Here is a 56,222-nt window from a genome sequence, read left to right as displayed (position 1 = left end):
GGCCACGTGACATGCACCAGGCGCGAGCAGGTGGACGACGGCTGGGACCGGGAGGAGGCGACGATCCACCTGGACCCCGCGCAGCTCGGTCCGGAGGCGCTCGTCGGCATCGAGGACTTCAGCCACGTGGAGGTGATCTTCCACTTCGACCGGCATCCGGTGGACGACATCGAGACCTCTGCGCGCAGGCCGCGAGGCAACCCCGAGTGGCCCCGCGTCGGAATCCTGGCCCAGCGGGGACGGCGGCGTCCCAATCGGATCGGGGCCACGATCGCGCGCGTCGTCGCGGTCGACGGCATGTCGCTGACCGTGACCGGCCTCGATGCGCTCGACGGCACGCCCGTGCTCGACATCAAACCGTACATGCAGGAGTTCGGTCCCCGGGGACCCGTGCGTCAGCCGCAGTGGGCGACCGAGCTGATGCGCTCCTACTGGGAGGCGTGACCTCAACCGCCCAGGAACTCCCGCACCTCGACGCGTCGGTTGCAGGCGCGCGACGCGTCCAGCGCGAGCGGCACGATCGACGCCGAGTCGGGCAGGTCCACGATCCAGAAGCCTGAGAGATGCTCGGGAGCCTCGACGAGCGGTCCGTCGGCCACGACCGATGCCGAGCCCCTGCCGTCGACCACGCGCGACTTCGCAGGCTCCTCGAGCCCTGCCGCGAGGACCCACCATCCCCGGTCGCGAACGGAGTCGTTGAAGGTGTCGATCGCTTCCATCTCCTGAGGCGTCGCGGAACCCGTGAAGCGGTCGATCACAGAGATCAGGTAGTGCATCGTCGGCTCTCCTTCACCGTGGAGGCGCCTGCCAGGGACATCCTGGGTCAGCACGGCCCCTGAGGTTCAGTGTGCTCCTGCATGCGCCGCAGCGCAGGCAGGACGTGTGCTGTCAGCAGCGGCGCGAGGTCGTCGGGAAGAGCGGCGAACGGATCCAGCCAGCGCATCTCCTCGATCTCGGCCGCAGGCTTGCCGTACGCGACGAGCGGATGCGTGAAGACGGTGGAGTCGATGGTGTGGCCAGGCTCGTTCGCCGCGTCGGCGTGGAAGTGCCCGACCAGCCGGAGCCGGTGGACGTCGAGCCGCGCGGCGATCTCCTCGCGCGCCTCTCGCGCGGCTGCCGCTTCGAGCGTCTCTCCGGGCTCCGGCTTGCCGCCCACCAGCATGAAGCGCGAGGTGCCGCGCTTGCGCACGGTGAGGATGCGGCCCGCTCGGTCCCGCATCACGACCCCGACCACGCGGATCGTGCGGTCGGAGGGGCTGCGCGCCTGCACGCGTCGGATCATCCGTCGGCTCCTTCACATGGTCAGTCTCGTCGGGAAGGTCGCACGGCGAGGACCGCCAGGAGAGCGTACGTCGGAACGGCGCACTCGCGGCGGCGCCTGGCCGCTAGTTGTAGTGCCCAGGGACGTTGTTTGAGTTCCGGGCAGTGAGGAGGACCTCCGAGGCAGAGTGGAGCTGCTACCACTTCACCTGACCCGGAGGTCCTCATGTCTCACGCTAATGCCGCTTTGACGCCCCGCCAACGTGCCCGGATCGGTCGCCTCGTCGTCGAGGAAGGCTGGACGGTTGCGTCGGCCGCCAGGTTCTTCCGCGTCTCGTATCCGACGGCAGCGAAGTGGGCTCACCGGTATGCCGAGATGGGACGGGCTGGGATGGAGGACCGCTCCTCGCGGCCCCACAGGTCACCGAACAAGACGCCGCAGCCGTTGGTTCGAAAGATCGTGCACAAGCGCCTCAAGACCAGACGCGGCCCTGTCGAGATCGCGTCGCTGACCGGCGTGCCGGCCTCGACCGTCTATGCGGTCTTGAAGCGGTGCCGCCTGAACCGGCTGTCCCACGTCGACGTCGCCACCGGCGAGGTGATCCGCCGCTACGAGCACGACCATCCCGGCTCCCTGATCCACGTCGACGTCAAGAAGCTCGGCAACATCCCTGATGGAGGCGGCTGGAGAACCCTTGGACGAGCCCAGGGCGGCAGGAACGCCCGCGCGACCACGCCTGTGCGCAAGGGCGGCCACGTCGTGATGGGCCACGCCTACGTCCACACCGTCATCGACGACCACTCCCGCCTCGCCTACGCCGAGATCCACGACGATGAAACCGCGCCGACCGCGATCGCCGTGCTCGCACGCGCGGTTGCATGGTTCGCTGCCCGCGGCGTGATCATCGAGGCTGTTCTGTCCGACAACGGGCCCGCCTACCGCTCCAACGCCTGGCGTGACGCCTGGCGTGACGCCTGCCACGACCTCGGCATCAAGCACCGCAGGACCCGGCCTTACCGGCCCCAGACCAACGGCAAGATCGAACGCTTCCACCGCACCCTGGCCGACGGCTGGGCATACTCGAAGCACTACAACTCAGAGAAAGCCCGCCGAGCAGCCCTTCCCGCCTGGCTGCACTTCTACAACCACCACCGCCAACACTCCGCCATCGGCAAGGTCCCACCCATCACGAGGTTGAACAACCTCCCTGGGCACTACAGCTAGTGGTGGAACGCGGAACCTTGGCGCTCCACGGGGATGGGCCCGTCGAGCCCGTCGAGGTAGTCGACGCACGCGCGAAGGTCCTCGAGGAAGTCGCGGGCGAGCGAGCGTCGGCCGCGTCGGAGCACGATGCGCTGCACCGTGATGTGCGCGAGCCCTTCAGGCAGGGGATACGCGGGGACCTGCCAGCCTCGGCCTCGCAGCCGGTCGGAGAGGTGGTGGAGGTTCCAGTGGCGGTCCGGGTCCTCGGTGAGCCGCCATGCGAGGACGGGGATGTCGCTTCCGTCGCTCACGAGCTCGAAGGGCCCCATGCGGGCGATCTCGCCGGACACGTACAGCGCGACCTCGCGGGTGTGCGAATGGACCTCGCGGTACCCGTCGAAGCCGAGCCGCAGGAACAGGTAGTACTGGAGCAGCACCTGTGCGCCGGGCCGCGAGAAGTTGAGCGCGAGCGTGGGCATGTCGCCACCCAGGTAGTTCACGCGGAAGATCATGTCCTCCGGCAGGTGCTCCGCGGAACGCCACACCACCCAGCCGAGCCCGGGGTAGACGAGCCCGTACTTGTGGCCGGACGTGTTGATGGACACCACGCGCTCCAGCGTGAAGTCCCACGTCAGCTCCGGCTGGACGAACGGCGCGACCATCGCACCTGAGGCGCCATCCACATGGATCGGCACGTCCAGCCCGGAGGCGGCCTGGATCCGATCGAGCGCCGCGGAGATCCTTGCCACCGGCTCGTACACCCCCGTGTACGTGACGCCCATGATCGCGACCACGCCGATCGTGCGATCGTCGACGTAGCGCTCGAGGCCGTCGCCGTCGAGCGCGGGATGCTCCTCCGAGACCGGGACCAGCCGCGGCTCCACGTCCCAGTAGTTGCAGAACTTCTCCCAGCACACCTGGACCGCCGCGCTCATCACCAGGTTGGGGCGATCCGTGGGCAGGCCGACAGCGCGTCGGCCGGCACGCCAACGCCGCATCATCGCGAGGCCGGCGAGCATCGCGGCCTCCGAGGAGCCGATGGTCGACGTGCCGATCGCCTGCGCGGGGTCGGGGGCGTGCCACAGGTCCGCGAGGATCCTCCAGCACCTGGTCTCGATCTCCGCGGTCTTGGGGTACTCGTCCTTGTCGATCATGTTCTTGTCGAACGTCTCGGTGTACAGGCGGTTCGCCTGCTCGTCCATCCAGGTGCCGACGAAGGTGGCGAGGTTGAGCCGCGCGTTGCCGTCGAGCATCGCCTCGTCGTGCACGATCTGGTAGGCCATCTCGGGCGGCATGCTGCCTTGGGGCAGGGTGAACCACGGCGCGGCGAAGTCGTCGTAGTCGTTGGTGAAGTCCAGCGTCGCCTTCGCACGCGCGCCGAGGTCCTGCTTGTCGGGTGCCATGGTCCACCTCCCGGGAGCAGGGGACCGTCCACCGCTCCCTCAGCCAACGTAGTCCGGGCCTCGGCGGCATGCGCGGCCGGGTTCAGCGCACCTCGGGGATCATGTCGATCGCGCCCGCCGGACACTCGGCCGCGCAAATCCCGCATCCCTTGCAGTAGTCGTAGTCGATCGCGAAGCCCAGCCCCGGTCCGAGCTTCTTGATCGCATCGTCGGGGCACATGCCGAAGCAGTTGTCGCATTCGAAGCACGATCCGCACGACATGCATCGTCGTGCCTCGAAGACGGCATGCTCGGCGTCAAGACCGGACAGGACCTCCTCGAAGCCCGTGACCCGCCGTGCCGCCTCCAGCTCGCTGCGATGCTGCTTGGGCGCGTCGGAGTAGTACCAGGTGGAGAGGCGATCGAAGGTCGCCTCCCGCGTCGGAGGCTCGACAGGTGCCGGCAGGCCCGCGAGGTAGGCATCCACCGCGCGGGCGGCGCGGGCGCCCCTGCCGATGGCGAAGGTCGCGGTGCGCGAGCCGGGCGAGACGTCGCCCGCGGCGAACACGCCCGCCCGACCTGTCATCAGCGTGCCCGGGTCCACCTGGACGACGCCATCGGCGACGGTGATGTCGTCGACCAACTCGAGCAGGGTGAGGTCGGCGTCCTGGCCCACGGCGAGCATCACGGTGTCGGCGTCGAGCTCCTCGTACTGTCCGGTGCCGTGCGGGCGGCCTTCGTCGTCCAGCTCCATGCGCTCGATGCGGAGGGTGCGGCCCTCGACCTCCGAGATGGTGGACAGCCACTGCACCCTCACCCCTTCGCCGATCGCGTCCGCCAGCTCCGTCGGGTGCGCGGGCATCTGCTCCTTGGTGCGGCGGTACACGACCACCGCGTCCTGAGCGCCGAGCCGGCGTGCGGTGCGTGCGGCGTCCATCGCGGTGTTGCCCCCGCCGTACACCGCCACTCGACGCCCCACGAGCGGGGGCTTGCCCGCGGCGACGTCACGGAGCACGTCGATGGCGTCGACGATCTTCGCGGCAGCGCCCGCGGGGATGTCCACGTGGTGGGCGACACCTGCGCCCATCGTGAGCACGACGGCGTCGAACTCGGACTGCGCCGCGTCGAGGTCGTCCACGCGGGTCGCGCATTCGAGGGACACCCCGGTGGCCTCGATGCGGTGGATCTCTGCGGCGAGGACGTCTCGCGGGAGGCGGTATGCGGGGATCCCGTAGCGCATCATGCCGCCCGGCTCGGCCGCGGCCTCCCGGACCACGACCTGGTGCCCGCGCTGCCGCAGCTGGTAGGCCGCCGACAGGCCGGCGGGTCCGGATCCGACGACCAGGACGCGTCGCCCGGTGGCACGTGCAGGCTCCGGCAGGGCCCAGCCGTTGTCGATCGCGGTGTCGCCGAGGAACCGTTCGACGGCGTTGATGCCCACCTCCTCGTCCAGCTGTCCACGGTTGCATGACGACTGGCAGGGGTGATAGCAGATGCGGCCCATGATGGCGGGGAAGGGGTTCGCGGCGACGATGCGCTCCCACGCGGCCTTGAAGCCGGCCTGGCCCTCCTGCGTCGAGCCGAGCCAGCCACGGATGTCCTCGTTCGAGGGGCACGCGAGCGAGCACGGGGGAGCGAGGTCCACGTAGACGGGGCGCTCGGTGCGCCACGTGCCGGTGTGGTAGGCGAGCGACGTGGCCGGCCCGGTGGACAGCCCATGGGTCGGAGGTGCATCGTGGCCGGTCATGATCGCTCTCCCAGCAGGTCGTAGCGGCGGATGTTCGCGGCGGCCATCGCGCGCCACCGCTCGAGCGCGTCCTCGCCCCCGGGCTTGAAGAGGTGCGCGAAGCGGGCCTGCGGCCTCAGGTACTCCTCGACGTCCATGCGCTGCCTGATGCGCTGGATGTCGGTGAGCTCGCCCGCGCGGGCCTCGAGCACCGGGAAGATGCCCGACTGGACCGCCGCGCGCGACAGCCGGATCGACTCGGCGGACGACGCGCCCCACCCGACCGGGCACGGCACCAGCACGTGCAGATAGCGGGCACCGTGCATGGACATCGCCGTGCGGACCTTGGCCTCAAGGTCGCGCAGATCCGCGACGGTGGCGGTGGCGACGTAGGGGATCTCGTGGGCCATCGCGATCTTGGGCATGGACTTGCCCTGACCCTGGGGCGCGCCCGGCTGGCGTCCGACGGCTGGCGTGGTGGCGGTGCGTGCCGAGGCGGGGGTGGCGGACGACCGCTGGACCCCGGTGTTCATGTACCCCTGGTTGTCGTAGCAGACGTACAGCACGTCATCGTTGCGCTCGAACATGCCCGACACTGCCGCGAGGCCGATGTCGACGGTGCCGCCGTCACCGCCCTGGGCGAGCACGCGGATGTCGTCGCGGCCTTGAGCGTGGAGCGAGGCTGCGATCCCCGTGGCCACCGCGGCGGCGTTGGCGAACACCGAGTGGATCCACGGCGGCTTCCACGCGCTCTCCGGGTACAGCGTGGAGAAGACCTCGAGGCAGCCGGTCGCGTTCGCGACGATCAGCTTGCCGTCGGCCGCCTCGACGGCGGTGTCCATCACCCAGCGCGCCGCGAGCGCCTCCGCGCATCCCTGGCACGCGCGGTGACCCTTCGTGAGGGACGACGGGCGGTCGGCGTGCGACTGGACGGACCGGTCGTCGTCCCCGAGGAGGCGTCCTCCGACGGCGAGCGTGCCGGTCTGGAGGAAGGGGATGTGCACGGTGGTCATCGCGCCACCTCCGTCGCGCCGACGGCAGGTGCGGGGATGCCGCCCTGCTTGAGGTCCATGAACTCGAGTCGACCCAGCTCGCCGGCCACCGCCCTGCGCACCACGTCGCGCAGGCTCTCCTCGAGGATCGGTCGCCCGCCGAGCCCTGCGACGACCGAGTGGATCTGGGAGCGGGTCCCGGCGAGAGCGCGTCCGACGCAGCCGGTCAGCACTCCACCCGATCCGAGCTCCAAGGCCCTGTCGATGACGACGACGTGCCGACAGTCGGCGAGCGCGTCGCGGAGCGCTTGACCGGGGAACGGTCGGAAGGATGAGATGCCGAGGAGACGGACCGACACTCCTTGGGCGCGCAACTCCGGGAGCGCGGCCTGGAGGGTGCCGAGCACGGATCCCATCGCGACGACCGTGACGTCGTCGATCGTGGCACCGGCCGCGGTGCGGTCGCGGTCGAGGGTGACGGGGTCGTAGCGGGCGACGAGGCCGCCGGCCTCGCGTCCGAATGCCTGGAAGAAGCGGTCCGACCAGCGCTGGATCACCTCGGTGGCGTCCAGGAACCGCAGGTGCTGGAGGTACTTGGTCTCGGTGAACGATTCGGGTCCGGCCATGGTGCCGATGGTGGTGGGGCGGTCGATGTCGAGCACCTGCTTGGGCAGGTACGCCGGCAGGAACCTGTCCACCTGCTCCTGCGTCGCGAGCTCGAGCACGTCGGTCGCGTGGGTGAGCGTGAACCCGTCCATGCAGACCATGGCGGGGATCTCGAGCTCCTCCGCCACGCCGAAGGCGATCACGTGCAGGTCGGCGGCCTCCTGGTTGTCGGCGGCGAAGAGCTGGAGCCAGCCCGCGTCCCTGAGCGCCATCGTGTCCGAGTGGTCGTTCCAGATGTTGATCGGCGCGCCGATCGCCCTGTTCGCGACCGTCATGACGATCGGCAGCCCCATCCCTGCGGCGTTGAACACGGCCTCGGACATGTAGAGCAGTCCCTGGGAGGCGGTCGCGGTGTATGCGCGGGAGCCTGCGGCGGATGCTCCGATGGACACCGACATCGCTGAGAACTCCGACTCGACGTTGACGTACTCGCAGTCGGTGAGCTCGCCGGTGCGGGCCATGACGGACAGCGCCTCGACGATGTGGGTCTGAGGGGAGATCGGGTAGGCGCAGACGACGCCGGGCCGGCAGCGTGCGACGGTGCGTGCCACGGCCTGAGAGCCTTCGAGGACCTCGCGCATGTCAGGCCTCCCTCGTTCCTGCGGCGGTGAGTCCGCCGCCTCCCGCGGTGCCTGCCAGTTCGGCCCGCACGTATCCGTATGCGTCTGCGGCCGCTGCGGCGTTCGCCTCGCCGACTGCGCCCGGGAACCGCTGACGGAAGACGCGCTGCACGGCGTCCAACGTGATGTCGTCCGACGCGGCGGCGTATGCGGCCAGCATCGCGGCCGCGGGCTTGGGCCTGCCCAGGTGCGACATCGTGATCGTGGTGGCCGGCACGGTGATGACGGTCGCGTGGGTCTGGGCGGCACCGGCCTCGGCGCGCACCGTCGGGGCGTCGGCCGTCGTGTTGACGATCATGAGCCCGTCGTGCGCCAACCCGGAGAAGGGTTGCACCGGAGCGAGCAGCGTCGGGTCCTGCACCAGGACCACGTCGGGTGCGAGCACGGGCTCACGGGTGCGCAGGGGGACGTCCGCGAACCTGCAGTAGGCGACGACGGGCGCTCCCGTGCGCTCCGAGCCGAAGGAGGGGATGGCCTGCGCCTCGTGGCCCGCGAGGAAGCCCGCCCTCGCGAGCATCTCGGCGGCGGTGACCACGCCTTGGCCGCCGCGACCGTGGATCCTGACCTGCCTCATGCGTCCGTCCTCGGGGACGCGCCGACGGCGGCGCGGGCGCGTGGCCCGCGGGGGAACGTCGCCGGTGACGCCCACGTCTCCAAGGTATGCCCGGGGGGGTGTGAAGCCCGGGACCGAGGTCCTACCTCGCCCCACATCGACGCCCTGCACATTCCCGCGGCCTTGCCCCAGCTCCGGGGAATACTCCGCGCGCCGCAGTCGGTTGCCCCTCAGTACCCGTTCGCGACCAGGAAGGATCCATGCACGAGCTGCACCTCTCCGACATCCCCGCGTGGCTCATGGTCATGTCGTGGGCCAGCCTGGCGATCGGAGCTGCGTGCGCGATGGTCGCCCTCATCCATGTGGCACGGCATCCTCCCGCGATGCGTGTGATGACAGTCGTCTGGCCGGTGACCATGCTGTTCGGGTCCGTGGCCTGGCTGTGGTTCTACGTCCGCCACGGTCGCGCGAACCTCCCGGACACGTATCGCAGGCCGCGATGGGCCAGCACCGCGACGTCGGCCTCTCACTGCGGCGCAGGTTGCGCCATGGGCGACGTGGGCGCCGAGCTCGCGCTCGCGGCCTTCCCCTGGCTCGCGGTGGTGGTGGGCTACGGGGCCCTCTACCAGCAGCACATCATCGCGGCCTGGACGTGGGATCTGGTGCTCGCCTTCCTCATCGGCATCGCATTGCAGTACGCAGCGATCGCTCCGATGCGCCGACAGAGCCGCCGTGCATCGCTCCGTGATGCGGTGAAGGCCGACACCTTCTCGATCCTCTCGTGGCAGGTCGGGATGTACACCGTGATGGGCGTCGTGCAGCTGTGGCTCCTGCCGGCGTGGCTCGGCGGGCCCGTGTCCGTGCTGACCCCTGTGTTCTGGGCTGTCATGCAGGTGGCCATGATCGCAGGCTTCGCCACTGCGTTCCCCGTCAACGCGATGCTGATCCGCAGGGGCGTGAAGGAGGCGATGTAGCCACGTCGAGGTTCACGCGTGGGCTGCGGAGCGGTGCGCGCGGTGCCGGTCACGAGCGTGGTGCGGACGGAACACGAGCAGGCGTTGAGCCCCGTACGAGCCCACCCAGAGGCAACCGTCGGTGATCACCTTCGCGACTATCAGCGGCAGGCCCACCCATGTCAGCAGGCGCAGCGATCCGTACCCTGCAGCGAGCACCACGACGGCCACGGCCAGGTAGCGCAGCAGCTGGGGAAGCGCGGGTCCCTCGGCCCTGAACACCGTGCGCCTGTTGATGGTGAAGTTCACCAGCCCGCTCGACGTCCGCGCGAGCAGCAGGGACAGGCCCAGGCTCAAGCCGGACGCGGACGCGAGCAGCAGCACGGCCGTGTCGAACGCGAAGGCGAGCAGGGACGATGCCGCGAACGCCGCCAGGGGCCACAGCACGAGCGCCGAGTCCCGCACCGGGCGGAAGTGCGACGAGCTGTTGCCGTCGAGGTAGACGGTGGAGATCGGCACCTCCTCGAGCGGGATGCCCGCACGTCCAGCGGCGAGCAGCAGCCGCAGTTCGTAGGAGAACCGTTCGCCGCGCACGCTGATCGCCCAGGGGATCAGCGCCGCGGGATACGCCCTGAGCCCCGTCTGGGTGTCGGTCAGCTCCGCGCCGGTGGCGGCGGCGACCAGGGCACTCGTGGCGCGATTGCCGAGCCGGGACCGCAGCGGCACCGGACCGTCGAACGCGCGCGCCCCGAGGACGATCCCCGCGGGCCGGTCGTCGTGGCGCTGACGCGCCAGCTCTGCGGCGACACGCAAGATGTCGTCGGGCCGGTGCTGTCCGTCGGCGTCGGCGCACACCACGTCCTGGGAGGGGTGGCTGTCATGAAGCCACGACATCCCCGTGCGGAGCGCGGCCGCCTTGCCCTTGTTCGCCGGGTGGGTCAGCAGCGTGGCGCCGAGCGCCTCCACCACGGTGAAGACCTCACCGTACGACGGTCCGGAGCCGTCGTCGACGACGACCACAGGTGCGACAGGGGCGAGCGCGCGGACGAGCTCGACGAGCCGCTCGTCGGGCTCGTAGGCGGGGATGAGGACCCACATGTCAGCCGAACCACAGGATGTCGGAGACGCCGCGCTCGTTCCCGGAACCGCCGGGGTAGTTCAGCACATCGCCGTCGTAGACCATGGTCGATGAGCCGCCGCCGTCCAGGTTGTAGGCCTCGGTCGCGCCCAACGACTGCATGATCTCGGCGAGCTCGTCGAGCGTCACACCTGCGCTCGTGCTCGACCGTCCGTCGACCACGACGAACACGTAGTGGTTGGCGGAGATCATGCCGATCGCGGTGCGGGGCTGGTTGCCCTGTATCGAATGGTTGCCGATGTTGGTGTCCACCTCGGCCGTGTCCAGACCCGACACGATCTCGCCGTCGTCCACGAGCGCAGGCCCGAAGGACAGGGTGAGCCAGGCGCCGTCGTCTAGCAGCTCCTGAGCGGAGGTGGTGCTCTCGTCGTACACGTCCATCGTGCCGTCCTCGTAGATCACCGCGCCCTCACGCGCCCCTTCGTCGCGGTAGATGACGCCGTTGCGGATCTCGATGCCTGTGTCGCGGAACCCGTAGTAGTCGCCGTTGATCGCGAACAGCGCGCCGACGTCGGAGGCGATGTCCGACGTGTCCTCCGTGATGTTGGTGCCGAACTCGTCGTTCGCGAAAGCGGAGCGCAGCTGGGTGATGTCGCTGAACGTCACGTCGGCCACGTAGTACGTGGCTGCGTCCGACCCGCTGCCGTACGTGTACGTGGAGATCGTGACCTGGGGCGACTCCGAGCTCGAGGAGTCGGTGGACTCGGTGGTGGACGTCGTCGTGTCCGTGGAGTCCTGCGCAGCCAGGACCGACGCCTCATACGACGAGGCGCTGGCGATCTCGACGTGGTCGATCACGTAGCGGTTGAGCGCCCACGCGGTGGTACCCCCGAGCGTGAGCGTCAGGGCAGCGGAGCCGGCGATGATGGCGCGTCGGACGGGGTGGCGGCGCCTCGGCGCCTCAGGTGTGGAGTCTTGCGTCATGCTCACCGAACCTAGGCAGCGTCGCTAAGAAATCACTCAGGAAGGGTCGGGAGGACCTGCAGAGCGCGCGCGGGGCCAGGCGCGCGAGCCTTGCGCGCATGGCGCTCGCGCTCGGGCTGCCTGCGGAGGGCCTGGTCGGCCCGCAAGGGTGACGGTCCGGGACGGCTCTCGCCAGGTATACGGTGGCAGGCGGGTGCGTCCGCCGCGCCCGCCAGCGTCGTCGGGGTCTCGGGGAGGTCGCATCGACCGTCCCCCACGAAAGGATCCACCGCGATGACCGACACGCGCGTGCTGCTGCTGCACGGAATGTCTCCCAGGAATCCCTCCCATTGGCTATGGCCGCTGGCAGAGCAGCTTCGCGAGCGCCGCATCCCTGTGCAGCTTCCGCTGCTTCCTCAATGCGGCGCGCCGTCGTTCGAGGCGTGGCGCGACGTGGCGCTGCAGGAGCTCGAGATGCTCGGCGACGGCGATCGCGTGGTGGTGGCGCATTCGCTCGGCACCGTGCTGTGGAGCCTGCTGGCGGCGGAGCTGCCTGACAGGCTGAAGGTCTCGAGGGCGCTGCTCGTGGCCCCGCCCACGCCGCGTGAGCTGGTCCACTCAGTCGCGTCGTTCCGTTGCGACGACGATGTGATGGGTGCTGGAGCCCGTGCAGGCGCGGGCGCGGTCACCGTGGTCGGCCGCGAGGTCGACCCTCACCGCACCCAGTCTCTGGAGCAGCTGACGCGGGGGTGGGGCGTGGACGTGCACGAGCTCCCGGGTTCTGGTCACCTCAACCCGGCCGACGGGCACGGCCCGTGGGCGTGGCCCTTGGAGTGGGTGCTCGGATCGTCGGCTGCTCCTGCGCTCGGCGGGGGCGCGTTCTCGCTTCATGCGTAGCGACGTACAGGTCCCCGCTTGCTGTCCGAGGGGGGAGTGTCGTGTGTGCGACGAGCGAGCAGCGACAGAACGAGGACGGTAGCGCCGACCGTCATGAGCACCGGCACTGGACGCTGGACCCGCGGCACCGCGTTGAGAGTCGCAGGTCAGTGACGCGGGCCCTGACGCGGCTTGCGCGGTCCCTTGCCATCGAAACGGTCCTTGCCGTCGAACCGGTCACGGGGGCCACCCTTGCGCGGCTTCGAGTCGTAGCGATCGCCTGAGTCACGACGGTCCTTGCCTGCCCGCCCGGACTGAGCGCGAGTGCCCTTGTCCACCTTGAGCTCGATCAGCTGGCCTGAGATGCGCGTGCGCGACAGCTTGTCCAGCACCGCCTTGGGAAGGTTCTCCGGGAGCTCGACCAGGGAGAACGTCGAGTTCACCTTGATGGCCCCGAAGTCGTCCCGGCCCAGGCCGCCCTCGTTCGCGATCGCGCCCACGATCTGCCGCGGCTCCACCATGTGCCGGCGGCCCACCTCGATCCGGTAGGTGACGCGGCCGTTGCTGGTGCGACGGCCCGGGGCCGCAGGGCCGTCCTCCCTCGGCTTGCGCTTGTCCTCGCGGAACGTGGCCGCCTGCATCTCGTCGGCCTCGTCGAGCAGCAGAGGCGTCTCGCCCTGCGCGACGACCGCGAGGGCTGCCGCGACATCGGCCTCAGGGACGTCGTTGTGCTCCACGTAGTGGTTGATGATGTCGCGGAATCGCGAGATCCGATCCGTCTCGGCGAGCGCCGCGGTGATCGAGTCGTCGAAGCGGCTCAGGCGGGTCGCGTTGATGTCGTCGACGGTGGGCAGCTGCATCTGGGTGAGCGGTTGGCGGGTGGCCTTCTCGATCGCGCCCAGGAGGCGACGCTCGCGCGGCGTGATGAAGCTGATGGCATCGCCGGATCGACCTGCACGGCCGGTGCGACCCACGCGGTGGACGTACGACTCCGTGTCGACCGGGATGTCGTAGTTGACCACGTGGGTGATGCGCTCGACGTCAAGGCCGCGCGCCGCGACGTCGGTGGCGACCAGCACGTCGAGCGTGCCGTCCTTGAGCTGCTGCACCAGCCGCTCACGCTGCTGCTGCACCACGTCGCCGTTGATGGCGGCGGCGCCGAAGCCACGGGCCCTCAGGCGCTCGGCGACCTGCTCGGTCTCGTTCTTGGTCCGCGTGAAGACGATCACGGCCTCGAAGTTCTCCACCTCGAGGATCCGGCTCAGCGCGTCGAGCTTCTGCTGGTAGGACACCACCAGGTAGCGCTGGGTGATGGTGGACGACGTGCTCGTCTTGCCCTTGACCGTCACCTCCTCCGGATCGCGCAGATAACGCTGCGAAAGGCGTCGGATCTGCGCGGGCATGGTGGCGGAGAACAGCGCGACCTGCTTGTCCTCGGGCGTGGCGCCCAGGATTGTCTCGACGTCCTCCGCGAATCCCATGCGCAGCATCTCGTCGGCCTCGTCGAGCACCACGTACTTCAGCTCGGAGAGGTCGAGCGTGCCGCGGTCAAGGTGGTCCATGATGCGACCGGGGGTGCCGACCACGACGTGCACGCCGCGGCGCAGCGCCGACAGCTGGACGCCGTACGCCTGGCCGCCGTAGACGGGGAGGACCCGCACGCCGGCGCTGTGCGCGGCATAGCGCTCGAAGGCCTCGCACACCTGCAGGGCGAGCTCGCGGGTGGGTGCGAGCACAAGGGCTTGGGGCGCCTTCTGGTCACGGTCCAGACGGGCAAGGATCGGCAGTGCGAACGCAGCCGTCTTGCCGGTGCCGGTCTGCGCGAGTCCCACGACGTCCCGGCCGGACAGCAGGGTGGGGATCGTGCGTGCCTGGATGGGAGACGGCGTCTCGTACCCCAGGTCGCGGACCGCCTGCAGGACGGCGCCGTCGAGCCCCAGGTCGGCGAAGGTCGTGGTCACAGCAGCGTCGGGCGCCGATCCTGAGTCATGAGGCATGGCTCAACGGTACGCGGTCCTGGGGGTATCGGTCGGACGTGGGGCTCACGGCGCACCGGCGGCACCGCGTGGGAGAGGCCTCCCGGACGCCAGATCCGTGAGCGCCGGAGTCGGCCGGAAGGCGACGAGCAGGCGCAGCGCGGCGGCGATCGCGAGGCCGACGAGCACGATCACGCCCAGCGTCTCCGTGATCGCCAGCGCTCCCCGCGCCGGGTCGAGGAACGGGTACGGAACCCATCCGTCGACCAGGGCTCGGGCAAGGAGGTACCCGACCCAGAGCGCGGGGAGCGTGAGCACCGTCCAGAGGTCCCGCCAGCGGGGACGACGGCGCTCGCCCACGAGCAGCCAGTCGAGCGACAGGATCACCGCGGCGCCGCCGTGGAGGACCGCGTTGGCCCAGGGGAACATGGGCGTGGTGTACGGGGCGAGCAGCAGCCAGTAGACGGCGCCCACCACGAGCAGGTAGGTGGCCGCGTTCACCCGGAGGGCAGCCACCCATGCGGGCTCCCGGGAGCCGACGAAGGCGGCGGCGATCAGCGCGAGGATGCCGGCGATGTTCGCGAGCGGGGTGAAGTAGCCCGGCAGCTGCGCCCAGGTGAACGTGCCGTACGTGAGGTCCGCCCATGCCTGCATGCCCAGCGCAACGCTGATCAGGGTCGCTCCGAGCAAGCGCGACATCGCGGTCATCTTTGACCTTCGCATGGAGAGTACTTTACCGTGCCGTAATCGAAAAGTGATGCAAATGAATCCGTGTCGTGACAGTTCGCACACGAAGGGCCCCGGCGCCAAGGTCCTGTCGGAACCGGCGCCGAGGCCCTCGTGCCACCATCCCGCGGGTCTCACGGGACCGGCACCTCGTACGGCCGTCGGCGGATGTCAGCGGGTGTCGCCGCCGCCCGTCACCACGGCCGCGCGCCCCGCCTCAAGCCGGGCGATGGGGATCCTGAACGGAGAGCACGACACGTAATCAAGGCCCACCTCGTTGAAGAAGTGGATCGACTGAGGGTCGCCACCGTGCTCGCCGCAGACCCCCAGGCGCAGATCGGGGCGCGAGGCGCGTCCCTCCTGGGCCGCGATCCGCACCAGCCGACCCACGCCCTGAACGTCGATCGACTCGAACGGAGAGACCGAGAACACGCCATGCTCCGTGTACTCGTGGAAGAAGGCGCCCTCGACGTCGTCCCTGGAGAAGCCCCACGTGGTCTGCGTCAGGTCGTTCGTGCCGAAGGAGAAGAACTCGGCCACGTCGGCCATCCGGTCGGCGGTGAGCGCAGCCCTCGGCAGCTCGATCATGGCTCCGACGGGGATCTCCAGGTCGACGCCCTCCTCGGCGGAGACGTCCACGAGGATCCGCGTCGCCTCGTCCTTGACCAGGTGCAGCTCCATCACGGACGCGGCGAGCGGGATCATGATCTCCGCGTGGGGATCGCCGCCTGCCTTGATCCGCGCTGCCTGCGCCTGCGCGATCGCACGCATCTGCAGGGCGAAGAGCCCGGGGATCACGATGCCCAGGCGGACGCCTCGCAGCCCCAGCATGGGGTTCGCCTCACGGTGCCTGTCGACCGCTGCGAGCAGCTCGACGTCCCGGTCCACCTCGGGTCCCGTCTCGCCTCGCTCCTTCGCCAGCGCGACCTTGACGGACAGCTCGGTGAAGTCCGGCAAGAACTCGTGCAGCGGCGGGTCGATCAGCCTGATGGTCACGGGGAGGCCGTCCATCTCCGTGAGCAGGCCGATGAAGTCCTCCCTCTGCAACGGCAGCAGCGCTGCGAGCGCCTCCTCCTGGGTCGCGTCGTCCTTGGCGAGGATCAGCCGCTCGATGAGCACCCGGCGGTCTCCCAGGAACATGTGCTCGGTACGGCACAGGCCGATTCCCTCGCCACCGAGCGACCGTGCCCTGTGCGCGTCGGCGGGCGTGTCGGCGTTCGCGTAGACGCCGAGCCGTCGCGCCGTGTCCGCGTGACCGAGGATCGCGTCGACGGCCTCCACGAGCTCGATCGTCGCCTCGTCATCACCGAGCCCCGCGATGGTGGCGTCGAGCCCGTCCTCCAGGTAGCGGACGACCGGGGAGGAGACGACGGGCACCTCGCCCAGGAAGATCTCGCCGGACGTGCCGTCGATGGCGATCACGTCGCCTTCCACGACGACGGTGTCGCCTACGACGAACCTCCTGGCGTTGACGTCCACCTGGAGCGCCTCGGCGCCGACCACGCAGGTGGTGCCCATGCCGCGTGCGACCACGGCCGCGTGCGAGGTCTTGCCGCCTCGCGACGTGAGCACGCCGACCGAGGCGATCATCCCTCCCAGGTCGTCCGGGTTCGTCTCGCGACGCACCAGGATCACGTCCTTGCCCTGCGCGGCCCATTCCTGCGCGGTCGCGGACGAGAACACGGCGGCACCCACGGCGGCACCGGGGGAGGCGGCCATGCCCGTCGCGAGCAGCACACGCGCCGCCGACGAGTCGAACTGGGGGAACATCAGCTTGCTGAGCTGCTCACCCGTGACGCGCTCGAGCGCCTCGTCGAGCGTGATGATGTGCTCGTCGACCAGCTGCTTGGCGATCCTGAACGCGGCGGCCGCGGTGCGCTTGCCGACCCGGGTCTGGAGCATCCACAGCTTGCCGCGCTCGACTGTGAACTCGATGTCGCACAGGTCGCGGTAGTGGCCCTCCAGCCGGCGCATGGCGGCCCGCAGGTCGGCGTACGCGGAGGGGTCGATCTTCTCGAAGTCCGCCAGCGACAGCGTGTTGCGGATGCCCGCCACGACGTCCTCGCCCTGCGCATTCTGAAGGTAGTCGCCGTAGTCGCCTGTCATGCCCGTCGCGGGGTCGCGGGTGAAGCACACGCCCGTCCCCGAGTCGTCGCCCAGGTTTCCGAACACCATGGCCACCACGTTGACGGCGGTGCCGAGGTCATCGGAGATGCGCTCGCGCCGCCGGTAGAGACGTGCGCGGTCGGTGTTCCACGAGTTGAACACCGCCTCGATGGCCATGTCGAGCTGCTCGCGCGGGTGTTGGGGGAAGTCTCGGCCCGACTCACGGCGCACGATCTCCTTGTAGTCGTCCACGAGCTCGCGGAGCGCGTCCGCCGTCAGCTCGGTGTCGCCCGTGACTCCCAGCTGCGACTTCTTCGCGTCCAGCGCATCGCTGAAGAGCTCGCCGTCGATGTCGAGGACGGTCTTGCCGAACATCTGGATGAGACGACGGTAGGAGTCCCACGCGAAGCGCTCGTTGTTCGCGAACGTCGCGAGTCCGTGGACCGACGAGTCGTTGAGCCCGACGTTGAGGACGGTCTCCATCATGCCGGGCATGGAGAACTTCGCGCCCGAGCGCACCGACACGAGCAGCGGGTCGTGCGCGTCGCCGAGCAGGCGTCCCAGGTCGTCCTCGAGCTTCCGCACCGCGAGCGTGACCTGGACGCGAAGCTCGGGCGGGAGCGCGCTCGTGGTCATGTAGGTACGGCACGCCTCGGTCGTGATCGTGAAGCCCGGCGGTACCGGGAGTCCGAGATTGGTCATCTCCGCAAGGTTGGCGCCCTTGCCGCCGAGAAGGTCCTTGAGATCCTTGTTGCCTTCGCTGAAGTCGAAGACGTACTTCACCATGGGGCACCCCTTTGTGCTGGTCCTTCGTGAGGCCCGCGTCGTTGCAGGCTCTCCCAGTGTTACCCCGCAGCGCCAAGAGGAGGGGGACCAAGGGCCTACCAGGGGTCCCAGGGTCCCAGGTCGTGGTCCCGGCGCCGGGGTACGGTGCCTTTCGATGCACGCCTTCTACGACCCCATGCGCACCTACGAGGACAACCTCGCCCACGGGCCCTTCGCTGTTCCCGTGGCGTCGACGCAGGTGCCTGCGCCCTCATGTTCGCTCTGGGGCGTCCCGGTGGCCGCGCCGTTCGGGGTCCCCGCCGGACCTCTGGTCGGGGCGGCGGCCTGTGAGGCCGCCTTCGGCGCGGGCTTCGACGTCAACGTCTACAAGACGGTGCGCACGCGCGCCCATGCCGCCCACGCGTTCCCCAACACGCTGGCCGTGCACGTCGAGGGCGACCTCGCCCCGCATACCCCGATGCCCCTGCTCGCCGATCAGGAGTGGCGCTCGGCCCGCAGCATCTCCAACTCGTTCGGCGTGCCGTCGAGCGAGCCGGACGTATGGCAGCCGGACATGGCCCGTGCGGTCGCCGCAGCCGCGCCAGGCCAGATGCTCGTGGGCTCGTTCCAGGGCACCGTCGGCTCCGGCGATGGATCGGTGGACGCGTACGTCGCGGACCACGTGCTGGCCGCGCGACTCGTGGCGCAGACAGGGGTGCCCGCGATGGAGATGAACCTGAGCTGTCCGAACGAGGGCACGGGCCGGTTGCTGTGCTTCGATCCCGACCTGGTGGGACGCATCGCGCGCGCCGTGAAGGAGCAGGTGCCGGACGTGCCGCTCGTGCTGAAGCTCGCGTACTTCGCCGACCAGGCCGCGCTGGAACGACTCGTCGTGGCGACCGACACCGTGGTGGACGGCTACGCCGCCATCAACACCCTGCCCGCGAGGCTCGTGGATCCGGCGGGCAGGCAGGCGCTGCCCGGCGCGGGCCGGCAGGTCGCGGGTGTGTGCGGCGCCGCCATCCGGTGGGCCGGGCTCGAGATGATCAGCCGCCTCGCCGCGCTCCGGGCGCGACGATCCTCGCGCGTCCTGCTCGTGGGCGTGGGAGGGGTCCTCTCGGTCGCCGACCATCTCGCGTACCGGGCCGCCGGCGCCGACGCGGTGATGGCCGCCACGGGCGCGATGATGGATCCCGGCCTGGGCCGGGCCGTGCGCGCGGCGTCCGCTGCGTGACACCGTGACCGCGAGAGCCATCGCCACGGCATCCCGGCGGCGCTGCAGCGGCGTCCGGCGACACGCCGGGACGCGCTCAGAAAACTTCCGTGGCAAGAACGCGATCTTGTGCAGGCGATGCCGACGAGCGGGCGGATGAGGACCCTCGGTGGCAACGATTTGGGACCTTGGGCCTAGCCGCTCGTCACTACGACATCTAGCGTGAATCCACCGATGCAGCACTAGATGTTGTGGTCGGAGCGGCCAAAGCCCGGTGGAGGACCCCGGGATGGGCTCGCCGCACGAGGAGGGAACGCGCATGAGCATCGTGGAGAGCGACACCGAGGCACAGGCGGCCGCACAGGCCGGTTCGAGGCCCACACTGAACATCGTCAAGCGCGACGGCCGTACCCTGCGGTTCGACGACTCCCGCATCCGCGCGGCGCTGATCAAGGCGTACAAGGAGGTCAACGGGCCCCTGTCGCCGCTCGACGAGCGCACCGTCAACGAGCTCGTCGGCAGGATCGATGCGGAGATCGCCGCCCGGTTCCACGAGAGCGTCAAGATCTACGAGATCCAGAGCGTCGTCGAGCACGTGCTGCTCGAGGCCCGCCTGTACGACGTGGCACGGGCGTACATCGACTACCGCGTGCAGCGAGACTTCGAACGCTCTCAGGCCACCGATCTCAACCACTCGATCAACCGGCTGCTCGACAAGGACCGGACCGTCGTCAACGAGAACGCCAACAAGGACGCCGAGGTCTTCAACACGCAGCGCGACCTGACTGCTGGCATGGTCGGCAAGTCCATCGGCCTCCGGATGCTCCCACCCCACGTGGCGAACGCCCACCAGAAGGGTGACATCCACTACCACGACCTCGATTACCACCCCTACGCGCCGATGACCAACTGCTGCCTCATCGACTTCAAGACGATGCTGTCCCAGGGCTTCCGGATCGGGAACGCGCAGGTGGAGCCGCCTCGGTCGATCCAGACGGCCACGGCGCAGATCTCTCAGATCATCGCGAACGTCTCGTCCAGCCAGTACGGCGGCTGCACCGTCAACCGGATCGACGAGCTGCTCGCGCCGTACGCGGAGCTCAACCGTGACAAGCACCTGGCCGAGGCGCGCGAGTGGATCGCCGATGAGGCGCAGCACCAGGCGTACGCGGATGCTCGCACTCGCAAGGACATCTACGACGCGATGCAGTCGCTCGAGTACGAGATCAACACGCTCTTCACGTCGAACGGTCAGACTCCGTTCACCTCGATCGGCTTCGGGCTTGGCACCGACTGGTACGAGCGGGAGATCCAGACCGCGATCCTGGAGATCCGCCGGCGCGGCCTGGGCAAGGAAGGGCGCACCGCGATCTTCCCCAAGCTGCTCTTCACGCTCAAGCGTGGGCTCAACCTCGCGGAGGGCGACCCCAACTACGACATCAAGCAGCTGGCCGTCCAGTGCGCCACCGAGCGCATGTACCCGGACATCCTGAGCTATGACAAGGTCGTGGAGATCACCGGGTCGTTCAAGGCTCCGATGGGTTGCCGGTCGTTCCTCCAAGGCTGGCAGGACGAGGCGGGCAACGACGTGGTCGAGGGGAGGATGAACCTGGGCGTGGTCACGCTCAACCTGCCACGCATCGCCCTGGAGTCCGACGGCGACCTGGGCACGTTCTGGGCGCTGCTCGAGGAGCGGCTGCAGACCATGCATGACGCGATCCTGTTCCGAGTGGAGCGCTGCAAGGAGGCCGTGCCGGGCAACGCGCCGATCCTTTACGTGCACGGCGCATTCGGCAAGCGCCTCGCGCCCGGCGACGACGTCGACACCCTGTTCCGCAACGGTCGGGCCACGGTGTCGCTGGGCTACATCGGTCTGTACGAGGTCGCCACCGCCTTCTACGGCCCGGCATGGGAGTCGAACTCCGAGGCCAAGGAGCTCACCCTCTCGGTGATGCAGACCCTCAAGGACCACGCGAAGACGTGGGCTGCCGAGACCGGCTACTGGGTGAGCGTGTACTCGACGCCGTCGGAGAGCCTCACCGACCGGTTCTGCAGGCTCGACAAGGAGCGTTTCGGATCGGTGCCGGACATCACCGACAAGGACTACTACACGAACAGCTTCCACTACGACGTCCGCAAGAACCCCACGCCCTTCGAGAAGCTCGACTTCGAGAAGGACTACGCGCCGTTCACGGGTGGCGGGTTCATCCACTACTGCGAGTACCCGGTGCTGCGCCAGAACCCCAAGGCGCTCGAGGCGGTCTGGGACTACGCGTACGACCGCGTGGGCTACCTCGGCACGAACACGCCGATCGACCGGTGCTACGAGTGCGGCTTCGCGGGAGACTTCGATCCCACGGCGGAGGGCTTCGCCTGCCCCTCGTGCGGCAACGAGGATCCGCGCACCTGCGACGTGGTGAAGCGCACCTGCGGCTACCTCGGCAACCCTCAGCAGCGTCCGATGGTGCACGGGCGGCACGTGGAGATCTCCTCCAGGGTCAAGCACATGGACGCCGATGTGCGCGTCCCCCTGACCGCCATGGCCGAGGACGGCGCCGCGCCGACCTCGCGACCGTAGGGCGGCGTGCCGTGGCTCTCGAGCCGATCCCTCGCCTGTGGGTGGCGGAGAAGGTCAGCCACGGCTACGTCGCCGACTACAAGCCGTTCTCATTCGTGGACGGCGAGGGCGTGCGGTGCAGCCTGTACGTCAGCGGATGCCTGTTCAAGTGCGTCGGCTGCTTCAACGAGGACGCGTGGAGTTTCCGAAGCGGCAGGCCGTACGACGACGCGCTCCAGACGACGATCCTCGAGGACCTCGCGCACGAGTCGGTGCAGGGCCTGTCGCTGCTCGGGGGTGAGCCGTTCCTCAACACCCAGGTCGCTCTGCGCCTGGTGACGGCGATGCGGGAGCGGTTCGGCGACGCGAAGGACGTCTGGTGCTGGACGGGGTACACGTTCGACGAGCTGGTGCGCGACTCGCAGGATAAGAGGGACCTGCTCGACCAGATCGACGTCCTGGTGGATGGGCGGTACGAGCACGGGCTTCGCGACCTCTCGCTCGCGCATCGCGGCAGCCGCAACCAGCGGGTGCTCGCTGCGGCGGCGTCGGTGCGCGCGGGTCGGCCGATTCCCTATGAGGGCGTGGCCGATCCGATGGGACGCATGGATATCGCGTCGTGCGCGAAGGTGCGCCAGCGGTATTCCCAAGGCTAGGATCGCAACCGGACACTGATGTCCGGTCAATCCTCGAGGGAGTACTTTGATGACGCGTTGGGATGAGGAGATCGACCTGCTGGTGGTCGGCACCGGGGCTGCAGCCATGTCTGCGGCGATCGCAGCAGCAGACGAGGGTCTTGAGGTAGTGGTCGTCGAGGGATCAGACAAATGGGGTGGTTCTACCGCCATGAGCGGAGGCGGCTGCTGGCTGCCGACACACCCCGCGATGCACGAGATGGGCATCGAGGACTCTCCCCAGAAAGTGCTCACGTATCTGGATGCGTGTGTGGGCACGCCCGAGGTGGTCGGACCTGCATCGTCCAAGGCGCGTCGGGAGGCTTTCGTCGTGACGGCGCCGCTCGTCTACTCCTGGCTCAAGGGTCACGGCATGGTCTGGAAGCCCGCGAAGGCCTACCCTGATTACTACCCCGATCTGCCTGGCGGTATCGCGGGCGGACGCACGGTGGAGCCCGCCCCCTTCAACACGAGGAAGTTGGGGGACTGGTGGGATCACGCACGCAACGAGCTACCGCCGATCGCACTTTACGCGGGTGACACCTACCTGATCGCCCGGGCGTGGTCCACGTTCAGCGGCATGCTGGGTGGCGCCAGGATGGTCTTCAGGAACCTAGGAGGGCTGGTCACGGGCAAGAGGCTGTCCGGTCTCGGAATGTCGCTCGCAGCCAGGCTCATGTGGATCGCGCGACACGACCAGGGAGTCGAGATCCGGCTCTCCACTCCGCTCACCGACCTGGTGGTCGAGGACGGAGCCGTCGTGGGTGCCGTCATCGCCGGACCGGACGGCGAGCGACTGGTCCGCACCCGCAAGGGTGTGCATCTCGGCGCAGGAGGATTCGACCACAACTCCGACTGGCGCGCGAAGTACCAGGGTCTGGATGTCGAGGCGTCCTCCGGCAACCCTGCCAACGTCGGCACTGCGATCGACATCGCGATGCGCCACGGCGCGGAAGTCGCGCTCATGGATGACGCCTGGTGGGGGCCTTCGGTCGCGCCGACCAGCAGCTCGGGTCCGATCTTCATCGTCTCCGAGCGGTCGATGCCGTTCAGCATGGTGGTCGATCAGGAGGGAAGCCGCTACGTCAACGAGTCCACAAGTTACGTGGACTTCGGTCACGCCATGCAGGAGCGGGGGCTCAGCCGGACCAACTTCAGCTGGATGGTCCTCGACGTGCGGCATCGCCGCCGCTATCTGAACAATGCATTCCTCATGGGTGCCAAGACCTACTTCAAGGAAGGCGTGGCGGTGAAGGCGGACACGCTCGAGGAGCTCGCAGAGCTCATGGAGGTGGACAAGCGAACCTTCAAGGCCACCGTGCAACGGTTCAACGGATTCGCACGCAAAGGCGTGGACGAGGACTTTGGACGTGGCCATGACGCCTACGACAACTACTACGGCGACCCCACCCACAAGCCCAACCCGAATCTGGGAGAGATCGCGCACGGCCCGTTCGTGGCCGTCAAGATCGTGTTGGGCGACCTGGGCACCAAGGGCGGGATCCTCACGGATGAGCACGCACGCGCCCTGGACACGAACGGCAAGGTCATCGACGGTCTCTATGCGGCCGGGAACTGCTCGGCGTCCGTCATGGGCAGGACGTACCCCGGCGCCGGCTCGACGCTCGGACCGGCTCTCGTGTTCGGCTACCTTGCAGGCAAGCACGCTGCGAGCCGCCCCTGAACGCGGAGGTGGCCGCTCCCTCCCGGGCAGCGGCCACCTCGCAGACGTTCGCGTCGCCCGTCAGGGGTGCGAGCCGGCCTCGCGTTCACGCAGGGCACGGCGCAGCACCTTGCCGACGTTCGTCTTGGGCATCTCGTCGATGAACTCGATGACGCGCGGTCGCTTGTAGCCCGTGAGCCGCTCCTTGAGGAACGCCTTGAGCGCTTCCTCGGTAAGCGAGTCGTCGCGTCGCACGACGAACAGCTTCGGCACCTCACCTGCGCGCTCGTCGGGGATCGGGATCGCGCCCGCCTCCGCGACCAGGGGGTGCATCATGGCCGCGTCCTCGATCTCGCCGGGGTAGACGTTGAAACCGGAGGCGACGATGATCTCCTTCTTGCGGTCCACGATCTGGAAGAACCCGTCAGGATCCATGATCGCCACGTCGCCTGTGAGCAGCCAACCGTCCGCGGTGAGCACGCGACGGGTCTCCTCCTCGTTCTGCCAGTAGCCCCGCATCACCTGCGGTCCGCGCACGGCCAGCTCGCCCGCCGTGCCCTGCGGCACCGGCATCCCGGCGTCATCGACCACCCGGAGGTCGGTGGAGGGCAGGGGCACGCCGATGGTGCCCACGCGCGGCGGCATGTGCGTGGGGTTCACAGAGACCACGGGCGAGGCCTCGGTGAGACCGTAGCCCTCGACGATGTCCGTGCCGACGACCTCGCGCCATCGCTCGGCGACCGTGGTGCGGACCGCCATCCCACCCGCGACCGTGAGGCGCATGCGGTCCAGATCGATGTCCTTGAAGGACGGCTCGTCCAGCAGGGCGCCTGCAAGCGTGCTCACCAGCATGATCCCGTCAGGACGTGCCTTCGCCAGCTCCTTCACGAAGCCCTTGATGTCCCGAGGGTTGGTGATCAGCACAGTGTGCGATCCGAAACGGTAGAAGCCCAGGCAGTTCACTGTGAGCGCGAATACGTGATACAGGGGCAGTGCGGCGATGATGGTCGCCTGGCTCTCCTCGCCGAGCGTGGCGCGGATCTGCGCCATGAACTGTTCCTGGTTGGAGAGCATGTTGCGATGAGTCAGCACCGCGGCCTTCGCGCCGCCCGTCGTGCCGCCCGTGTACTGGAGCAGCGCGATGTCGTCCAGGGTGACCTGGGGATCGTCGAACCGGGCCTTGCGACCAGCTGCCAGCGCCGCGCGGAAGTCGACTGCGGTCGGGAGATGGTAGCTGGGCACCATCTTCCTGACTCGGGAGGCGACCAGGTTCACCACCGTGCGCCTGGGCTGCGGAAGCATGTCTCCCACCTGCGTGACGATCACGTGCTCGATCGACGTGGACGGCAGCACCTCCTCGACCTTGTGCGCGAAGTTCGCGAGCACCAGGATCGCGCGCGGCTGAGCGTCCTTGAAGACCCCGACCATCTCGCGCGTCGTGTAGAGGGGGTTCGCGTTGACGATGATCAGGCCTGCACGTAGCGCTCCGAAGAACGCCACGGGGTACTGGAGCACATTCGGCATCATGAGCACGATCCGGTCGCCCTTGTGGAGCCCGAGATCGTGCTGGAGGAAGGCAGCGAAACGCGTTGCAAGGGTGTCGACCTCGCGGAACGTCAGGACGCCGCCGAGGTTCGAGAAGGCGATCGCGTCCTGGTGGCGACGTGCGGCCTCGGCCACCATGTCGCCGAGCGACCGCTCATGCAGAGGAGCGATGTGGCGAGGCACGCTGGGGCCGTAATAGGCGAACCATGGGCGATCCTCGTCACCCACCGGGTTGTCGACGCGCGGCGTCGTCGTGTCGTCCATCAACCATCCTCCTCGACGGTGTCCTCGGGTGGTGCGCCGCCGCCGGGGACCGAGCGTCGCTCGGGCGAGGGCCAGCACAGGCTACCGGTTCCCGTTGCGCCACACGACCCGGCACGCCCGCCCTCCGCGATGGCGGCATCGGGTGCTGTCAGCGGTCGATCTCCATGAGCATGTACGGACGGGTGCCGTCGCTCGTCGTGACCGCGGCGCGGAATCCCTCGTGGGTCTCGTGCGACCAGAATCCTGCCGTGCCGGGGAGCGTCAGCGGCCGAGTGAAGGCGACACGCACCGTGTACGCGTCGGGCAGCCGCGCCTCCAAGGCCGCCAGCGCGCGGGCGTGGGTCCACATGCCGTGGATGACGGGCCGGGGGAATCCGAAGGCACGCGCCATCACGCGGCTCGTGTGGATCGGATTGGGGTCATGCGACACGGCCCGGTACCTCCGTCCCAGGTCGGCGCCGAGTCGCCAGCGAGCCAGAGGATCGTGAGGCTCGAACGCCAGACGGGGGACCTCGACGGCGGGGCCTGCGGCCACCACTCCCCGCGCGAGGTAGGTGCTCGTGCCGTCCCACACCACCTCGTCGTTCGCGCGGACCTGGGCGACGAGGTCGACCAACGCGCCCTTGGAATGGGCGCGCAGCGACTCGGCCCTGACGGACAGCGTGAGCCGCTCCGTGCTGCGCACCGGACGATGCAGCGTCATCTCGTTGCTCACGTGCACCGCGCCAACCAGGCGGACCGAGCTGTCCCCGGAACCGAGCAGGTCCACATGCAGCGGGAAGGTCAGCACGTGCAGCCACGTGGCGGGCACGGTGCTGCGCAGCGTGAAGCCGCATACGCGCGTGTACGCAGCGAGCGCGGCGAGCTCGGGCCGCCACTCGGAGACCACGTCCGTGTGCTGCGGCAGTCGCGCCTCATGACTCCTGCTGGGGATCAACGCCCGCAGGAACGCCGGGCCCATGGCGGGCGGCGCCTCCAATGTGTGCACGGCAGCGGTCATCACGCACCCACAAGGTTCTGGCCGCACACCCTGATCACCTGGCCCGTGATGCCCTGCGAGGCCGGATCGAGCAGGTAGCAGATGGTCTCGGCGACGTCGACCGGACTGCCGCCCTGGCTCAGGCTGTTGCTGCGGCGGAAGACCTCGCGCTGCACGAACGGGATGCGCGCGGTCATGTCGGTCTCGATGAACCCCGGTGCCACGGCGTTCACGGTGATCCGACGCGAGGCGAGGTCCGGCGCCATCGCGATGATGAGCCCGGCCACTCCGGCCTTCGATGCCGCATAGTTCGTCTGACCCTTGTTCCCGGCGAGTCCCGAGGTGGACGCGATCCCGACCACGCGGCCGCCGTCTGCGACGGATCCGGGAACGGCGGGATCGAGGAGGACCTCGTTCATGCGCATCTGGGCGGCCAGGTTCACCTCCAGCACGCTTGCCCAGCGGTCTGCGTCGGTGTTGGCGAGCATCTTGTCCCTGGTGATGCCTGCGTTGTGGACGACGCCGTGGATCCGGTCGCCCCGTGCCGCCACATGCTCGGCGATGCGGGCACCTGCGTCGCGGGCGGTGATGTCGAGCTGCAGTGCGGTGCCCGCCACCTCGTTGGCGACGGCCGCCAGCTGCTCGCCTGCGGCAGGGACGTCGACGGCGACGACGCGTGCGCCGTCCCTCGCCAGGGTGCGGGCGATCGCAGCGCCGATGCCGCGAGCGGCGCCGGTCACGACCACGACGCGGCCGTGGAGGGGGCGTGACGTGAGCTCGGGCGCGTCGGGCGAGGCCTTCACGCTCCACGCCTGTCCGTCGACGAAGGCTGACCGACCCTGCAGCAGGAACTCCATCGTGGAGGCGACGTCCGCCGCGCCGGCGTCGAGGGCCATCCGCACAAGGTTGGATGTCGCGCCCTTGCGCAGCTCCTTCGCGACAGTCCTGTCGATTCCATCCAGTGCCCGTGCGACGGCCTGCTGCTCCCAGTCGCCGGCCCCCTCCCTCGCCAGCAGGATCACGCGCCCCGATGCTTCAAGCGCGCGCATGCCAGGGCGTAGGACTGCGCGCAGCTGCTCGAGCTGTGCGATGCGGTTGACCGCTGTCGCGTCGATGACGAGCGCGCCGATCGGGTTCCCGTAGCCGGGCGCGGGATCCTCGCCCGAGTCGACGACCGGCGCGTCGAACGGCCGGCCGATCCGTGCGAGCGTGTCGGAGCCGAGCGTGGACGCCCCGATGGTGGCGAGCACGATCGCGCCGGCGGGGTAGGCACGTCCTCGGCGAAGTCGTGCAGGCTCGGCGAGACCGGCCTTCGCCGCCACCTTGCGCCCGACAGGGGAGTGGAATGCCTTTTCGAGCGCTGACATCAGACCGCCTCCAGGATCGCGACGATGCCCTGGCCGCCTGCGGCGCAGACGGAGATCATGCCGCGCGCTCCCGTGCCCCGGGCGTGGAGGAGCTTCGCGAGGGTGGGCACCAGGCGAGCTCCTGTGGCCGCGAACGGGTGACCGACTGCGAGCGAGGATCCGGTGATGTTGAGGCGTTCGTCGTCGATGGCGCCGAGCGCGCCGTCGAGGCCGACGGCTCGGCAGTAGGCGTCATCCAGCCAGGCCTTGCGCGTGGCCACGACGGTGGCCGCGAAGGCCTCGTGGATCTCGACGAGCTCGAGGTCGCCAGCCGCCATGCGCTGCCTCGCGAGGAGTCGGCCCGCCGCCGCCACGGGCGCGAGCAGCAGGTCGGCGCCACCAGGGTGGTCGACCGCGGCCACCTCGGCGTCCACGACCCGCGCGAGCGAGGGCAGGCCCTGCGCGTCGGCCCAGGCGGAGTCGGCGAGCAGCACGGTGGCTGCGCCGTCCGACAGTGCGGTGGAGTTGCCCGCAGTCATGGTGCCGTTCTCGCCGCCGAAGACGGGCCTGAGCCTGCCGAGCGCCTCGAGGGTCGTGTCCGGTCTCAAGATCGCGTCGCGTGTGAGGCCCAGGAACGGGGTGACGAGGTCGTCGAAGAAGCCTCGGTCCCATGCTGCCGCCAGGTTGCGGTGCGAGGCGAGGGCGATCGCGTCCTGCTCCTCGCGCCCCACCTGCCAACGCTCGGTGGTGATGGCCTGATGCTCGCCCATGGACAGTCCCGTACGGGGCTCCTCCACCCGCGGCGCCTGCGGAGCGAGGTGGGAGGGCCGGATCCGTGCGAGCGCGGCGAGCCGTGCCTTGGTCGAGCGTGCGGCGCTCGCCTCGAGGAGGATCCTGCGCAGTGGATCGCTTACCGAGATCGGCGCGTCCGACGCGGTGTCGGCACCGGCGGCGATGCCGTGGCTGATCTGTCCGAGCGCGATCTTGTTCGCGATGTACATGGTGGTCTCGAGCCCTGTCGCGCATGCCTGCTGGAGGTCGCAGGCCGGTGTCTGGGGCGCGAGCGACGAGCTGAGGACTGCCTCTCGGGTGAGGTTGAAGTCGCGCGGATGCTTGAGCACGGCACCTCCGGCGACCTCGCCGGCGCGTGTGCCTGCCAGGCCGAACCGTGCGACGAGGCCCTCGAGGGCCGCGGTGAGCAGGTCATGGTTCGTTGCCTCGCGCAGGGGGCCGCCGGACTTGGCGAACGGCGTGCGGTTCCCTCCGACGACCACGACGTCGTGGTTCATGGTGCCTCCGTGGGGTAGGGGACGTCTCCGATACCGACGGTAGCAGATACCGGCGGTACGCGATATATTCGACCCATGACCGAAGCCAGGCCGGATGGCCGCGACACCCGCTGGGAGGCCCACCGGGCCCAGCGGCGCCGGGAGCTGGTCTCCCACGCGCTGCGGGCCATCCGTGCCCACGGCGCTTCGGTCGGCATGGACGAGATCGCCACGCGCGCAGGGACCTCGAAGACCGTGGTCTACCGGCACTTCGGCGACCGGGCAGGTCTCTATGCCGCGGTGGTCGACTCCGTCCACGACTACATCCATGCGGGGCTCACCGCCGCGCTCGAGCAGTCCGTCACCGGAGACCTCACAGCGCTGATCCGCGACCTCTCGGACGCCTACCTCCGGCTCGTGGAGCGCGATCCGGAGATCTACCGTTTCGTCCTGCATCGGCCACCGTCGGCCGAGGACCTGACGCTCGACCCGGCGGGTGCGCTCACCGACCGCATGGGTCACCACGTGGCCGACGCCGTCGCCGCGAACCTGGTCTCACGCGGACTCGACCCGAGCCCGAGCATCACCTGGGGGCATGGCCTCGTCGGCTTCATCCGCGCCGCCGCCGATCAGTGGATGGCCTCCGAGCCTCGCCCGCCCCGCGACACCGTGGTCGCGGACATCACCACCCTCTTCAGCGCTGCTCTCTCAGGAGTCCCCGCGCGCTGAACCCACCCACGACAGGAGCGACGATGACGTCCACCGACACCCGACCCGCCTCATCCATGCCGACGGAGCGGCTCACGTCGCTCGGCTCCCGCCTGAGGGCGCAGCTGGACGGGCCGTACGCCCACGAGCGGGCCGCGGCGCGAGCCCAGTTCCCGGCCTCCCACCTGCTGAGGAACCCTGAGATGGGCGTGGCCGAGTCGCGCGAGTGGGTCCTCGCACGCCTGCGTGAGCTCCAGGACGCCGGGTTCGGCTCCGCTGGCGTACCCGACGGTGCAGACGCGGTCTCGGATCCGCTGACCGCGGTGGTCACCTTCGAGACCCTCGCGCACGGCGACCTGTCCGTCACCATCAAGTCCGGCGTCCAGTTCGGGCTCTTCGGGGGCGCGGTGATGAACCTGGGCACCCCATGGCATCACGAGACCTTCCTGCCGGACATCACCGCGCTGCGCCTGCTCGGCGCGTTCGCCATGACGGAGCTGGGCCATGGCTCGGATGTCGCGAACCTGGAGACCACGTTCGAGTATCTTCCCGAGACCGACGAGATCGAGGTGCACTCACCGACGCCTGGCGCGACGAAGGCCTACCTCGGCAACGCGGCCGCGCACGGGACCATGGCCGCCGTCTTCGGGCAACTGAGCGTCGACGGCATCGGTCGTGGCGTGCACGCGGTCCTCGTGCCCATCCGGGATGGGGCAGGGCGCGACATGCCCGGCGTCACGACAGGGGACCACGGGCACAAGGGCGGACTGCTGGGCGTGGACAACGGCACGCTGCGCTTCGACCACGTGCGCGTGCCTCGCCGCATGCTGCTGAACCGCTACGGCGGCATCACCGACGCCGGGGAGTACGCCTCACCCCTCGACAACCCGAACCGCAGGTTCTTCACCATGCTCGGCACGCTGGTGCGCGGGAGGGTCTGCATCGCGGCGGGGTCGGGGATCGCCGCCCGGCGCGCGCTGTCGATCGCCGTGAGACATGCGCTGCGTCGACGGCAGTTCCCGGCGCCCGGCCGGCCGGAGGGCGTCCTGCTCCTGGACTACCAGACCCATCAACGGCGTCTGCTGCCGCTCGTCGCGCGGGCGTATGCCCTGGGCTTCGCTCAGAACGAGCTCACGGGACGCCTCGTCCGCATCCAAGGCGGTGGCGAGCACTCCGAGTCGGACCAGCGTGAGCTGGAGCTGCGCGCGGCCGGCCTGAAGGCTGTCACGTCGGCCTTCGCCAACCGCGCCGTCCAGGAGGCTCGCGAGGCATGCGGGGGAGCGGGCTACATGAGCGAGAACCGGATCGTCGGGATCCGTGAGGACGTGGACGTCTTCGCCACGTTCGAGGGGGACAACACGGTCCTCATGCAGCTCGTCGCGAAGGGCATGCTCGGCGGATACGCGGAGGAGTGGAAGGCGCTCGACCGCGCCGGCGTCGTGCAGGCGATGTCGCGGCTCGTCGGCGGTACTGTCGCGGAGCGCACTTCGGCTCGACTGATGGCGGAGCGGCTCGCGGACACCGCGCGGGGCGGACCGGAGCAGACCGCGCTCGTCGACCGCGGCTGGCACGCCCTGATGTTCGAGGAGCGGGAACGGCATTCGCTCGGCTCGCTCGCCCGCCGCATCAGGGCGGCGACCCACGCGCGTGACGACAGGTTCGAGGCGGTGAACCGCCTGGGTGGCCACCTCCAGTTCGTGGCGCACGCCCACGTCGAGCGGCTCGTGCTCGAGGCGTTCGTCGAGGCGATCGACGGTTGCGCGGATCGTGAGACGCGTGACGTGATGGAGCGCGTGTGCTCGCTGTACGCGCTGTCGTCGATCCACGAGGATCGCGCGTGGTTCATGGAGCATCAGCGGATCTCCACCGGTCGCGCCAAGGCGATCGGCGATCAGATCGACGCGTTGTGCCGGGAGCTCAGGCCCCACGCGCTGCCGCTCGTGGAAGGGCTCGGGGCCCCCGCAGCCTGGCTGGGGGCGGCATTCCTGGAGGACTGAGGGACTGCCGACCGCGGTGCGCTACGCCTTGGCGAGCTCGGCCCTGAGGTCGTCGAGGAGCGCCGCAGGCTCGGTGGTGGGGGCGTAACGGCGCACCACGGCGCCATCCCTGCCGATGAGGAACTTGGTGAAGTTCCACTTGATGGGACCGCCTCGGAGCAGCCCGCCTGTCTGCTTCTTCATCCAGCGGTACAGCGGATGCGCGCTCGAGCCGTTGACATCGATCTTGTCGAACATCGGGAAGGTGACCCCGTAGTTGCGCTGGCAGAACTCGCCGATCTGGTCGGCATCGCCCGGCTCCTGGCCTGCGAACTGGTTGCACGGGAAGCCAAGGATCTCGAGGCCGGCGTCGTGGAGCTGCTCGTACACCGCCTCGAGTCCCTCGAACTGCGGCGTGAGACCGCACTTCGACGCGGTGTTCACCACGAGGACCACCTTGCCCCGGTAGGCCGCGAGGCTGCGCTCCTCGCCCTCGAGAGTGATGGCCGAGAAGTCCGAGATGGTTGTCATGACATCAATGGTTGCACCGTCATGGACCGTTGGCCACGCCATGTCGCCAGGGAATGCGTCGAACCGGGTCTATCGTTGCGCACAGTGCGCCACGCGCACGGCTCGACGACGAGCGGTTCCTGCCCCCTCTCATGATCGGCGTCGTCATGCCCTCGCTCAGCCCTGTACGGATCCGCCTCGCACTGCTCGCGCTCGCGCTCGGCGGATTCGGCATCGGCACCACGGAGTTCGTCGCGATGGGCCTGCTGCCCGACATCGCTCGTGACCTTCTGCCCGCCCTTTACTCGCAGGACCCTGATGCGGCTCTCGCACGTGCTGGACTCCTGATCTCCGCGTACGCGGCGGGCGTCGTCGTGGGAGCGCCGACCATCGCGGCCTTCGCTGCGAGGTTCCCGCGGAAGCGGCTCCTCACCGCGCTCGCAGTGGTGTTCACGCTCGGCACGGTCGCGTCGGCGCTCGCGCCCACCTTCCCGCTCGTCGTGATCGCACGCTTCGTCGCCGCCTTGCCACACGGCGCATACTTCGGAGTGGCGGCGCTCGTCGCCGCAGACCTGATGGGTCCCGGTCGACGAGGCAGGGCGGTGGCCCTCGTCCTCACGGGACTGACGATCGCGAATGTCGTCGGAGTGCCCGCGATCACGTACCTCGGCCAGCACGCGGGCTGGCGCGTCGCATATCTCGCGGTGGCCGCCATCTTCGCCGCGACCGCCCTTGCCATCGTGCTCGCGGTCCCGTGGCAGGAGGGCGATCCGCGTGCGACGGTGCGACGGGAGCTCGCCGCATTCACTCGACCGGCAGTGTGGTTCGCGCTCCTGACCGGCGCCCTGGGCTTCGGCGGGTTCTTCGCCGTCTACAGCTACGTGTCCCCGCTGGCCACCGACGTCGCCGGGCTGCGGGAAGCCTACGTGCCGATCGCCCTGGTCGTGCTCGGCATCGGGATGACGGTGGGCAACATCCTCGGCGGTCGCCTGGCCGACCACGGCGCGATGAAGGCCGTCTTCGGGCTCTTCGGCGCATTCTCCGTCTCGCTCGTCGTCCTGATCATCGGGGCGGGCAGCGTGGCGGGCCTGGCGATCGGGCTCCTGCTCGTCGGAGCGTCGGCATCGGCGATCTCTCCCGCGATCCAGACACGGCTCATGGATGTCGCCAGCGACAGCCAGACGATGGCCGCGGCCGTCAACCACTCTGCGCTCAACATCGGGAACAGCCTCGGCGCGCTCCTGGGCGGCGCGGTGATCGCCGCCGGTTGGGGCTACGTCGCACCTGCATGGCTGGGCCTCGCGCTGTGCGTCCCCGGCGTCGGGTTCGCGCTCGCCGGCTGGTGGGTCACCCGTCGCGCGCGGCCGACCGGCCGCGTCGCGCCCGAGCCCGCGCCGTCCGAGCTGGCCTCGGTCGTCGACTAGCGAGAGGACGTTCAAGGCCGCGAAACCTGCCGGTCATCCGCGTGCACCACAATGGAGCGGGTCGCGCGGCCAGAGTGGCGTGCGCAGAGCTCCCGGAGGACACCAGTGACAGTCATCGAGCCGCCGCTCGAGGTGAAGAAGCACGCGCTGTGGGAGGACGTGCTGGCGCTGGTCGTCGGCGCGTTCATGATGTCGTGGGGCATCTACCTGCTCAAGGCCATCAGCGGGGTGTCGGGCGGTCTGGCCGGTGTCGCGTTCCTCACCACGTACCTCACGCACTGGGGCTTCGGCGTCGTGTACTTCGCGATCAACATCCCGTTCTACTACCTTGCAGTGAAACGTCTGGGGTGGGTCTTCACGGTGAAGACGCTCACGGCAGTCGCACTCGTGTCCGTGGGTTCCTCCTTGCATCCCCGCTTCATCCAGGTGGGCGATCTCAGCCCCATGTACGCCGCGATCTTCGCCGGGCTGTCGATCGGCATGGGCATGCTCGTGCTTTTCAGGCATGGCGCGAGCGCGGGCGGCTTCGGCATCCTCGCGGCCTACGCGCAGGAGCGCTTCCACATCCGCGCAGGCTTCGTGCAGGGCGCACTCGACCTGGTCGTGGTGCTTGCGTCGCTCGCCCTGGTGGATCCATGGATCCTGCTGTGCTCGGTCGTGGGTGCCGTGCTGCTGAACTTCGTCATCGCCATCAACCACCGGCCGGGTCGCTACTTCGGCTGACCCGTCCCCTCGCTAGGGAGGTCCCATGTCAGACATGGCGTTCTGGTCGTCCGCGGAGGCGCATCTGGTGCGGTACGGCGCGCCGTTCACGCCCCGGATCATCGAGCGTGCGGCCGGAAGCTACGTCTACGACTCCCTCGGCAACGGGCTGCTGGACTTCACGTCGGGCCAGATGAGCGCCGTGCTGGGCCATTCGCATCCCGCGATCGTCGAGGCGGTCTCCCATAGCGTGCGGACGCTCGATCACCTCTTCAGCGGCATGCTGAGCAGGCCCGTCGTGGCGCTCGCGGAGCGTCTTGCGAGCACTCTGCCTCCGCAGCTGTCGCACATGCTGCTCCTGACCACCGGGGCTGAGGCGAACGAGGCCGCGCTCAAGATGGCCAAGAGCGCGACCGGCCATTTCGAGGTGGTCTCCTTCAACCGGTCGTGGCATGGCATGACCGGGGGTGCTGCGGGCGCCACGTTCTCGGCCGGGCGCCAGGGCTACGGACCGATGAGCGTGGGTGCCTACGCACTGCCGACGCCCGACGGCTACCGTTCGCCGTTCCGCAGCGCAGACGGCGCGTACGACTGGGCTGCGGAGCTCGAGTACGGACTGGACGCCGTCGACCGTCAGAGCGCGGGCTCCATCGCCGCGGTGATCGTCGAGCCGATCCTGTCCTCGGGCGGGATCATCGAGCTGCCGCTCGGCTATCTGGCCCGGCTCAGGCAGTGGTGCGACGCGCGTGGCGCGCTGCTGATCCTCGACGAGGCCCAGACGGGCCTGGGACGCACCGGACTCATGTACGCGTTCGAGCGGGATGGCGTGGTGCCCGACATCCTCACGCTCTCCAAGACGCTCGGCGCAGGCATGCCGGTCGCCGCTGTGATGACGGGAGCGGAGATCGAACGACGCTGCCACGAGCGGGGCTTCCTCTTCTACACCACGCACGTCGCGGACCCGCTGCCCGCAGCGGTCGCGCTCGCGGTGCTGGACGTGATCGAGCAGGAAGGGCTCGTCGCGTGCGCGGCGGCGCTCGGCACGCAGCTGACCGAGCGTCTGCATGGCCTTCACGAGGAGTTCGACCATGTGGGCGACGTGCGGGGCCGTGGCCTGCTGCAAGGTATCGAGGTGGTCGACGATCGCCTCACCAAGGCGCCGGCGGAGCGGTTCGGCGTCGAGGTCACCGAGGCGAGCCTTCGTCGTGGCCTGCACATGAACATCGGACAGCTCAAGGGGATGGGCGGCGTGTTCCGCATCGCGCCTCCGCTCACCGTCTCAGAGTCCGAGCTGCATCAGGGGATGGACATCCTCTCGGCCGCGATGCGGGAGGTCTCCGACCGCCTCGCCCGCGGCTGACGGACGTCCGGGCGTTGGCGGCGCAGGACCGGTGTGCGAGGCTGTGGGCGTGACGCACGAGCCCCGGAACGACAGCGCGCTGCCTCCGCTGCCTCCGCTTCCTCCGCACCGGGACCCTGCGGATGCCTGGGTCGTCGCGCCCTCGGGCGAGCGCTACTGGGGCCTGCACGGCGCGGCAGGCCTGATCGCCTTCGACCCGTTGCGCGGCGTGCTGCTCCAGCACCGAGCAGGGTGGTCCCACCACGGGGGCACGTGGGGACTGCCGGGCGGCGCGAGGCACGGCTCGGAGTCAGCGCTCGAGGGTGCGCTGCGTGAGGCGGCCGAGGAGGCCGAGGTTCCCGCCGAGGCGCTGACCCCGGTCGCGACGCACCTGCTCGATCTGCGCGTCTGGAGCTACACCACGGTCGTCGCGCGCGTGGACTCGCCGTTCGAGGCCCGCGTGGCAGACGCGGAGTCGCTTGCGCTCCGATGGGTGCGGCCCGAGGAGGTGGCAGAGCTGGACCTGCACCCAGGCCTGCGGACGTCGTGGCCTGCGCTGAGACCGCTGCTGGGCCTGCGGCCGGCGCTTGTGGTCGACGTCGCGAACGTGGTCGGCTCCGTGCCTGACGGGTGGTGGAGGGATCGCGCGGACGCGACCGCGCGAGTCCTCGCCGGCACCGCGCGCGTCGTCGCGGCGGGACTTCCTGCGTCGGTCTTCGGGGTGGCGGCGCATAGCGTCCTTCCCGAGACCGTCGCCGTGGTCGAGGGTGCTGCCAGGGGAGCTGTGGCTAAAGGCTCCGTACGGGTCGCCGACGCCGCGGAGGACGGTGACGCGTCGGTGCTGGCGCAGGTGGAGGAGCTCCGCGCGGCGGGCGCGACCGTCGTGGTCGTGTCGTCGGACCGAGGGCTCCGCAGGCGGCTGGGCGACGACGTCATGACGCTCGGCGCGGGCACGTTCCGCAGCCTGATGTCCGCCTGAGCCGACAGCGGTCAGTCAGGCCTGAGGCCCGGCCCCACAAGGTCCCATAGCGTGGCCGCGTAGGTGCGCCCCATCGGCATGCGCGTCAGGAGGAGCCGGTGGTAGATGGGCGAGAAGAGCGCATCGATCACAGCCTCGACGTCAAGGTCCTGGCGGAACTCGCCCCGGATCATGCCGTCGGACAGGATGCGCGCCGCGACCTCACGGCGTGGCCCGAGCCAGTGCTTGTTGAACGCGGAACGGACCTTCTCGTTGGTCAGCGCGCCTGCCGCCAGCGCGCGCAGCGGCTTGCCCGTGTCGGGTGCGGAGAGGATCTCGACGGCGTCGTACACCTGCGCCCTGAGGCGCGCCGCCGCGGTGCCTTCCGAATCGTGGTCCAGCGACCACCGCGTGCGCTCGAGCATCGCGTCGAGCAGAAGCTCCTCCGGACTGTCCCACCAGCGGTAGAGGGTGGTGCGGCTCGCGCCGGCCTCCTGCGCGATGCGCTCGAATCCGAGCTCGACTCCGCTCGTCATGGCGAGCGTGGCTGCGGCCTCGAGGATGCGCTCGCGCAGCGCGGGGTCGCGCGGCCGGCCTCGGGTCCGCGCCCCGTGCTCCGACGCGGCTGATGTGGACATCATGTCCAGCATATCGGCCGTCGTGGCGGGCAGTGGGAGGCGGCGCGCCGTCGTGCGGCCCCGTCGTGCCGCCTCCGCTCGGAATATATTTAGTGAACGCAACGTACAGATAATGCGCGAGCGTATCCCACGCCACGCCTTGAGGCTCCAGGAAGGAGGGCAGGCACATGGCGAAGACCGTGGCCCACACATTCATCGACACGCTCGTGCGCGCGGGGGTGCGGCGCATCTGGGGAATCGCAGGGGACTCGCTCAACGCGCTCACGGACGCGCTGCGCGAGGACGGGCGCATCGAGTGGATGCACACCCGGCATGAGGAGGCGGCAGCGTTCGCCGCAGGCGCCGACGCGGACGTCACCGGGCGGATCGCGGTGCTCGCCGGCAGCTCGGGTCCCGGGAACCTCCACTTCATCAACGGGCTCTACGACGCTCAGCGCAACCACGTGCCGGTCCTCGCGATCGCCTCGCACATCCCGCTCGACCAGATCGGCAGCAACTACTTCCAGGAGACCCACCCTCAGGAGCTCTATCGCGAGCTCTCGGTGTACTCGGAGCTCGTGAGCGACGCCTCACAGCTGCCGTGGGTGCTCGAGACGGCCATGCGCACCGCGATCGAACGCAAGGGCGTCGCCGTCGTCACCGTGCCCTCGGACATCTTCTTCCAGCCTGCCCCCGCACGTCGGCCGACCGCGCCGATCGTCGCCGCGGCGCCGCGCATCGTCCCGTCCGTGGCGGAGCTGCAGGCAGCCGCGAAGGCCCTGGACGCCGCAGGGAGGATCACGATCCTCGCGGGCTCCGGCGTGGCCGGGGCGCACGCCGAGGTGCTCGCGCTCGCCGAACGGCTCCAGGCGCCGATCGTGCACGCCATGCGCGGCAAGGAGCATATCGAGTACGACAACCCGTACGACGTGGGGATGACAGGGCTTATCGGCTTCGCCTCGGGATATCGCGCCATGGAGCGGGCGGATGCGCTGCTGATGCTCGGCACCGACTTCCCGTATCGCCAGTTCTACCCGGACAGTGCGACCATCATCCAGGTGGACATCAGGGGCGAGAACCTGGGGCGCCGCACGCCGATCGACCTCGGGCTCGTCGGTGACGTCGCGTCCACGTCGGAGGCCCTGCTCCCGCTGCTGCGCGTGGGCCGCGACGGCAAGCACCTGAAGGACTCTGTCAAGCACTACGAGCGCACGCGCAAGGATCTCGACGCGCTGGCGTACGACGACGGGCGGAAGCCGATCCACCCCCAGTTCCTCACGCGCACCGTGTCCAGGGTCGCCGCGGACGACGCGATCTTCACGGCCGATGTGGGGAGCCCGACGGTGTGGGCAGCGCGCTATCTCGAGATGACCGAGCACCGCCGCCTGCTCGGGTCGTTCAACCACGGCTCGATGGCGAATGCGTTGTCGCAGGCGCTCGGCGCGCAGGCGGACGACCGTGCGCGACAGGTCGTCGCGCTCTCCGGCGATGGCGGTCTGACGATGCTGATGGGCGAGCTGCTCACGGCAGTGCAGAACGACCTCCCCGTCAAGGTCGTGGTGTCGAACAACTCCTCGCTCAACTTCGTCGAGCTGGAGATGAAGGCGGCGGGCATCCCCACGTATGCCACGGGGCTGAAGAATCCCGACTTCGCGGCCGTGGCGCGGGCGATGGGCATCGCCGGCATCCGCGTCGAGGACGGGCGCGACCTCGAGGACGCGCTGCGGACCGCATTGGCCACTCCGGGACCGGTGCTGGTGGACGTGGTCACCGCCCGTGATGAGCTCACCCTCCCTCCGACCGTGACCGGCGCTCAAGCGCGCGGGTTCGCCCTCTGGGCGCTCAAGACCGTGATGTCGGGCCGGGGCGACGAGCTTCTCGATCTCGCCGACACGAACGTGTGGCGGAGAGTCCTCAGGGGCCGTCAGCGCTGACAGACGGCCGCTCCGCACTCCGCGCACAGCCGGACGCAGAGGGATGCCACGTGGCGAGCAGGCGGTTCGGGTGCCAGCATTGACCCATGGACCGCGTCTCGAGGTTCTACACCGGCCCCGGCGGATTGATCGAGGCGATCGGCGCCGCCCTTGACGGCGCCGGACTCAGTCGCGGCTCCCTGCGGACCATGGATCTCGCCGCAGTCGACGAGTTCCACATCCGAGGCCGCGTGGCGACGCTGGAGATCATCGAGGCGCTCTCGGTGGGTCAGGGCACTCGGGTGCTCGATCTCGGCAGCGGGCTGGGCGGCCCGGCTCGCACTCTCGCGGAGCTGACAGGGTGCACGGTGGTCGGGATCGACCTCACGCCCGAGTTCGGTGCGGTGGCTGCGGAGCTGTCGCGGTGGACCGGTCTGTCCGAGCGTACGACGTTCCTGGTCGGGGACGCCACGCGCACCGGCATCCCTGATGCCGTGATGGATGCGGTCATGACCGTCCACGTCGCGATGAACATCGCTGACAAGCTCGCGCTGTACGCCGAGGCTCTGCGGGTGCTGCGGCCCGGAGGCCGGTTCGTCGTCTACGACGTCCTCCAAGGCGAAGGTGGCGACGTGGTCTATCCCGTGCCGTGGGCGCACGAACCCTCCACGAGCCACCTCGAGACTCCCGAGCGGATGCGGCAGCTGCTCACGTCCACCGGCTTCGCGATCCTGTCCGAGCGCGACTCGTCCGACGACAGCCTTGTGTGGTTCCGCGAGGTGCGGGAGAAGATCGAACGTGACGGCCCGCCGCCTGTCACGTTCGCGGCCTTCCTTGGCGACGCCTTCGGGCAGATGGCAGCGAATCAGGTGAGGAACCTGGCGGAACGCCGCATCCGGACTGTCATGTATCTGTGCGAGCGACCTGCGCGACAGGCGCCGGAGGCGGCGTCGACGTAGCCGCGCCGGGCACGCGCAAGGCCCGGAACATCGAGTCCCGGGCCTTGCGCATGGAACGGATCAGCGGACGACGCCGAAGCCTCCCGTCCACGAGATCTTCTCCGCTGCCGCGAGCGTGAGCTGCAGGAAGCCGAACGCCTCGAGCTCATGGGCGCGCTTGAGCGAGCCCGCGTCGATGACCGACACGCCGCCGGCTTCGACCGCCGCTGCGAGCGCGGCCTTGGCGTCGGCGTCATCTCCCGCGACCTGGACCGTCGTCTGCAGGTCGCCCACCTTCGCCGTGGCGAGCGTCGCCGCGAAGGTGGTGTTGAACGCCTTCAGCACCTTGGACGAGGGGAGCTTGGCCTGGATCTCGGCGGCAGCCGAGCTGCCCGCGGGGACGACGAGCGAGTCGAAGGTCGAGAAGTCGAGCGGGTTCGTGATGTCGACCACGATCTTGCCCGCGAGAGCCTCGGAGCGAGCCGCGATGATGCTGTCGACCGCGGGGTAGGGGACCGCGAGCACGACGATGTCGCCGTCGATCGCGGCGGTCCCCGACTCGGCCTCGGAGATGTACTGCACGGAGCTGCCGCCCTCGGCGAGCACGCCGCCGATCGCGTTGGCCATGTTGCCGGTGCCGAAGATGGTGATGGTGGCCATGTCGCCGCCGTCCTTTCATGTCGATGACCCGTCGGGGTCAGTAGTTGTACTTACAACTATGACCATAGCGCACTCTGGTTGTAAGTACAACCTTCATGTAGGATGAGTCCATGACCGCCGCGATCGAGACACAGTTGAGCCAACAGGAGCGTGTGGCGATCGCTCGCCTGCATGCGCTTCTCGAGCTGCTGCCGGCCGCGCTCGACAAGCAGCTGGCAGCCATCGGGCTCACCGCGTTCGAGTTCACGCTGCTGGAGGCGCTCGATGAGAGCCCCAGCGGACGCGTCCGACTGGGTCGCCTCGCCGCACGCACCAATGCGACGCTGCCCCGGCTTTCCCGCGTCGTCACGGGGCTTGAGCGCAAGGGGCTGGTGGTGCGCGAACCATGCCCGGAGGACGGGCGCGCGTTCAACGCGGTGCTGACGCCGCAGGGACGGGACGCCTTCCAGGACGCCCGCCCTCAGCACGCCCACGCGGTGCGAGCGATGGTGCTCGAAGACCTCAGCGTCCAGGACGTCGACGAGCTCGCCGCGCTGTGCTTGAAGATTCTGGGGCGACTCGACCCGGATCACAGGATGGACGTGACAGCATGCCTCGCGGACCCCGCGCCCAGCGGTGCGACCGGGGCCGAGTGCGACGCGGATCCCACGCCGGCGTGCGACGCAGACCCTCGGCCCAGCGCATGATCCACGCGGTCGCGGCGGACCGAGTCACCCGCGCGGGGACGCCACCGGCGTGAGAGCGAGCACCTGCGCCACCACCTCGTCCACCGTCTGCTCCGGGTGCACCACGAGCCACGACAGGGCAGCGCCGACGAGAGCACCCATGAACGCGCCGGCGGCGAGCTCCGTCACCACCGGGGCACCCCCGCTCGTCAACGAGTCGCGGAGTGCCTTGAGATAGACCTCGACCAGCGAGGACCTGGCCTGCGCGACCGCGTCGTGCCAGGGACGATCAGTGCGGAAGAGCTCGCCTGCCATGACCTTCGCGCGGTCCGTGTTCTCGCGCAGCACCACGAGCGTCTCCACGGAGACCGCACGGAGGGAATCCGTCGGCTCGGCCGATCCGCGGACGGCTTCGATCCGCGCTCGCATGCCCTCGAATCCCTCTCGCATGACGGCCTCGAAGATCGCGTCCTTGTTCGGATAGTTGTAGTAGAGGCTGCCCTTGGCCACGCCCGCCGCGTCGGCGACGGCGTCCATCGTCGCCGACGAGATGCCCTGCCTGGCGGCGACCGTCACGGCGGCGCCAAGGATGGCCTGGCGGGTCGACAGGCGTGTCATGGTGGTCCTCCTCGTGGGTGATACGTCAGATGGTCAGCTCAGGGTGGAGCCTCGCGATCGTCCACACCTTCTGACGGCCGGCCGCGATCGCGCTCACCGCGAGGGACACCACCAGAAGGCCCACCATATAGGCGAGCGCGCCCCAGAACCGTGCGTCGATCCCGCCGCCGAGCAGTGCGCGCAGACCCGTGACCACGTACGACGCGGGCATGTAGGGGTGGAGCGCCTGGAAGAAGGTGGGCGACGTCTCGACCGGGTAGGTCCCGGAGGAGGACGACAGCTGGAGCATGAGCAGCACGAGGCTGACCACGCGTCCCGCGGCGGATCCCAGGAGGATCACGAACATCTGCTGCAGCGCCATGAATGCGAGTGTCGCCAGCAGCACGAACAGCGTCATGCCCACCAGGTGCACCGGCGACACCCCGATGCCGAGCGTCAGCACGGCCATCATGATGAGTGTCTGTCCCACAGCGAGCAGCGCTGCGGGGACGAAGCCTGTGAGGACGGCCCGCAGGCCCGACGCGCGCGTGCCGAGCAGCCTCACAGGCAGCGGCCGCAGGATCAGCCACGTGATGAGGGCGCCCACGAAGGTGGCCAGCGCGATGAAGAAGGGCGCGAAGCCCTCGCCGAAGCCCTGGGTCTGGTTGTCGGTCGTCTGGTCCAACGTGACCGGGTTCGCGATGGCGGCGGCCATGGCTGTCGCCTGTGAGGAGTCGATGGTGGGCGCAGCGGAGGCACCGTCGGAGAGCGCGGCGGACAGCGTCCCGGTGCCGTCGGCGACCTGCTGTGCACCGTCGGCGAGGTCCGTGGAGCCTGACGCGGCCTGCGCCGCGGCGTCGGCCAGAGCGGCAGCACCGGACTCGACTGTCGTCGACCCGTCCGCGAGCGACGCGGCGCCCGCGGCGAGCTGGTCGGCACCGTCCGAGAGCTGCCCTGCGCCCGTGGCGAGCTGTTCGGCACCGGCCGCAGCCTGGTCGGCGCCCACGCTGACCTGCGCCGCACCATCGTTGGCGTCTGCCATGCTCGCGGAGAGCTGGTCGGCTCCCTGGGCCAGGAGCTGGATCGAGGTGACCAGGCCAGGGTGCTCGTCATCGACATACGCTGTGCTTGCGGCGAGGGCTGCCGTGCCGTCCGCCACCTGCGCACCGCCTGCGGCGAGCGCGGCGAGGGACCCGCCGCCCTGCTCGAGGGCTGCCTCGAGGTCGGCGAGCGTCATGGTCGGGTAGGCGGTCGCGAGCTGGGCGATGGTCCCGATGCCGGTGGAGACCTGGGCGGCGCCCGTGGCAAGCGCGGCAGCCGACGTGTCCATCCCGGACGTTCCCGTCGCGAGCCGGTCAAGGCTGGACGCGAGGCGCGCAGCGGCGTCGTCCAGCTGAGCGACGCCTGACGACAGGCCGTTCGCGCCGTCGGCGAGTGTCGAGGTGCCGTCGGCGAGGGCGGAGGCGCCGACGGCCACGGAGCCGGCGCCGTCGGCGACGCTCTGAGCGCCGGACAGGAGCGATCGCGTGCCGCTCGACAGAGCCGTCGTGCCGGACGCCAGGCGGGACGCGCCGCTCGAGAGCTGACCCAGGCCGTCGGCCAGATCTGTGGCGCCGCTCGACAGCGCTTCTGTGCCGGAGTCGAGCGAGCGGGCCCCGTCGGCCGCGTCGGAGACGCCGGACGACAGCGTCTCGACCCCCTGGATGAGCGTCAGTGCGGTCTGCGCGGACGTCGTGTCCGACACCGCCTCCTGGACCTGCAGCATCGCCGTGCGGCCGAGCGTGGTCGCGAGGAAGCTGTTGGTCTCGTTGTAGTGGACCTCGATGGGTGCGGCCTGCGGGTCCGAGCCCTCGACAGAGGCGATCGCGGAGGAGAAGCCCGCGGGGATCGTGACCGAGAAGTAGTAGGTCCCGTCCGACACCCCGGACGCCGCGGCGGCCGCGTCCGTCACGACCCAGCCGAGATCACCGGAGTCGAGCAGCGCCTGCTTCACCTGCGCACCCGCATCGAGCGTCGTCCCGTCGGAGAGGGTCACCGCCTGGTCCTCATCGACGAGCGCGACGGCCATCGCGTCCAGGTGCTCGGTCGGCGCCCAGAAGGCCCAGAGATAGAGCGCCCCATAGATGAGAGGGATGAAGAGCAGGACTCCGAGCGCGACGCGTGGGAGCACGCCGGCGCGGAATCGCTTGAGCTCGGTGCCGGGGGAGAGGATCGACATGACGGGACTTCTCGATTCGTGAAAGGTCTTAGCGGGTGAGGGAGAGGACGGCGGTGGTGGACGGCTCGAGGAGCTCTGCGTCCCGCAGGTCGGCGGAGCCGACGACGACTGCGGTGCCAGCCGCGGCGAGAGCCTCCAGGCGTGCCGCGACCTGTGCGCGTTCGGCCGGATTCTTCACGGCGTCGAGGTCGTCGACGAGCAGCAGGCGTGGCCGCTCCACCATGGCGAGGCTCACGCGCAGCAGCAGGTCCTGGCTCTCCGTGAGGTCGCGGACGAGCTCGCCCGACACCGGGACGGGCGCGGCGCCGAACACGGGAGCGAGCGCGGCGTGGACCGCCTTCTCCGAAGGCTTCCCGACCCGCCGGTACCAGGGTGAGGTCCAGGTCTGGCGCTCGCGCAGCACCTCGGAGACTCGTGTGGCGCCGTCCAGGCGGTCGATCGGATCGAATCCGGCCACCGCGCTCAGCGAGCGCACCGTACGGGCGGATCGAGCGGTGTCGTAGCCGAGGGTCCGAATGCTGCCGCCCGTGAGGCGCATGCGGCCGCCGAGCGCAAGCAGCAGAGAGGTGCGTCCGGAGCCGCGGTCGCCGAGCACAAGCGTGAGCGGCTGGTCGATGACGCCGTCGAGGGGTCCGAACACGGGTGCGCGGCGGGTCCGCAGGGCGGCGCCCCTCAGGTCGAGCACGGGCGGGGCGGGATGGACAGGAGTGCTCTGCATCTGTCGTGTGGCTTGGGTGGTCACGGATTCTCCTTTTGTACTGACTGGTCAGTCTAGTACGAGAACGAGACACCTGACGCACGCCGTGCCAAGCCTTGGCCGAGAGACGTCGGCGCCGAGGCGGGTCAGGCTCCGGTGCCGACGCCGATCTCCTCGAGGAACTCCACGACGTCCGCCATCACGCGCTCATCGGTCCCGTGCCCGAGGCCTGGGTGCACACGCATGGACGGCGAGGCGTGCATGGGAAGCCACCTCTCCATGCGGGCCACCTGCGCGGGCGGGATCACCGCGTCGGCGTCGCCCCTGACCCACAGCACGCGGGGACGCGCCTCGGCCAGTCGCGCGTCGTCCGCATCGGGGACGTCCGCGACGAAGCCGGAGAGCACCACCGTGCCCACGATGCGCTCCGGCAGCGTCCGCAGAAGCTCGAGCGCCATGAGCCCTCCCTGCGAGAAGCCGATCGGCACCAGCGGGGCGTCGGCCGGTGCATGATCGTCGATCCAGCGCCAGAGGTCCCCGGTGGCCGCCCGGACCGCGTCCGCCGAGTAGTCGAGCGTCGGGGGGCTCAGCGGGAACCAGGCAGCGCCTCCGAATCCCATCTCCAGGGGCGCCCGCACGGATGCCCACGGGACGCCGATCGGCAGGAGCGGGGCGAGGCCGGCAAGGTCGCGTTCGTCCGCCCCGTACCCGTGCAGCAGGAGCAGCAGCGGCCGTCGGCTCGGCGAGTCCGGCGCCGGCCAGGTGGGCGAGGTGATCGACATCAGGGCGGTCATGCGCCCCAGTATCGCGCGGTGAGGTGTCGCGTCGCGGTGCGCGGGCAGCGTGTTCCGACCCAGGTAGCATGCGGGGAGGCGCTCTCCGGCGTCCACCCCTCCTGTCTACGACGCGCGCTCAGCCTTGTCGCGTGCGCACCCATGAAAGGCGGCATCGTCCCGTGCGTCTCCCTGAAGGACCCTTGGATCTGCGGCTCGTCGTATGCGACATGGACGGAACGCTCCTGGACGAGCACAAGCAGATCCCCGCACGCCTCTGGGGCCTCCTCGATGAGCTGCACCGGAGGGGTATCGCGTTCGCGCCTGCGTCCGGTCGCCAGTACGCGACGCTCGCGGCGCAGTTCGGAGCCGCGGGCGCGTCGCTCGACTACATCGCCGAGAACGGCGCGTACGTGGTCCGGGAGGGCAGGGAGGTCAGCGCAAGCGCGCTTCCGGACGGCACCGTGCCCACGCTGATCGACGCGCTTCGGTCGCGGTCGCGGGCAGGAGCTGATATCGGGGTGGTGCTCTGCGGCAAACGGTCCGCCTATGTGGAACGGACCGACGGGCCGTTCCTCGAGAAGGTGGAGCACTACTACAAGGCGCTCGAGGTGCTCACCGACCTGCACGATGCCGAGGACGACTTCCTGAAGATCGCTGTCTACGACTTCGGCGGAGCCGAGGGCACCGCCGAGTCGCTCGCACCCTTCGGCGCCGACCTTCGGGTCGTCGTGTCGGACCATCACTGGGTGGATGTCATGGCACCGGGCGTGGACAAGGGGCGCGCGTTGGCGGCCCTGCAGCGTGCATCGGCGGTGTCACGAGCGCAGACGGCGGTGTTCGGGGACTTCCTGAACGACCTCGAGATGATGGCGCATGCCGATCTGTCGTTCGCGATGGCCAACGCGCATCCGGACGTCGCGGCCGCGGCGCGCTACCGCGCGCCCTCGAACGCCGAGCAGGGCGTCATCACGGTCCTCGAGGAGCTGCTGCGTCGCCTCTCCTAATACCCCGTGGGGTATTATTGCGGTATGACGAGCATCGTGGCATCCCTCAGGCTCTGGCCTGCCCGTCGATGGTGGTTCACCGTCGGCACCGCGATCGGCACCTTCCTCTTCATCGCGATCCCTACGGACCTCATTCCCAACCCCGTGTTCGGCAGGGAGATACCCCCGACGCCTTGGTCGTGGTGGGCGCTGGGGATCAGCTCGATCCTCGGAGGCCTGGTGGCCGCCACCTATGTGGCGACCCCCGAGGCGGCCCGGACCGAGCGCGAGCGCAGGCTGGGCATGGCAGGAGGAATCGCCACGTTCTTCGCCGTGGGATGCCCCGTGTGCAACAAGCTGGTGCTGCTCGCGGTGGGCTACACCGGCGCGATCCAGTGGTTCGAGCCCGTTCAGCCGTACCTGGCGGCGGGGGCCATCGGACTGCTCGCCTGGGCCTTCGTCGCTCGAGTGCGACGCGAGGAGTCCTGCCTGATCTCGACAGCGGTGGCCGTGCGCCTCGCGGACGGCGACCGCGTCGTTCAGCCCTGAGCTTCGGCGGACGCGAGCGAATAGGCCTGTGCCAGGCCGATCTGCTCGAACAGTCCCGTCGCCACCGTCACGAACGTGTCGGTCGCGTCGGCCGACGCGTCGTGAAGATAGACCTTCTCTGCGGAGTAGAGGCACGAGAACGCCGAGCCGGCAACCGCGCTGGCGATGAGCGGCGACATCTCGCGCCCAGCTCGCGACTCGCGCTCGAGCAGCGCGCGGGCGGCACGCTCCACGTTGTGACGTCGGCGGTGGTTGCGCGCCGCATGCAAGCGGGGCGAGTCGTCGATGATCCGTGCGAGCTGCGAGTGCGCGACGCGGTCGGTCGCGAGCGACAGGAACTCCTCGATCACGGCGAAGGCGTTCGCGACAGCGATCCACGCAGGCACGTCATCGCCCTGGTCGAGGATCTTGGCTGCGATCTCGTCGCCGAGCTCGTCGTAGAAGTGCAGGAGGACCGCGTCCTTCGTCTCGAAGTGACGGAAGAAGGTCCGTCGGGACACTCCCGCGCGCTCCGCGATCATCTCGATCGTGGTGTCGTCGTATCCGTTCTCGGCCACCAGCGTGCGCGCTGCCCCGGCAAGGGCGGCACGCACTCGGCGGCGTGCGGCCTCGCGGGCTCCCACAGGTCGGTCTTCAGTCATGGTCACCTAGTGTACGGGATACAGGCTCACTTTTGAGAACGTTGAAGCACCGAGTGTCAGTCGGCGGGTGCGCGCTCAGATGCGGGCTCGACTGCCGCGGCGCGTGACCCGTCCCGTCGGGGGAGCGCCCGCAGCTGCGGGACCGCCACCAGCGCAGCGGCCAGAAGAGATGCCGCCACCAGGAACGACGGTCCGTAGCCGACCGTGGCAGCAACGAGCCCTGGTGCGACCGCGCCGATCACGGAGCCGGGGTAGTTGAAGAGGTTCACCCGCGCGACGATCTCATCGCTCCTGCTCGGCTCGAGATCTCCCGCAGCCGAGAACGCGAGCGGCGCGAGCACGCCGATGCCCAGCCCCGCGAGCGCGAGCCCCACGAAGACAGCGGCCACGGTCGGGACGGCGGCCATGGTCGCGAGGCCCGACGCCCCGACCGCGAGGGCGCCGCCGGCGAGCGGTGCTCGGCCCCAGCGACGCACCACCACGTCGGACGCCAACCTGGTCGCCAGCGTCGTCGCCTGGTAGATGCCGTATCCGAGCGGCGCGATCATGAACGCCACGCCGAGCACCGCGACGGTGCCGGTCAGCGCCAGCTCGTCCTGAAGGTAGAGGGTCGTCCACGTGCTGAGCGTGGAGTCCGCGGCGAACGCGGCGAAGACCACGAACCCGATGAGCACGAGACCCAGGGCTGGGATGGGCGCTCGCGCGGCCCTCTGCGCAGGCGTGGTGGCACGCGCCTCGCGAGTCCTGTCGAGGATCCGCGTGCCGACCAGTGCGACGGCGGCCGCGACGGTAGCAGCGACTCCGAGCGCGAGCGACGCGCCAAGAGAGGACCCGGAGGCGCCTGACATCAGGACGGCTCCGCACGCCGCCGCGACCGTGGCCGTAGCGAAGAAGGAGCCCATGACCGACCGCCCGATCAGACGCTGCACGAGGACAGCCTGCATGGCGGCGGACGCGTCGGCGCCGCCGAGGCCCAGACCGTACACGCCGAAGAAGACCCAGAACAGCGGGAACGGCTGAGCGACGAGCACCCCGGCGAGCGCGATCGCCTGCGCAGACAAGGCGAGGATCAGCGACATGCGGGAGCCCCAGCGCACCGCCACCCGATCGGCGAGCACGGACCCGCACGCGGCGCCCACCACGACGGTCAGCGTGATGAGCGCCACGACGTCGTCGTCGATGCCGTACCGGTTCTTGAAGAAGGGCAGAGCCGTCACGACCGTGGCGTAGCTGAGGCCCTGAGCGGCGTACGCGGCGGTGACGCCACGCCGTTCAGTGCGGCTCGACACGTCTCCAAGGGTGCGCGTCGTCATCCGGGCTCCTACCCGTGCCTTGCGGCGACCAGGCGGAACGCCTCGTCGGCGACCTCCAGCGTTCGGTCGATGTCCGCGTCGGTGAGCGAGGCGTTGAGGAAGTGGTTGTGATGCGACGTGATCCACAGGCCCCGTTGGACGCACTCGGCGACCCACGCCTGGTGCAGCAGCAGCGAGTCGTCGTCGGCGAGCCGAAGATAGAAGAGCGCCGGCTCCCCTGAGGCGACGAGGGTGAGACCGTGCCCGGCGGCTGCGGCCACGAGGCCGTCGGTCACCTTGCGGCCCCGGGCTCGGAAGAGGGCAGGCGCGTCGATCTCCTTCAGCTTCGTGATCGTCGCGATCGACGCGGCGAACGGCACCGCGCTCATCCAGTAGGAGCCCGTGTACGTGAGTGACGCGACCGACTCCTTGAACTGCCCCCTTCCACACAGTGCGGACAGGTTGTAGCCGTTGCCGATCGCCTTGCAGAAGCAGATCAGGTCCGCCTTGATCCCGTAGTGGTGGTCGGAGCCTGCAAGATCGAGCCGCCAGCCGGCCCGCACGTCGTCCATGATGAGGACCACCCCGTGACGGTCGCACAGGTCGCGCACCCCCTGCCAGTAGCCGGGCGCGGGGAGCACGTTGTCCAGGAAGTTGCCGTGAAAGTACGGCGTCGAGATGAACGCCGCGATCTCGCCTGCGTGGCGCTCGAACATCGCCTCGAGCGCGATCAGGTCGTTCCACGGGACGTCGAGGTTGTTCGCCACGTCCTCCTCGAGGACGCCGGGGTAGTCGAGCTTCTGAGTCCAAGGCGCGACCCCGTGGTAGTAGCCCTCGACGAAGACGACCTTCTTCCGGCGCGTGTGCGCGCGCGCAGTCATGACCGCGAGCGTCGTCGTGTCGCCGCCGTTCTTCGCGAAGAACGCCCAGTCGGCGGACGCCACCGTCTCGACGAGCAGCTCGGCAAGGTCCACCATCACGGTCGACGGGAGGGTCACCACGTCCTCGACCCTGGCCTGGGCTGCGGCGGCCGCGTCCACGTCGCGGTCGCGGTACCCGAGCACGTTCGGGCCGTAGCCGCACATGTAGTCGATGTACTCGTTGCCGTCCACGTCCCAGAAGCGGGAGCCCTCGGCGCGGGAGGAGAACCGGGGGAACGCGCCGTTCGGGATGAAGCATCCCTCCGACGGCCCCAGATGCCCCGGGACTCCGGCGGGGATGACGCGTGCTGCCCGGTCGAACGCCGCGAACGACGCCGAGTACGTGTAAGGGGCGATCGGGGTGGTGGTCATCTCAGTCTCCGAGGTAGTGGCCGACGCGGTCGAGGATGCGGCTGACGTTGTCGAGCATCGGGATGTAGCCCCGCATGCCGAGCGTGCCGTCGCAGATGCTGCTGAGGGCCGACGCGCGCCCGGACAGGACGTCGCCCGCGACGTCGAGGTCCGCGAATCTCAGCGCCGCCCGCGCGGGCTCCTCGGCACCGGCGCCGATGAAGGTGAACCGACCCCGCGCGACGAGCAGGCGCAGGTCGATGTCATCGCCCACCTCGAGAGCCACCTCGCCGTCCGGCACGTGCGCGGCCGAGAACCGTCCAGAGCGGTCCTCATTGGCGACCTGGGCGATCGCGGCCGCCGCCACATGCAGGATCATCAGCGTGGACGCCTCTCGGACCGACGGATCCCCCAGGTCGTTCGCGGTCGGACGAAGGTAGCGGCCGAGCAGGTCTGCCAGCCGGGTGAACGCGCCGGTGAGGAACCGCAGCCCGGCAGGGGAGGCGACGGGGATCGGTTGCGCGCTGCCGGCGATCATGCGGTTCAGGTGGTCGGGCGAGGTGAACAGCAGCGTCACCCTGCGGGCCCCGGAGGCGGCGCCTGGCGCGATCGCCTTGTCGGTGAAGGTGTAGGCCGCAGGGGCGACGCCGGGTGCCTTGAGGATGACGGCGGTCGGCCGCGTGAGCCCGGCGAGGACGTCTCGTGCGTCGGGCACGCGGGCGGCGAGCACAGGCAACGCACCCAGGACGGCGTGCGCGTTCACGTGCGCGGCCACCCTCGGGTCCAGTTCAGTGAGCATCTGACGTTCCTTCCTGATGATCGACGGGCGCTGCCGTCGCCGCGAGCGCGCGCGCGTGGAAGCGCGCGGTCGCCTTGGCCGCATCCGTGTCGTGGTCGGCCAGCCACGTGGTGGTGATCCCGTCGAGCACGGAGACGGTGTGACGGGAGAGCTCCTCGAGCGGAAGCCCCCACGTCCGTCCGGCAGCCTGGGCAGCCTGGGAGAGCAGCTCGCCGACCATGCGATAGGCGCCGGCATAGCGTCCCGGGGCCGGCGGCGATCCGAGCCGGGCGCGGGACGCGTGGAGCATGAGCTCCAGGAACGCGAGCTCCCGCCCGGGCTCAGCGACGAGCAGGTCGACATAGCCCTCCAACCCTGCGGCCAGCACTCCCGCGAGGCCTTCCGTGCGAGTTGCCTCCACGAGTCCCTGCTCGGCCACGAGGCGCTCCGCCGCGGTGACCTCGTCCGCCGCTGCTGTCAGCAGGGCCTCGACGTTGTCGAACGCATAGTGGAGCGCACCCAGGGGCATCTGCGCCTCCTGGACGATCCTGCGCGCGGTCGCCCCTGCCATGCCGTCACGCTCGATGACGGTGAGCGTCGCTGAGATGAGGAGCCTCCGGCGCTCCTCAAGCGGGATCCTTGCCATGTCAGTCCTTCGTGAGGTCGGCTGCGACTCGCAGCGCGACGCGGGTAGGGGCCAGACGAGAAGCGTGCGCGGTGACACGGTTGCGCCACCCGGCGACGCGCGTGGGGCGCGTCCGCGCGCGGGAGAGCGCGGCGAACGCCTCGTCCACCACGGCCTCGACGGTGAGCACCTGACCCACCTTGAACCGCTCTGAGCCCGCGGCCTCGAAGAACTCGGTCTCCGTAGGTCCAGGGCAGAGCGCGAGCACCCGCAGGGGCGTGCCCTCGGCCTCCTTCCAGAGCGCCTCGGTCAGGGAGCGGACGTACGCCTTGGAGGCGGCGTAGAGAGCGATGCTCGGCAGAGGCTGAAATGCCGCCGTGCTCGCCACGTTCACCAGCACTCCGTGCTTCGCGTCGAGCAGCGCAGGCAGCAGCAGTCGCGTCAGCTCGGTGAGAGCCACCACGTTGACCTGAAGGAGGCGCCGGACGGCGTCCGGGTCGGACTCCGCGAAGGGACCGTCGATCCCGAAGCCCGCGTTGTTGATGAGCGCGTCCGGCTGAATGTCGCGCGTCGCGAGCTCGGCCGCGATCCGTTGGGCCGCGCCCGGCTCTGCGAGGTCCATCGGGATCACGACGCACTTCACGCCGTGCGCCGCCTCGAGCTCGAGGGCCAGAGCGTCCAGCCGGTCCTTGCGGCGTGCCACGAGCACCAGGCTCGCTCCGCGCGCGGCGAACCGACGGGCGAACTCGACGCCGAACCCGGAGCTCGCTCCGGTCACCACCACGCATCGCGGGTTGGCCGTCATCTGCTCTGCCTCCCTCCGAAGTATTGGACGTACGTCCAATGAGCCGTACTGAACACGCTCCCTCGGCCTCCCGGCAAGCGCAGCGACCCAGAATTTACGCGCTGTTAACAGGCGCGATCTGCCGGGCAGGGCGGCCGCCGGGTGAAGCGACCGACGCGATGCAAGACTGGGCGGGAACCATCCACCACTCACCGACAGGAGCGACAACGATGATCACCAGCAAGGCGACGACAAGGTGGCAGGGCGGGCTCAGCGACGGCAAGGGACTCACGAGCCTGGGATCCGGAACCGCGGAGGTCCCGGTCGACTGGCGACAGCGGTCGACCGGCGAGGGCACCTCGTCGACCCCGGAGGAGCTCCTTGCGGCTGCGCACTCCGCCTGCTTCGCGATGGCGTTGTCGAATGCGCTCGAGCAGAACGGCACACCGCCCCTCGAGATGCGAACCGACGCCCGGGTGCAGTTCGTGCCGGGCGAGGGGATCACCTGGAGCATGCTCACCGTCCACGCGCATGTGCCTGGTCTCGATCCGATCGAGTTCGGGCGGATCGCCGAGGATGCGAAGGACAACTGCCCGATGTCCAAGGCGCTCGGCGCGATCGACGTCAGCCTTGAGAGCGCGACGCTTCAGCAGTGAGACCGTGAGGCCTCGCCGCCTCCACCGCGTCGGCGGCCTGCTCAAGCGCGCCCGTCACGGCGAGGACGGAGGGATCCGCGGCGGACACCGCCCGCGCGGCGGTGAACACCGCCCGGTGGGCCGCCGGTGCGAGCGCGCGCGCCGCGAGCGCGGCCGTTCCGCGGCTCCACATGAGGCCTGGCAGCAGGCCGACGGCCAGGCCGGCCTCGATGTACGCGGCGTGCGCCTGGAGGTCGGCGGACTCGAAGCGCACGTCGGGCTCGAAGCCGCTGAGGCGACAGGCCTGCTCGGCGAAGTGCCTGGTCGCGGTACCGCGCGGCTCCATCACCCAAGGAGCGTCGGCGACCTCGACGAGTGCCGTGGCTTCGGACCATCGACCGCCCACGCAGAGCCTGATCTCGTCACGCATGAGGGGGCGCCGGACCATGTCGGGATAGTGCGGGGCGGAGTGGTGGGGATACTCCTCGGCGATCACGAGGTCGAAGTCCCGCGCCCACGTGTCCGCGAGCGCAGCTCCCGGCTCGGACTGGGTCACGAGCACGCGCACGCCGGGGTGGCTGATGGCGAGCGAGCGCAAGGCGGGCGGCACGAGCGTGAGCGCCGCGGACTGGAACACGGCGAGCCTGACGGTGCCGGAGGGCGTGCCCTCATCGGCGTGGAGCTCTGCCTCAGCGTGCTCCATCACCTTCAGGAGCTCGTCGGCGCGCAGCACGAGACGGGTCCCGGCGGGCGTGAGCCGGAGGCGCCGACCGGCACGGGTCGTGAGCGCGACTCCCGCCTCGCGCTCGAGCGCCGTGAGCTGCTGCGAGACGGCGGATGGCGTGTATCCCATCGCCTCTGCGGCGCCCGCCACGGTGCCACGGCGATCGAACTCGCGGAGCATGGCCAGGCGGGTGAGATCGAGCATGAGCAACAGTTAAGCAGGTCTGGTCTCATGGAGGTAGGAATGTGAACTGGTGCTGAATCGAAGTCGTGCCCACACTTGACTCCCATGGAGACCCCTGGAGGAAGCACCATGATCCGCACCGCCGCCGCCGCGCAGGGCGGGGACGTCGCATCGCACGGCCCGGACGAGGTGTCCGCGCAGGTGCGCGCATGGCTCGAGGCCTCGCGCCAGCACCGCGTCACCGGCGCGGCAGCCATGCTCGCCGATCTGCTCGGACGCGAGGGCGGTCTGGCATTCCTCACGCAGTTCGTCGACGAGGTGATCCGGCCGGAGGACCCGCGCGTCGCCGCACGGAGCCTCCGCGCGCTGTCCCGCAAGAGCGAGGGCAGGCTCGCGCATTGGCAGCGTGCCGCGCTCGGCCTCGGATCCGTGGCTTCGCGGGTGCTGCCGGGCGTCGTCGTCGGAGCAGCACGCCTCACTGTGCGCACGCTCGTCGGACATCTCATCGTGGATGCCAGCCCCAAGCGGCTCGGCGGTGCGCTCGCACGGCTGCGGCGCGACGGCCATCGTCTCAACGTGAACCTGCTCGGCGAGGCCGTGCTCGGCCAGCAGGAAGCGGATCGTCGCCTGGCCCGCACGGAACAGCTGCTCACCCGCGATGACGTCGACTACGTGTCCCTGAAGGTGTCGGCGGCGATCGCGCCGCACAACCCGTGGGCGCTCGACGAGTCCGTCGGCCACATCGTCGAGACGCTGCGCCCCCTGCTGCGCACGGCGAGGGCGGCGGGAGGCTTCGTCAACCTTGACATGGAGGAGTACCGCGACCTGGACTTGACGGTCGAGGTCTTCACCCGTCTGCTCGGCGAGGAGGAGTTCGCGTCGCTCACCGCAGGGATCGTCCTGCAGGCCTACCTTCCCGACTCGATGCCCGCCATGCGCAGGCTCCAGGCCTGGGCCTCCGACCGCGTCGAACGCGGCGGCGCTCCGATCAAGATCCGTCTGGTGAAGGGCGCGAATCTGTCGATGGAGCGGGTGGACGCCGAGATGCACGGCTGGCCGCTCGCCACATGGGGATCCAAGGCGGAGTCCGACGCGCAGTACAAGCGCCTGCTCGACTACGCGCTGACGCCGGAGCGCACCCGTGCGGTCCAGATCGGAGTCGCGGGCCACAACCTCTTCGACGTGGCGCACGCCTCGCTGCTCGCCGCTGAGCGAGGGGTCGCGGACAAGGTCGACTTCGAGATGCTCCTGGGCATGGGCGAGCACGTCGCGAAGGCCGTCGCAGCCGATGTCGGCGCGCTGCGGCTCTACACGCCCGTCGTGCATCCCAAGGAGTTCGACGTCGCGCTCGCCTACCTGGTCCGGCGCCTCGAGGAGGTGGCGAGCAAGGAGAACTTCATGTCGTCGCTGTACGCGATCGACGCCGACCCGGCGGTCTTCGCGCGTGAGGAGGGCCGTTTCCGTGAGGCGTGGATGCTCGCCTCGGAGCCTGCCGTCGAGACCCACCGCGGCGTCCCGCGTCCGGCACCGGCGCCCGCCGCAGGGGGCTTCACGAATGCTCCTGACACTGACCCGTCGGTTGCTGCGAACAGGGCGTGGGCCGCGGCGATCAGAGCCCGGGCGGCGACGTCGGCACTTGGGGTGGACACCCTGCGGGACGCTCGCATCGACGACGCATCGTCCCTGTCCGCCGTCATCGGCGCC

51 protein-coding genes (2 of these 51 only partly in view) are annotated in these 56,222 nt (G+C 69.7%); 21 read left to right on the top strand and 30 right to left on the bottom strand.

The window, feature by feature from the left end:
- On the top strand, positions 1-444 hold the 3' portion of the coding sequence (locus RN607_RS07125; protein WP_313545337.1) for an SAM-dependent methyltransferase. 24 nt of this gene lie to the left of the window's left edge; only the last 444 of its 468 coding nucleotides appear in the window; its start codon lies off the left edge, out of view; it ends in the stop codon at positions 442-444.
- A 2-nt stretch (positions 445-446) separates the two neighbouring features.
- Here RN607_RS07125 and RN607_RS07120 read toward each other — a convergent pair whose 3' ends face one another.
- Positions 447-776, bottom strand: a complete 330-nt coding sequence (locus RN607_RS07120; protein ID WP_313545336.1) for a YciI family protein — start codon at positions 774-776, stop codon at positions 447-449.
- Between the two features lie 47 nt (positions 777-823).
- Entirely contained in the window at positions 824-1,282 is a 459-nt protein-coding gene (locus tag RN607_RS07115; protein WP_313545335.1) for an NUDIX hydrolase, read from the bottom strand.
- Between the two features lie 204 nt (positions 1,283-1,486).
- Between RN607_RS07115 and RN607_RS07110 the strand changes: the two genes are divergently transcribed.
- Complete coding sequence (locus tag RN607_RS07110) at positions 1,487-2,485, top strand: IS481 family transposase (RefSeq protein WP_313545334.1); 999 nt, start codon at positions 1,487-1,489, stop codon at positions 2,483-2,485.
- Here the strand turns inward: RN607_RS07110 and gad are convergent.
- The 5 genes from gad to RN607_RS07085 form a co-directional block, all read right to left on the bottom strand.
- A complete protein-coding gene (gene gad, locus RN607_RS07105) occupies positions 2,482-3,867 on the bottom strand; it encodes a glutamate decarboxylase (protein WP_313545333.1) in 1,386 nt (461 codons plus the stop codon). The genes RN607_RS07110 and gad overlap by 4 nt on opposite strands.
- Positions 3,868-3,949: 82 nt before the next feature.
- Positions 3,950-5,593: an NAD(P)-binding protein gene (locus RN607_RS07100; protein ID WP_313545331.1), complete on the bottom strand. Its 1,644-nt coding sequence runs from the start codon at positions 5,591-5,593 to the stop codon at positions 3,950-3,952.
- Positions 5,590-6,585, bottom strand: a complete 996-nt coding sequence (locus RN607_RS07095) for a thiamine pyrophosphate-dependent enzyme (RefSeq protein ID WP_313501481.1) — start codon at positions 6,583-6,585, stop codon at positions 5,590-5,592. The genes RN607_RS07100 and RN607_RS07095 overlap by 4 nt, the downstream gene beginning before the upstream one ends.
- Positions 6,582-7,811 (bottom strand): transketolase C-terminal domain-containing protein, encoded by a 1,230-nt coding sequence (locus tag RN607_RS07090; RefSeq protein ID WP_313545330.1) that lies wholly within the window; start codon positions 7,809-7,811, stop codon positions 6,582-6,584. Before RN607_RS07090 ends, RN607_RS07095 begins: the two co-directional genes overlap by 4 nt.
- A gap of 1 nt (position 7,812) precedes the next feature.
- Positions 7,813-8,424 (bottom strand): 2-oxoacid:acceptor oxidoreductase family protein, encoded by a 612-nt coding sequence (locus tag RN607_RS07085; protein ID WP_313545329.1) that lies wholly within the window; start codon positions 8,422-8,424, stop codon positions 7,813-7,815.
- Positions 8,425-8,663: 239 nt separating this feature from the next.
- On the opposite strand from RN607_RS07085, the gene RN607_RS07080 reads away from it, so the two are divergent.
- Positions 8,664-9,377: a DUF4396 domain-containing protein gene (locus RN607_RS07080; protein WP_313545328.1), complete on the top strand. Its 714-nt coding sequence runs from the start codon at positions 8,664-8,666 to the stop codon at positions 9,375-9,377.
- Between the two features lie 12 nt (positions 9,378-9,389).
- Here the strand turns inward: RN607_RS07080 and RN607_RS07075 are convergent, their stop codons facing one another.
- Together RN607_RS07075 and RN607_RS07070 are read right to left on the bottom strand one after the other, a co-directional pair.
- Positions 9,390-10,454: a GtrA family protein gene (locus tag RN607_RS07075; protein WP_313501470.1), complete on the bottom strand. Its 1,065-nt coding sequence runs from the start codon at positions 10,452-10,454 to the stop codon at positions 9,390-9,392.
- A 1-nt stretch (position 10,455) separates the two neighbouring features.
- The gene (locus RN607_RS07070; RefSeq protein ID WP_313545327.1) at positions 10,456-11,418 is read right to left on the bottom strand and encodes a phosphodiester glycosidase family protein; all 963 of its coding nucleotides are present in this window, start codon (positions 11,416-11,418) and stop codon (positions 10,456-10,458) included.
- A 273-nt stretch (positions 11,419-11,691) separates the two neighbouring features.
- Here RN607_RS07070 and RN607_RS07065 point away from each other — a divergent pair, with 273 nt between their 5' ends.
- Positions 11,692-12,294 carry an RBBP9/YdeN family alpha/beta hydrolase gene (locus RN607_RS07065; protein WP_313501464.1) on the top strand — a complete coding sequence of 201 codons (603 nt, stop codon included), beginning with the start codon at positions 11,692-11,694 and terminating at the stop codon, positions 12,292-12,294.
- A gap of 146 nt (positions 12,295-12,440) precedes the next feature.
- On the opposite strand, the gene RN607_RS07060 is transcribed toward RN607_RS07065, so the two are convergent.
- From RN607_RS07060 to ppdK, 3 genes are all read right to left on the bottom strand, one after another.
- A complete protein-coding gene (locus RN607_RS07060) occupies positions 12,441-14,270 on the bottom strand; it encodes a DEAD/DEAH box helicase (protein WP_313545325.1) in 1,830 nt (609 codons plus the stop codon).
- Positions 14,271-14,315: 45 nt separating this feature from the next.
- Positions 14,316-14,972, bottom strand: coding sequence for a Pr6Pr family membrane protein (locus RN607_RS07055; RefSeq protein WP_313545323.1), 657 nt, complete (start codon positions 14,970-14,972; stop codon positions 14,316-14,318).
- Positions 14,973-15,146: 174 nt separating this feature from the next.
- Complete coding sequence (gene ppdK / locus RN607_RS07050; RefSeq protein WP_313545321.1) at positions 15,147-17,867, bottom strand: pyruvate, phosphate dikinase; 2,721 nt, start codon at positions 17,865-17,867, stop codon at positions 15,147-15,149.
- A gap of 154 nt (positions 17,868-18,021) precedes the next feature.
- Here ppdK and RN607_RS07045 point away from each other — a divergent pair, with 154 nt between their 5' ends.
- From RN607_RS07045 to RN607_RS07030, 4 genes are all read left to right on the top strand, one after another.
- Positions 18,022-19,080 (top strand): tRNA-dihydrouridine synthase, encoded by a 1,059-nt coding sequence (locus tag RN607_RS07045; protein ID WP_313545318.1) that lies wholly within the window; start codon positions 18,022-18,024, stop codon positions 19,078-19,080.
- Between the two features lie 298 nt (positions 19,081-19,378).
- Positions 19,379-21,637 (top strand): anaerobic ribonucleoside-triphosphate reductase, encoded by a 2,259-nt coding sequence (gene nrdD / locus RN607_RS07040; protein WP_313545316.1) that lies wholly within the window; start codon positions 19,379-19,381, stop codon positions 21,635-21,637.
- Between the two features lie 11 nt (positions 21,638-21,648).
- A complete protein-coding gene (nrdG, locus tag RN607_RS07035) occupies positions 21,649-22,272 on the top strand; it encodes an anaerobic ribonucleoside-triphosphate reductase activating protein (protein WP_313545314.1) in 624 nt (207 codons plus the stop codon).
- A gap of 49 nt (positions 22,273-22,321) precedes the next feature.
- A complete protein-coding gene (locus RN607_RS07030) occupies positions 22,322-23,974 on the top strand; it encodes an FAD-binding protein (RefSeq protein ID WP_313545312.1) in 1,653 nt (550 codons plus the stop codon).
- A 60-nt stretch (positions 23,975-24,034) separates the two neighbouring features.
- On the opposite strand, the gene RN607_RS07025 is transcribed toward RN607_RS07030, so the two are convergent.
- From RN607_RS07025 to RN607_RS07010, 4 genes are all read right to left on the bottom strand, one after another.
- On the bottom strand, positions 24,035-25,762 hold the full coding sequence (locus tag RN607_RS07025; protein WP_313545310.1) for an AMP-binding protein: 1,728 nt from the start codon (positions 25,760-25,762) through the stop codon (positions 24,035-24,037).
- 148 nt (positions 25,763-25,910) lie between these two features.
- Entirely contained in the window at positions 25,911-26,762 is an 852-nt protein-coding gene (locus RN607_RS07020) for a MaoC/PaaZ C-terminal domain-containing protein (protein WP_313545308.1), read from the bottom strand.
- Positions 26,762-28,108, bottom strand: coding sequence for a 3-oxoacyl-ACP reductase (locus tag RN607_RS07015; RefSeq protein ID WP_313545306.1), 1,347 nt, complete (start codon positions 28,106-28,108; stop codon positions 26,762-26,764). The genes RN607_RS07020 and RN607_RS07015 overlap by 1 nt, the downstream gene beginning before the upstream one ends.
- The gene (locus RN607_RS07010) at positions 28,108-29,376 is read right to left on the bottom strand and encodes an acetyl-CoA C-acetyltransferase (protein ID WP_313545304.1); all 1,269 of its coding nucleotides are present in this window, start codon (positions 29,374-29,376) and stop codon (positions 28,108-28,110) included. The genes RN607_RS07015 and RN607_RS07010 overlap by 1 nt, the downstream gene beginning before the upstream one ends.
- A gap of 75 nt (positions 29,377-29,451) precedes the next feature.
- On the opposite strand from RN607_RS07010, the gene RN607_RS07005 reads away from it, so the two are divergent.
- Together RN607_RS07005 and RN607_RS07000 are read left to right on the top strand one after the other, a co-directional pair.
- Positions 29,452-30,084 carry a TetR/AcrR family transcriptional regulator gene (locus RN607_RS07005; protein WP_313545301.1) on the top strand — a complete coding sequence of 211 codons (633 nt, stop codon included), beginning with the start codon at positions 29,452-29,454 and terminating at the stop codon, positions 30,082-30,084.
- Between the two features lie 23 nt (positions 30,085-30,107).
- Positions 30,108-32,060 carry an acyl-CoA dehydrogenase family protein gene (locus RN607_RS07000; protein WP_313545299.1) on the top strand — a complete coding sequence of 651 codons (1,953 nt, stop codon included), beginning with the start codon at positions 30,108-30,110 and terminating at the stop codon, positions 32,058-32,060.
- Between the two features lie 21 nt (positions 32,061-32,081).
- On the opposite strand, the gene RN607_RS06995 is transcribed toward RN607_RS07000, so the two are convergent.
- Positions 32,082-32,570: a glutathione peroxidase gene (locus RN607_RS06995; RefSeq protein WP_313545297.1), complete on the bottom strand. Its 489-nt coding sequence runs from the start codon at positions 32,568-32,570 to the stop codon at positions 32,082-32,084.
- A 146-nt stretch (positions 32,571-32,716) separates the two neighbouring features.
- Between RN607_RS06995 and RN607_RS06990 the strand changes: the two genes are divergently transcribed.
- From RN607_RS06990 to RN607_RS06975, 4 genes are all read left to right on the top strand, one after another.
- Entirely contained in the window at positions 32,717-33,973 is a 1,257-nt protein-coding gene (locus tag RN607_RS06990) for an MFS transporter (RefSeq protein ID WP_313545295.1), read from the top strand.
- Positions 33,974-34,078: 105 nt separating this feature from the next.
- A complete protein-coding gene (locus RN607_RS06985) occupies positions 34,079-34,696 on the top strand; it encodes a YitT family protein (protein ID WP_313545293.1) in 618 nt (205 codons plus the stop codon).
- A 25-nt stretch (positions 34,697-34,721) separates the two neighbouring features.
- Positions 34,722-36,035, top strand: a complete 1,314-nt coding sequence (locus tag RN607_RS06980; protein ID WP_313545291.1) for an aspartate aminotransferase family protein — start codon at positions 34,722-34,724, stop codon at positions 36,033-36,035.
- 49 nt (positions 36,036-36,084) lie between these two features.
- Positions 36,085-36,993 carry an NUDIX domain-containing protein gene (locus tag RN607_RS06975; protein ID WP_313545289.1) on the top strand — a complete coding sequence of 303 codons (909 nt, stop codon included), beginning with the start codon at positions 36,085-36,087 and terminating at the stop codon, positions 36,991-36,993.
- 11 nt (positions 36,994-37,004) lie between these two features.
- Here the strand turns inward: RN607_RS06975 and RN607_RS06970 are convergent, their stop codons facing one another.
- Positions 37,005-37,610 (bottom strand): TetR/AcrR family transcriptional regulator, encoded by a 606-nt coding sequence (locus RN607_RS06970; protein ID WP_313501415.1) that lies wholly within the window; start codon positions 37,608-37,610, stop codon positions 37,005-37,007.
- 167 nt (positions 37,611-37,777) lie between these two features.
- On the opposite strand from RN607_RS06970, the gene poxB reads away from it, so the two are divergent.
- Together poxB and RN607_RS06960 are read left to right on the top strand one after the other, a co-directional pair.
- Entirely contained in the window at positions 37,778-39,523 is a 1,746-nt protein-coding gene (poxB, locus tag RN607_RS06965; RefSeq protein WP_313545286.1) for a ubiquinone-dependent pyruvate dehydrogenase, read from the top strand.
- Positions 39,524-39,609: 86 nt separating this feature from the next.
- Positions 39,610-40,461, top strand: coding sequence for a class I SAM-dependent methyltransferase (locus tag RN607_RS06960; protein WP_313501409.1), 852 nt, complete (start codon positions 39,610-39,612; stop codon positions 40,459-40,461).
- Between the two features lie 60 nt (positions 40,462-40,521).
- On the opposite strand, the gene RN607_RS06955 is transcribed toward RN607_RS06960, so the two are convergent.
- Entirely contained in the window at positions 40,522-41,100 is a 579-nt protein-coding gene (locus RN607_RS06955; protein ID WP_313501406.1) for an NADPH-dependent F420 reductase, read from the bottom strand.
- Positions 41,101-41,210: 110 nt separating this feature from the next.
- Between RN607_RS06955 and RN607_RS06950 the strand changes: the two genes are divergently transcribed.
- The gene (locus RN607_RS06950) at positions 41,211-41,786 is read left to right on the top strand and encodes a MarR family winged helix-turn-helix transcriptional regulator (protein ID WP_313545284.1); all 576 of its coding nucleotides are present in this window, start codon (positions 41,211-41,213) and stop codon (positions 41,784-41,786) included.
- Between the two features lie 24 nt (positions 41,787-41,810).
- On the opposite strand, the gene RN607_RS06945 is transcribed toward RN607_RS06950, so the two are convergent.
- The 4 genes from RN607_RS06945 to RN607_RS06930 form a co-directional block, all read right to left on the bottom strand.
- Positions 41,811-42,383 carry a TetR/AcrR family transcriptional regulator gene (locus tag RN607_RS06945; protein ID WP_313545282.1) on the bottom strand — a complete coding sequence of 191 codons (573 nt, stop codon included), beginning with the start codon at positions 42,381-42,383 and terminating at the stop codon, positions 41,811-41,813.
- A gap of 25 nt (positions 42,384-42,408) precedes the next feature.
- On the bottom strand, positions 42,409-44,580 hold the full coding sequence (locus RN607_RS06940) for a YhgE/Pip family protein (protein WP_313545280.1): 2,172 nt from the start codon (positions 44,578-44,580) through the stop codon (positions 42,409-42,411).
- Positions 44,581-44,608: 28 nt separating this feature from the next.
- Entirely contained in the window at positions 44,609-45,322 is a 714-nt protein-coding gene (locus RN607_RS06935) for a hypothetical protein (protein WP_313545278.1), read from the bottom strand.
- Between the two features lie 101 nt (positions 45,323-45,423).
- A complete protein-coding gene (locus RN607_RS06930; protein ID WP_313545276.1) occupies positions 45,424-46,071 on the bottom strand; it encodes an alpha/beta hydrolase in 648 nt (215 codons plus the stop codon).
- 209 nt (positions 46,072-46,280) lie between these two features.
- Between RN607_RS06930 and RN607_RS06925 the strand changes: the two genes are divergently transcribed.
- Together RN607_RS06925 and RN607_RS06920 are read left to right on the top strand one after the other, a co-directional pair.
- Positions 46,281-47,057, top strand: a complete 777-nt coding sequence (locus RN607_RS06925) for a Cof-type HAD-IIB family hydrolase (RefSeq protein ID WP_313545274.1) — start codon at positions 46,281-46,283, stop codon at positions 47,055-47,057.
- Between the two features lie 24 nt (positions 47,058-47,081).
- The gene (locus tag RN607_RS06920) at positions 47,082-47,585 is read left to right on the top strand and encodes a hypothetical protein (protein ID WP_313545272.1); all 504 of its coding nucleotides are present in this window, start codon (positions 47,082-47,084) and stop codon (positions 47,583-47,585) included.
- On the opposite strand, the gene RN607_RS06915 is transcribed toward RN607_RS06920, so the two are convergent.
- Genes RN607_RS06915 through RN607_RS06890 form a run of 6 tightly spaced genes read right to left on the bottom strand, consistent with a single transcriptional unit; the run spans position 47,576 to position 52,997 of the window.
- Entirely contained in the window at positions 47,576-48,226 is a 651-nt protein-coding gene (locus tag RN607_RS06915; protein ID WP_313545270.1) for a TetR/AcrR family transcriptional regulator, read from the bottom strand. The genes RN607_RS06920 and RN607_RS06915 overlap by 10 nt on opposite strands.
- A gap of 56 nt (positions 48,227-48,282) precedes the next feature.
- Positions 48,283-49,539, bottom strand: a complete 1,257-nt coding sequence (locus tag RN607_RS06910) for an MFS transporter (protein ID WP_313545268.1) — start codon at positions 49,537-49,539, stop codon at positions 48,283-48,285.
- 8 nt (positions 49,540-49,547) lie between these two features.
- Positions 49,548-50,810 carry an aminotransferase class III-fold pyridoxal phosphate-dependent enzyme gene (locus RN607_RS06905; RefSeq protein ID WP_313545266.1) on the bottom strand — a complete coding sequence of 421 codons (1,263 nt, stop codon included), beginning with the start codon at positions 50,808-50,810 and terminating at the stop codon, positions 49,548-49,550.
- Between the two features lies 1 nt (position 50,811).
- Positions 50,812-51,588, bottom strand: a complete 777-nt coding sequence (locus RN607_RS06900; protein WP_313545264.1) for a hypothetical protein — start codon at positions 51,586-51,588, stop codon at positions 50,812-50,814.
- On the bottom strand, positions 51,578-52,213 hold the full coding sequence (locus RN607_RS06895) for a TetR/AcrR family transcriptional regulator (RefSeq protein WP_313545262.1): 636 nt from the start codon (positions 52,211-52,213) through the stop codon (positions 51,578-51,580). Before RN607_RS06895 ends, RN607_RS06900 begins: the two co-directional genes overlap by 11 nt.
- Before the next feature lies 1 nt (position 52,214).
- Positions 52,215-52,997: an SDR family NAD(P)-dependent oxidoreductase gene (locus RN607_RS06890; RefSeq protein WP_313545260.1), complete on the bottom strand. Its 783-nt coding sequence runs from the start codon at positions 52,995-52,997 to the stop codon at positions 52,215-52,217.
- A 209-nt stretch (positions 52,998-53,206) separates the two neighbouring features.
- Between RN607_RS06890 and RN607_RS06885 the strand changes: the two genes are divergently transcribed.
- Positions 53,207-53,632, top strand: coding sequence for an OsmC family peroxiredoxin (locus RN607_RS06885; RefSeq protein WP_313545258.1), 426 nt, complete (start codon positions 53,207-53,209; stop codon positions 53,630-53,632).
- Here the strand turns inward: RN607_RS06885 and RN607_RS06880 are convergent.
- The gene (locus tag RN607_RS06880; RefSeq protein WP_313545255.1) at positions 53,601-54,539 is read right to left on the bottom strand and encodes a LysR family transcriptional regulator; all 939 of its coding nucleotides are present in this window, start codon (positions 54,537-54,539) and stop codon (positions 53,601-53,603) included. The genes RN607_RS06885 and RN607_RS06880 overlap by 32 nt on opposite strands.
- Positions 54,540-54,647: 108 nt before the next feature.
- Here RN607_RS06880 and RN607_RS06875 point away from each other — a divergent pair, with 108 nt between their 5' ends.
- On the top strand, positions 54,648-56,222 hold the start of the coding sequence (locus RN607_RS06875; RefSeq protein ID WP_313545253.1) for a proline dehydrogenase family protein. The gene runs 1,818 nt beyond the window's last position; only the first 1,575 of its 3,393 coding nucleotides appear in the window; the start codon lies at positions 54,648-54,650; its stop codon lies beyond the right edge, outside the window.

The organism is Demequina capsici (genome assembly GCF_032102965.1).
GTDB classification, from domain to species: domain Bacteria; phylum Actinomycetota; class Actinomycetes; order Actinomycetales; family Demequinaceae; genus Demequina; species Demequina capsici.
This window is presented reverse-complemented; position numbering and strand designations above follow the sequence as displayed.

Bases quoted from the DNA above. Each gene is read 5' to 3' on its own strand.
- RN607_RS07120 (WP_313545336.1), bottom strand. From the start codon at position 776: ATGCACTACCTGATCTCTGTGATCGACCGCTTCACGGGTTCCGCGACG.
- RN607_RS07115 (WP_313545335.1), bottom strand. From the start codon at position 1,282: ATGATCCGACGCGTGCAGGCGCGCAGCCCCTCCGACCGCACGATCCGC.
- RN607_RS07110 (WP_313545334.1), top strand. From the start codon at position 1,487: ATGTCTCACGCTAATGCCGCTTTGACGCCCCGCCAACGTGCCCGGATC.
- gad (WP_313545333.1), bottom strand. From the start codon at position 3,867: ATGGCACCCGACAAGCAGGACCTCGGCGCGCGTGCGAAGGCGACGCTG.
- RN607_RS07100 (WP_313545331.1), bottom strand. From the start codon at position 5,593: ATGACCGGCCACGATGCACCTCCGACCCATGGGCTGTCCACCGGGCCG.
- RN607_RS07095 (WP_313501481.1), bottom strand. From the start codon at position 6,585: ATGACCACCGTGCACATCCCCTTCCTCCAGACCGGCACGCTCGCCGTC.
- RN607_RS07090 (WP_313545330.1), bottom strand. From the start codon at position 7,811: ATGCGCGAGGTCCTCGAAGGCTCTCAGGCCGTGGCACGCACCGTCGCA.
- RN607_RS07085 (WP_313545329.1), bottom strand. From the start codon at position 8,424: ATGAGGCAGGTCAGGATCCACGGTCGCGGCGGCCAAGGCGTGGTCACC.
- RN607_RS07080 (WP_313545328.1), top strand. From the start codon at position 8,664: ATGCACGAGCTGCACCTCTCCGACATCCCCGCGTGGCTCATGGTCATG.
- RN607_RS07075 (WP_313501470.1), bottom strand. From the start codon at position 10,454: ATGTGGGTCCTCATCCCCGCCTACGAGCCCGACGAGCGGCTCGTCGAG.
- RN607_RS07070 (WP_313545327.1), bottom strand. From the start codon at position 11,418: ATGACGCAAGACTCCACACCTGAGGCGCCGAGGCGCCGCCACCCCGTC.
- RN607_RS07065 (WP_313501464.1), top strand. From the start codon at position 11,692: ATGACCGACACGCGCGTGCTGCTGCTGCACGGAATGTCTCCCAGGAAT.
- RN607_RS07060 (WP_313545325.1), bottom strand. From the start codon at position 14,270: ATGCCTCATGACTCAGGATCGGCGCCCGACGCTGCTGTGACCACGACC.
- RN607_RS07055 (WP_313545323.1), bottom strand. From the start codon at position 14,972: ATGCGAAGGTCAAAGATGACCGCGATGTCGCGCTTGCTCGGAGCGACC.
- ppdK (WP_313545321.1), bottom strand. From the start codon at position 17,867: ATGGTGAAGTACGTCTTCGACTTCAGCGAAGGCAACAAGGATCTCAAG.
- RN607_RS07045 (WP_313545318.1), top strand. From the start codon at position 18,022: ATGCACGCCTTCTACGACCCCATGCGCACCTACGAGGACAACCTCGCC.
- nrdD (WP_313545316.1), top strand. From the start codon at position 19,379: ATGAGCATCGTGGAGAGCGACACCGAGGCACAGGCGGCCGCACAGGCC.
- RN607_RS07030 (WP_313545312.1), top strand. From the start codon at position 22,322: ATGACGCGTTGGGATGAGGAGATCGACCTGCTGGTGGTCGGCACCGGG.
- RN607_RS07025 (WP_313545310.1), bottom strand. From the start codon at position 25,762: ATGGACGACACGACGACGCCGCGCGTCGACAACCCGGTGGGTGACGAG.
- RN607_RS07020 (WP_313545308.1), bottom strand. From the start codon at position 26,762: ATGACCGCTGCCGTGCACACATTGGAGGCGCCGCCCGCCATGGGCCCG.
- RN607_RS07015 (WP_313545306.1), bottom strand. From the start codon at position 28,108: ATGTCAGCGCTCGAAAAGGCATTCCACTCCCCTGTCGGGCGCAAGGTG.
- RN607_RS07010 (WP_313545304.1), bottom strand. From the start codon at position 29,376: ATGAACCACGACGTCGTGGTCGTCGGAGGGAACCGCACGCCGTTCGCC.
- RN607_RS07005 (WP_313545301.1), top strand. From the start codon at position 29,452: ATGACCGAAGCCAGGCCGGATGGCCGCGACACCCGCTGGGAGGCCCAC.
- RN607_RS07000 (WP_313545299.1), top strand. From the start codon at position 30,108: ATGACGTCCACCGACACCCGACCCGCCTCATCCATGCCGACGGAGCGG.
- RN607_RS06995 (WP_313545297.1), bottom strand. From the start codon at position 32,570: ATGACAACCATCTCGGACTTCTCGGCCATCACTCTCGAGGGCGAGGAG.
- RN607_RS06990 (WP_313545295.1), top strand. From the start codon at position 32,717: ATGCCCTCGCTCAGCCCTGTACGGATCCGCCTCGCACTGCTCGCGCTC.
- RN607_RS06980 (WP_313545291.1), top strand. From the start codon at position 34,722: ATGTCAGACATGGCGTTCTGGTCGTCCGCGGAGGCGCATCTGGTGCGG.
- RN607_RS06970 (WP_313501415.1), bottom strand. From the start codon at position 37,610: ATGTCCACATCAGCCGCGTCGGAGCACGGGGCGCGGACCCGAGGCCGG.
- poxB (WP_313545286.1), top strand. From the start codon at position 37,778: ATGGCGAAGACCGTGGCCCACACATTCATCGACACGCTCGTGCGCGCG.
- RN607_RS06960 (WP_313501409.1), top strand. From the start codon at position 39,610: ATGGACCGCGTCTCGAGGTTCTACACCGGCCCCGGCGGATTGATCGAG.
- RN607_RS06955 (WP_313501406.1), bottom strand. From the start codon at position 41,100: ATGGCCACCATCACCATCTTCGGCACCGGCAACATGGCCAACGCGATC.
- RN607_RS06950 (WP_313545284.1), top strand. From the start codon at position 41,211: ATGACCGCCGCGATCGAGACACAGTTGAGCCAACAGGAGCGTGTGGCG.
- RN607_RS06945 (WP_313545282.1), bottom strand. From the start codon at position 42,383: ATGACACGCCTGTCGACCCGCCAGGCCATCCTTGGCGCCGCCGTGACG.
- RN607_RS06940 (WP_313545280.1), bottom strand. From the start codon at position 44,580: ATGTCGATCCTCTCCCCCGGCACCGAGCTCAAGCGATTCCGCGCCGGC.
- RN607_RS06930 (WP_313545276.1), bottom strand. From the start codon at position 46,071: ATGACCGCCCTGATGTCGATCACCTCGCCCACCTGGCCGGCGCCGGAC.
- RN607_RS06925 (WP_313545274.1), top strand. From the start codon at position 46,281: ATGGACGGAACGCTCCTGGACGAGCACAAGCAGATCCCCGCACGCCTC.
- RN607_RS06920 (WP_313545272.1), top strand. From the start codon at position 47,082: ATGACGAGCATCGTGGCATCCCTCAGGCTCTGGCCTGCCCGTCGATGG.
- RN607_RS06915 (WP_313545270.1), bottom strand. From the start codon at position 48,226: ATGACTGAAGACCGACCTGTGGGAGCCCGCGAGGCCGCACGCCGCCGA.
- RN607_RS06910 (WP_313545268.1), bottom strand. From the start codon at position 49,539: ATGACGACGCGCACCCTTGGAGACGTGTCGAGCCGCACTGAACGGCGT.
- RN607_RS06905 (WP_313545266.1), bottom strand. From the start codon at position 50,810: ATGACCACCACCCCGATCGCCCCTTACACGTACTCGGCGTCGTTCGCG.
- RN607_RS06900 (WP_313545264.1), bottom strand. From the start codon at position 51,588: ATGCTCACTGAACTGGACCCGAGGGTGGCCGCGCACGTGAACGCGCAC.
- RN607_RS06895 (WP_313545262.1), bottom strand. From the start codon at position 52,213: ATGGCAAGGATCCCGCTTGAGGAGCGCCGGAGGCTCCTCATCTCAGCG.
- RN607_RS06890 (WP_313545260.1), bottom strand. From the start codon at position 52,997: ATGACGGCCAACCCGCGATGCGTGGTGGTGACCGGAGCGAGCTCCGGG.
- RN607_RS06885 (WP_313545258.1), top strand. From the start codon at position 53,207: ATGATCACCAGCAAGGCGACGACAAGGTGGCAGGGCGGGCTCAGCGAC.
- RN607_RS06880 (WP_313545255.1), bottom strand. From the start codon at position 54,539: ATGCTCGATCTCACCCGCCTGGCCATGCTCCGCGAGTTCGATCGCCGT.